This is a genomic window from Sphingomonas sp. RS2018 (genome assembly GCF_054489605.1).
On record NZ_JBTMWL010000002.1, the window covers coordinates 226940 to 281943 of the forward strand.

The 55004-nt window shown below is 67.9% G+C and carries 55 protein-coding genes and 3 tRNA genes (2 of these 58 running past the window's edge); 32 read left to right on the forward strand and 26 right to left on the reverse strand.

The window, feature by feature from the left end:
• From ilvN to miaA, 3 genes are all read right to left on the reverse strand, one after another.
• Positions 1–454 carry the 5' portion of an acetolactate synthase small subunit gene (gene ilvN / locus ACX40P_RS06160; protein ID WP_459125448.1) on the reverse strand. The gene continues 62 nt to the left of window position 1, outside the view, so the window shows 454 of its 516 coding nt (coding positions 1–454); the start codon lies at positions 452–454; the stop codon falls past the left edge of the window.
• A 157-nt stretch (positions 455–611) separates the two neighbouring features.
• Entirely contained in the window at positions 612–2357 is a 1746-nt protein-coding gene (gene ilvB, locus ACX40P_RS06165) for a biosynthetic-type acetolactate synthase large subunit (RefSeq protein WP_459125449.1), read from the reverse strand.
• An 82-nt stretch (positions 2358–2439) separates the two neighbouring features.
• On the reverse strand, positions 2440–3360 hold the full coding sequence (gene miaA, locus ACX40P_RS06170) for a tRNA (adenosine(37)-N6)-dimethylallyltransferase MiaA (RefSeq protein ID WP_459125450.1): 921 nt from the start codon (positions 3358–3360) through the stop codon (positions 2440–2442).
• A 135-nt stretch (positions 3361–3495) separates the two neighbouring features.
• Here miaA and serB point away from each other — a divergent pair, with 135 nt between their 5' ends.
• Positions 3496–4377, forward strand: a complete 882-nt coding sequence (gene serB / locus ACX40P_RS06175) for a phosphoserine phosphatase SerB (RefSeq protein WP_459125451.1) — start codon at positions 3496–3498, stop codon at positions 4375–4377.
• A gap of 355 nt (positions 4378–4732) precedes the next feature.
• On the opposite strand, the gene ACX40P_RS06180 is transcribed toward serB, so the two are convergent.
• Entirely contained in the window at positions 4733–5572 is an 840-nt protein-coding gene (locus ACX40P_RS06180) for an SPOR domain-containing protein (RefSeq protein ID WP_459125452.1), read from the reverse strand.
• Between the two features lie 166 nt (positions 5573–5738).
• On the opposite strand from ACX40P_RS06180, the gene ACX40P_RS06185 reads away from it, so the two are divergent.
• The 3 genes from ACX40P_RS06185 to ACX40P_RS06195 are packed head-to-tail and all read left to right on the forward strand — an operon-like array spanning position 5739 to position 8257.
• Positions 5739–6446, forward strand: a complete 708-nt coding sequence (locus tag ACX40P_RS06185) for an AAA family ATPase (protein WP_459125453.1) — start codon at positions 5739–5741, stop codon at positions 6444–6446.
• A gap of 9 nt (positions 6447–6455) precedes the next feature.
• Positions 6456–7025 carry a hypothetical protein gene (locus tag ACX40P_RS06190; protein WP_459125454.1) on the forward strand — a complete coding sequence of 190 codons (570 nt, stop codon included), beginning with the start codon at positions 6456–6458 and terminating at the stop codon, positions 7023–7025.
• Positions 7022–8257, forward strand: coding sequence for an SPOR domain-containing protein (locus tag ACX40P_RS06195; protein ID WP_459125455.1), 1236 nt, complete (start codon positions 7022–7024; stop codon positions 8255–8257). Before ACX40P_RS06190 ends, ACX40P_RS06195 begins: the two co-directional genes overlap by 4 nt.
• A gap of 56 nt (positions 8258–8313) precedes the next feature.
• Here ACX40P_RS06195 and ACX40P_RS06200 read toward each other — a convergent pair whose 3' ends face one another.
• The 6 genes from ACX40P_RS06200 to ACX40P_RS06225 all read right to left on the reverse strand — a co-directional run bounded on the left by ACX40P_RS06200 (position 8314) and on the right by ACX40P_RS06225 (position 14115).
• A complete protein-coding gene (locus ACX40P_RS06200; RefSeq protein WP_459125456.1) occupies positions 8314–9513 on the reverse strand; it encodes a dihydroorotase in 1200 nt (399 codons plus the stop codon).
• Complete coding sequence (locus ACX40P_RS06205; protein ID WP_459125457.1) at positions 9510–10499, reverse strand: aspartate carbamoyltransferase catalytic subunit; 990 nt, start codon at positions 10497–10499, stop codon at positions 9510–9512. Before ACX40P_RS06205 ends, ACX40P_RS06200 begins: the two co-directional genes overlap by 4 nt.
• A 57-nt stretch (positions 10500–10556) precedes the next feature.
• Positions 10557–12089 (reverse strand): methyl-accepting chemotaxis protein, encoded by a 1533-nt coding sequence (locus ACX40P_RS06210; RefSeq protein ID WP_459125458.1) that lies wholly within the window; start codon positions 12087–12089, stop codon positions 10557–10559.
• Positions 12086–12403 carry a hypothetical protein gene (locus tag ACX40P_RS06215; protein WP_459125459.1) on the reverse strand — a complete coding sequence of 106 codons (318 nt, stop codon included), beginning with the start codon at positions 12401–12403 and terminating at the stop codon, positions 12086–12088. The genes ACX40P_RS06210 and ACX40P_RS06215 overlap by 4 nt, the downstream gene beginning before the upstream one ends.
• A gap of 34 nt (positions 12404–12437) precedes the next feature.
• Complete coding sequence (ruvX, locus tag ACX40P_RS06220; RefSeq protein ID WP_459125460.1) at positions 12438–12908, reverse strand: Holliday junction resolvase RuvX; 471 nt, start codon at positions 12906–12908, stop codon at positions 12438–12440.
• A 91-nt stretch (positions 12909–12999) separates the two neighbouring features.
• On the reverse strand, positions 13000–14115 hold the full coding sequence (locus ACX40P_RS06225; protein ID WP_459125461.1) for a DUF3089 domain-containing protein: 1116 nt from the start codon (positions 14113–14115) through the stop codon (positions 13000–13002).
• 130 nt (positions 14116–14245) lie between these two features.
• On the opposite strand from ACX40P_RS06225, the gene ACX40P_RS06230 reads away from it, so the two are divergent.
• From ACX40P_RS06230 to ACX40P_RS06260, 7 genes are read left to right on the forward strand one after another with little or no spacing between them, the layout of a single operon-like run.
• The gene (locus ACX40P_RS06230; RefSeq protein ID WP_459125462.1) at positions 14246–15988 is read left to right on the forward strand and encodes a DUF4153 domain-containing protein; all 1743 of its coding nucleotides are present in this window, start codon (positions 14246–14248) and stop codon (positions 15986–15988) included.
• 37 nt (positions 15989–16025) lie between these two features.
• Entirely contained in the window at positions 16026–16313 is a 288-nt protein-coding gene (gene gatC, locus ACX40P_RS06235) for an Asp-tRNA(Asn)/Glu-tRNA(Gln) amidotransferase subunit GatC (protein WP_459125463.1), read from the forward strand.
• Positions 16313–17797, forward strand: coding sequence for an Asp-tRNA(Asn)/Glu-tRNA(Gln) amidotransferase subunit GatA (gatA, locus tag ACX40P_RS06240; protein WP_459125464.1), 1485 nt, complete (start codon positions 16313–16315; stop codon positions 17795–17797). Before gatC ends, gatA begins: the two co-directional genes overlap by 1 nt.
• Positions 17798–17847: 50 nt before the next feature.
• Positions 17848–18144 carry an AbrB/MazE/SpoVT family DNA-binding domain-containing protein gene (locus ACX40P_RS06245; RefSeq protein WP_459125465.1) on the forward strand — a complete coding sequence of 99 codons (297 nt, stop codon included), beginning with the start codon at positions 17848–17850 and terminating at the stop codon, positions 18142–18144.
• Entirely contained in the window at positions 18141–18551 is a 411-nt protein-coding gene (locus ACX40P_RS06250; RefSeq protein ID WP_459125466.1) for a type II toxin-antitoxin system VapC family toxin, read from the forward strand. Before ACX40P_RS06245 ends, ACX40P_RS06250 begins: the two co-directional genes overlap by 4 nt.
• Positions 18548–20005 carry an Asp-tRNA(Asn)/Glu-tRNA(Gln) amidotransferase subunit GatB gene (gatB, locus tag ACX40P_RS06255; RefSeq protein ID WP_459125467.1) on the forward strand — a complete coding sequence of 486 codons (1458 nt, stop codon included), beginning with the start codon at positions 18548–18550 and terminating at the stop codon, positions 20003–20005. The genes ACX40P_RS06250 and gatB overlap by 4 nt, the downstream gene beginning before the upstream one ends.
• Complete coding sequence (locus ACX40P_RS06260; RefSeq protein WP_459125468.1) at positions 20005–20403, forward strand: GFA family protein; 399 nt, start codon at positions 20005–20007, stop codon at positions 20401–20403. The genes gatB and ACX40P_RS06260 overlap by 1 nt, the downstream gene beginning before the upstream one ends.
• A 39-nt stretch (positions 20404–20442) precedes the next feature.
• On the opposite strand, the gene ACX40P_RS06265 is transcribed toward ACX40P_RS06260, so the two are convergent.
• From ACX40P_RS06265 to ACX40P_RS06305, 9 genes are all read right to left on the reverse strand, one after another.
• Complete coding sequence (locus tag ACX40P_RS06265; RefSeq protein WP_459125469.1) at positions 20443–20625, reverse strand: hypothetical protein; 183 nt, start codon at positions 20623–20625, stop codon at positions 20443–20445.
• 48 nt (positions 20626–20673) lie between these two features.
• Positions 20674–21810: a calcium:cation antiporter gene (locus tag ACX40P_RS06270; RefSeq protein ID WP_459125470.1), complete on the reverse strand. Its 1137-nt coding sequence runs from the start codon at positions 21808–21810 to the stop codon at positions 20674–20676.
• 165 nt (positions 21811–21975) lie between these two features.
• Positions 21976–23247 (reverse strand): ATP-dependent Clp protease ATP-binding subunit ClpX, encoded by a 1272-nt coding sequence (gene clpX, locus ACX40P_RS06275; protein WP_459125471.1) that lies wholly within the window; start codon positions 23245–23247, stop codon positions 21976–21978.
• 107 nt (positions 23248–23354) lie between these two features.
• Positions 23355–23999 (reverse strand): ATP-dependent Clp protease proteolytic subunit, encoded by a 645-nt coding sequence (locus ACX40P_RS06280; protein ID WP_459125472.1) that lies wholly within the window; start codon positions 23997–23999, stop codon positions 23355–23357.
• Between the two features lie 64 nt (positions 24000–24063).
• Positions 24064–24990 carry a glycosyltransferase family 2 protein gene (locus ACX40P_RS06285; protein ID WP_459125473.1) on the reverse strand — a complete coding sequence of 309 codons (927 nt, stop codon included), beginning with the start codon at positions 24988–24990 and terminating at the stop codon, positions 24064–24066.
• A 135-nt stretch (positions 24991–25125) separates the two neighbouring features.
• The gene (gene tig / locus ACX40P_RS06290) at positions 25126–26769 is read right to left on the reverse strand and encodes a trigger factor (protein ID WP_459125474.1); all 1644 of its coding nucleotides are present in this window, start codon (positions 26767–26769) and stop codon (positions 25126–25128) included.
• A gap of 76 nt (positions 26770–26845) precedes the next feature.
• A tRNA-Leu gene (locus tag ACX40P_RS06295) sits at positions 26846–26930 on the reverse strand.
• Between the two features lie 317 nt (positions 26931–27247).
• Complete coding sequence (locus ACX40P_RS06300; protein WP_459125475.1) at positions 27248–27517, reverse strand: hypothetical protein; 270 nt, start codon at positions 27515–27517, stop codon at positions 27248–27250.
• The gene (locus ACX40P_RS06305; protein WP_459125476.1) at positions 27514–29211 is read right to left on the reverse strand and encodes a M1 family metallopeptidase; all 1698 of its coding nucleotides are present in this window, start codon (positions 29209–29211) and stop codon (positions 27514–27516) included. Before ACX40P_RS06305 ends, ACX40P_RS06300 begins: the two co-directional genes overlap by 4 nt.
• A gap of 104 nt (positions 29212–29315) precedes the next feature.
• On the opposite strand from ACX40P_RS06305, the gene lon reads away from it, so the two are divergent.
• The 5 genes from lon (at position 29316) to ACX40P_RS06330 (ending at position 36983) form a co-directional block, all read left to right on the forward strand.
• Positions 29316–31769, forward strand: coding sequence for an endopeptidase La (gene lon, locus ACX40P_RS06310; protein ID WP_459125477.1), 2454 nt, complete (start codon positions 29316–29318; stop codon positions 31767–31769).
• 138 nt (positions 31770–31907) lie between these two features.
• Entirely contained in the window at positions 31908–32180 is a 273-nt protein-coding gene (locus ACX40P_RS06315) for an HU family DNA-binding protein (RefSeq protein ID WP_459125478.1), read from the forward strand.
• 68 nt (positions 32181–32248) lie between these two features.
• Positions 32249–32323: transfer RNA gene (locus ACX40P_RS06320), tRNA-Val, on the forward strand.
• A gap of 277 nt (positions 32324–32600) precedes the next feature.
• A complete protein-coding gene (locus ACX40P_RS06325; protein WP_459125479.1) occupies positions 32601–34193 on the forward strand; it encodes a hypothetical protein in 1593 nt (530 codons plus the stop codon).
• Between the two features lie 78 nt (positions 34194–34271).
• Complete coding sequence (locus tag ACX40P_RS06330; protein ID WP_459125480.1) at positions 34272–36983, forward strand: TonB-dependent receptor domain-containing protein; 2712 nt, start codon at positions 34272–34274, stop codon at positions 36981–36983.
• Between the two features lie 177 nt (positions 36984–37160).
• On the opposite strand, the gene ACX40P_RS06335 is transcribed toward ACX40P_RS06330, so the two are convergent.
• Complete coding sequence (locus ACX40P_RS06335) at positions 37161–37844, reverse strand: prolyl hydroxylase family protein (RefSeq protein WP_459125481.1); 684 nt, start codon at positions 37842–37844, stop codon at positions 37161–37163.
• Between the two features lie 104 nt (positions 37845–37948).
• Here ACX40P_RS06335 and ACX40P_RS06340 point away from each other — a divergent pair.
• Together ACX40P_RS06340 and ACX40P_RS06345 are read left to right on the forward strand one after the other, a co-directional pair.
• Positions 37949–38025, forward strand: a tRNA-His gene (locus ACX40P_RS06340).
• 90 nt (positions 38026–38115) lie between these two features.
• Positions 38116–39168, forward strand: coding sequence for a Leu/Phe/Val dehydrogenase (locus ACX40P_RS06345; RefSeq protein WP_459125482.1), 1053 nt, complete (start codon positions 38116–38118; stop codon positions 39166–39168).
• On the opposite strand, the gene ACX40P_RS06350 is transcribed toward ACX40P_RS06345, so the two are convergent.
• Positions 39165–39545 (reverse strand): hypothetical protein, encoded by a 381-nt coding sequence (locus ACX40P_RS06350; protein ID WP_459125483.1) that lies wholly within the window; start codon positions 39543–39545, stop codon positions 39165–39167. The genes ACX40P_RS06345 and ACX40P_RS06350 overlap by 4 nt on opposite strands.
• Positions 39542–40186, reverse strand: coding sequence for an acyloxyacyl hydrolase (locus tag ACX40P_RS06355; protein WP_459125484.1), 645 nt, complete (start codon positions 40184–40186; stop codon positions 39542–39544). Before ACX40P_RS06355 ends, ACX40P_RS06350 begins: the two co-directional genes overlap by 4 nt.
• An 84-nt stretch (positions 40187–40270) precedes the next feature.
• On the opposite strand from ACX40P_RS06355, the gene ACX40P_RS06360 reads away from it, so the two are divergent.
• The 9 genes from ACX40P_RS06360 (at position 40271) to ACX40P_RS06400 (ending at position 46085) form a co-directional block, all read left to right on the forward strand.
• The gene (locus tag ACX40P_RS06360; protein WP_459125485.1) at positions 40271–40894 is read left to right on the forward strand and encodes a hypothetical protein; all 624 of its coding nucleotides are present in this window, start codon (positions 40271–40273) and stop codon (positions 40892–40894) included.
• Between the two features lie 8 nt (positions 40895–40902).
• The gene (locus ACX40P_RS06365; RefSeq protein ID WP_459126020.1) at positions 40903–41124 is read left to right on the forward strand and encodes a helix-turn-helix domain-containing protein; all 222 of its coding nucleotides are present in this window, start codon (positions 40903–40905) and stop codon (positions 41122–41124) included.
• A 63-nt stretch (positions 41125–41187) separates the two neighbouring features.
• Positions 41188–41916 carry a heme ABC transporter permease CcmC gene (ccmC, locus tag ACX40P_RS06370; protein ID WP_459126021.1) on the forward strand — a complete coding sequence of 243 codons (729 nt, stop codon included), beginning with the start codon at positions 41188–41190 and terminating at the stop codon, positions 41914–41916.
• Positions 41913–42041 carry a hypothetical protein gene (locus ACX40P_RS06375; RefSeq protein ID WP_459125486.1) on the forward strand — a complete coding sequence of 43 codons (129 nt, stop codon included), beginning with the start codon at positions 41913–41915 and terminating at the stop codon, positions 42039–42041. The genes ccmC and ACX40P_RS06375 overlap by 4 nt, the downstream gene beginning before the upstream one ends.
• Positions 42038–42472 carry a cytochrome c maturation protein CcmE gene (gene ccmE, locus ACX40P_RS06380; RefSeq protein WP_459125487.1) on the forward strand — a complete coding sequence of 145 codons (435 nt, stop codon included), beginning with the start codon at positions 42038–42040 and terminating at the stop codon, positions 42470–42472. Before ACX40P_RS06375 ends, ccmE begins: the two co-directional genes overlap by 4 nt.
• 133 nt (positions 42473–42605) lie before the next feature.
• Positions 42606–44540, forward strand: a complete 1935-nt coding sequence (locus tag ACX40P_RS06385; RefSeq protein ID WP_459125488.1) for a heme lyase CcmF/NrfE family subunit — start codon at positions 42606–42608, stop codon at positions 44538–44540.
• Positions 44537–45064, forward strand: coding sequence for a redoxin family protein (locus ACX40P_RS06390; protein ID WP_459125489.1), 528 nt, complete (start codon positions 44537–44539; stop codon positions 45062–45064). Before ACX40P_RS06385 ends, ACX40P_RS06390 begins: the two co-directional genes overlap by 4 nt.
• Complete coding sequence (locus ACX40P_RS06395; RefSeq protein WP_459125490.1) at positions 45061–45450, forward strand: cytochrome c-type biogenesis protein; 390 nt, start codon at positions 45061–45063, stop codon at positions 45448–45450. The genes ACX40P_RS06390 and ACX40P_RS06395 overlap by 4 nt, the downstream gene beginning before the upstream one ends.
• Positions 45450–46085, forward strand: a complete 636-nt coding sequence (locus tag ACX40P_RS06400) for a tetratricopeptide repeat protein (RefSeq protein WP_459125491.1) — start codon at positions 45450–45452, stop codon at positions 46083–46085. The genes ACX40P_RS06395 and ACX40P_RS06400 overlap by 1 nt, the downstream gene beginning before the upstream one ends.
• A 37-nt stretch (positions 46086–46122) precedes the next feature.
• On the opposite strand, the gene ACX40P_RS06405 is transcribed toward ACX40P_RS06400, so the two are convergent.
• Together ACX40P_RS06405 and ald are read right to left on the reverse strand one after the other, a co-directional pair.
• Complete coding sequence (locus ACX40P_RS06405) at positions 46123–46335, reverse strand: DUF3072 domain-containing protein (RefSeq protein WP_459125492.1); 213 nt, start codon at positions 46333–46335, stop codon at positions 46123–46125.
• A 38-nt stretch (positions 46336–46373) separates the two neighbouring features.
• A complete protein-coding gene (ald, locus tag ACX40P_RS06410) occupies positions 46374–47480 on the reverse strand; it encodes an alanine dehydrogenase (protein WP_459125493.1) in 1107 nt (368 codons plus the stop codon).
• Between the two features lie 129 nt (positions 47481–47609).
• On the opposite strand from ald, the gene ACX40P_RS06415 reads away from it, so the two are divergent.
• The 4 genes from ACX40P_RS06415 to ACX40P_RS06430 all read left to right on the forward strand — a co-directional run bounded on the left by ACX40P_RS06415 (position 47610) and on the right by ACX40P_RS06430 (position 52842).
• Positions 47610–48086, forward strand: a complete 477-nt coding sequence (locus tag ACX40P_RS06415; protein ID WP_459125494.1) for an Lrp/AsnC family transcriptional regulator — start codon at positions 47610–47612, stop codon at positions 48084–48086.
• A gap of 185 nt (positions 48087–48271) precedes the next feature.
• Entirely contained in the window at positions 48272–50200 is a 1929-nt protein-coding gene (locus ACX40P_RS06420) for a potassium transporter Kup (RefSeq protein WP_459125495.1), read from the forward strand.
• Positions 50201–50223: 23 nt separating this feature from the next.
• A complete protein-coding gene (locus tag ACX40P_RS06425) occupies positions 50224–51369 on the forward strand; it encodes a glycosyltransferase family 4 protein (protein ID WP_459125496.1) in 1146 nt (381 codons plus the stop codon).
• Between the two features lie 69 nt (positions 51370–51438).
• A complete protein-coding gene (locus tag ACX40P_RS06430) occupies positions 51439–52842 on the forward strand; it encodes an NAD(P)H-dependent flavin oxidoreductase (protein ID WP_459125497.1) in 1404 nt (467 codons plus the stop codon).
• 23 nt (positions 52843–52865) lie between these two features.
• On the opposite strand, the gene ACX40P_RS06435 is transcribed toward ACX40P_RS06430, so the two are convergent.
• Complete coding sequence (locus ACX40P_RS06435) at positions 52866–53363, reverse strand: PilZ domain-containing protein (protein WP_459125498.1); 498 nt, start codon at positions 53361–53363, stop codon at positions 52866–52868.
• A gap of 119 nt (positions 53364–53482) precedes the next feature.
• Entirely contained in the window at positions 53483–54481 is a 999-nt protein-coding gene (locus ACX40P_RS06440; RefSeq protein WP_459125499.1) for a 2-hydroxyacid dehydrogenase, read from the reverse strand.
• A gap of 89 nt (positions 54482–54570) precedes the next feature.
• On the opposite strand from ACX40P_RS06440, the gene ACX40P_RS06445 reads away from it, so the two are divergent.
• Positions 54571–55004: the 5' portion of an SH3 domain-containing protein gene (locus ACX40P_RS06445; RefSeq protein WP_459125500.1), read on the forward strand. Its footprint extends 55 nt past the window's final position; 434 of the gene's 489 nt are visible here — the first part of the coding sequence; the start codon lies at positions 54571–54573; the stop codon falls past the right edge of the window.

Genomic DNA, 55004 nt, shown 5'->3' on the forward strand with positions numbered 1-55004 from the left:
CGACTTCGCCCATCAGCTCGACGAACTTGTCGATCTTCTCGCGCCCGCCGGTCACTTCAAACACGAAGCTCGACGTCGTCGCATCGACCACGCGCGCCCGGTACACGTCGGCGAGACGCAGCGCCTCGATCCGGTGATCGCCGGACCCGGCGACCTTCACCAGCGCCAGCTCGCGCTCGACGTGCGCGCCGTCCGCGGTCAGGTCGACCACCTTGTGCACCGGCACCAGCCGGTCGAGCTGCGCGACGATCTGTTCGAGCACGTGCGGGCTGGCCGAGGTGACGATGGTGATGCGGCTGACGGCCTGGTCCGCGGTCACTTCGCTGACCGTCAGGCTCTCGATATTATAGCCGCGCGCGGTGAACAGGCCGGCGATCCGCGCGAGGATGCCGGGTTCGTTGTCGACGATGACCGCCAGCGTGTGGCGTTCGGCTGTTTCGGTCTTGATGTGCATGGCTCTTCTCAAATCCTCCCCGGCACGGGGAGGGGGACCGGCGCGTAGCGACGGTGGAGGGGGGCGGGCGGCAGGCGGCTCGTTCGCGGTGAGCCCCCTCCACCACGGCCTGCGGCCGCGGTCCCCCTCCCCGTGCCGGGGAGGATCAGGGGTGAAATCAAACCAAGGCCTTGGCCTCGTCGTCCATCTCGCCCGAGACTTCGTTCGCCTGCAGGATCATGTCCGTGTGGGCGGCGCCGCTCGGGATCATCGGGAAGCAGTTGGCGAGCTTCGCGACGCGGCAGTCGACCATGACCGGCCCGTCGTGCGCCAGCATCGCGGCGATGCCGTCGTCGAGTTCGTCCAGCGTCTCGATGCGGATGCCCTTCCAGCCATACGCCTCGGCCAGCTTCACGAAATCGGGCAGGCTGTCCGAATAGCTTTCCGCATAGCGCGAGGAATAGGTCAGTTCCTGCCACTGGCGGACCATGCCCATATATTCGTTGTTGAGGATGAACACCTTCACCGGCAGGCGATACTGGGTCGCGGTCGCCAGTTCCTGGATGTTCATCTGGATCGAGGCTTCGCCCGCGATGTCGATGACGAGCGCATCCGGCTCCCCCAGCTGCGCGCCGATCGCGGCGGGCAGGCCATAGCCCATCGTGCCCAGGCCGCCGCTGGTCAGCCATTTGTTCGGCGCCTCGAACCCGAAATGCTGCGCGGCCCACATCTGGTGCTGACCGACTTCGGTCGAGACGATCGGGGCGCGGTGCTTCGTCGCCTCGTACAGCGCGCGGACGGCGCGCTGCGGCATGATCTCTGTCCCATTCTCCGGGAAGTCGAGGCAGTTCTTGGCGCGCCAACCCTCGATCCGGCTCCACCAGTCGGTGAGGTCGGGTTTCGGATGCGCGCGGGCGTGCCACGCCGCCACCATCGCCGCCAGCGCATGCGCGGCGTCGGCGACGATCGCGAGGTCGATCCGCACCGTCTTGTTGATGCTGGAGCGGTCGATGTCGATGTGGACCTTGCGGCTGGTCGGACTGAACGCGTCGAGCCGCCCGGTCACGCGATCGTCGAAGCGCGAGCCGACCGCGATAACGAGGTCGGCGCGGTTCATCGCCAGATTGGCCTCGTACGTCCCGTGCATGCCGAGCATGCCGAGCCACTGCGGCGAGGAGGCGGGCAGCGCGCCCAGCCCCATCAGCGTGGAGGTGACGGGGGCACCGGTCAGCGCGACGAGTTCGCGCAGCATCTCCGTCGCGCGCGGCCCCGCGTTGATGACGCCGCCGCCGGTGTAGAACACCGGGCGCTCGGCGGCGGCGAGCATGTCGATCGCCTGCTCGATCGCGGCCTGGTCGGGTTCGACCTGCGGACGATAGGTCTTGTGACGGATGGGGCCGGGCGCCGTGTAGCGGGCGGTGGCGACCTGCACGTCCTTGGGGATGTCGACCACGACCGGGCCGGGGCGGCCGGAGGTAGCGATGTGGAACGCCTCATGCAGCACGCCGCCGAGGAGGGCGGGATCCTTCACGAGATAATTGTGCTTGCTGCAATGGCGCGTGATGCCGACGGTGTCCGCCTCCTGGAACGCGTCCGTGCCGATCAGGCCGGTCGGCACCTGCCCGGTGATGACCACCATCGGGATCGAATCGAGCAGCGCGTCGGTGATGCCGGTGACCGCGTTGGTCGCGCCGGGACCGGAGGTGACCAGCACGACGCCGGGACGTCCGGTCGAGCGGGCATAGCCCTCCGCCGCGTGCGTCGCCGCCTGTTCGTGGCGGACGAGGATGTGGCGGATCTTGCCCGAGCGGAAGAGCGCGTCGTAGATCGGCAGCACGGCGCCGCCGGGATAGCCGAAGACGACCTCCACGCCGAGATCGACCAGCGCCTCGACCAGAATGTCCGCTCCGCTGCGTTCCGACACGTTTCGTTCCTTCGATTGCTCGCAGGCGCAATATCACGCTGCGATGCGGCCCGCTACTTGCACTAAAATGTCATGTCAACACTTACATGCGTAATCTTGTTTCAATATCGTTGAGTGAGACATTGCGTTCGTTACGGGTCCAGCCGGCCGGGGGCTGGTTGCGGAACCATGTGTACTGGCGCTTGGCATAGCGGCGAGTGGCAATGCGGGCGGCGGCGAGCGCCTCGTCTCGGGTGAGCGCGCCGGCCAGCATCGCCGCCGCCTCCGCCACACCGATCGCGCGGCGGACGGGGGCGTCTGCGGGAACATCGGGGCGGGCCAGCAGCGCGGCCACCTCTTCGCTGACGCCGCCGTCGAACATCGCGGCGAGGCGCGCGTCGCAGCGCGCGAACAGCCAGTCGCGTGGGGGCAGCAGAATTGTGGCGACCAGATCGACCTCGCCGCCGATGCCGCCCGCCAGCGCCGACTGCCATTCGGCGAGCGAACGCCCGGTCGAGCGCACCACCTCCAGCGCGCGGGCGACGCGGGTGGTGTCGGCGGCGTGAAGCCGGGCGGCGGCGGAGGGATCGAGGCGGGAAAGTGCGGCGTGGTTGTCTGCGACGCTGCTGGCGCGGATTTCGGCCCGGATAGCGGGGTCGATGGCCGGCACGGGCGCGATGCCGTCGACCAGCGTGCGCAGATAGAGCCCGGTGCCGCCGACGAGGATCGGCAACCTGCCCGCGGCGTGGGCTGCGGCGATCGCGTTGCGCGCCTCCTCCGCCCAGCGCGCCGCGCTGTAGCCGGTGTCGGCGCCGTCGACATGGCCGAACAGCGCGTGTGGCGCTTGCGCTTCCTCGTCGGGTGAGGGGCGGGCTGAGAGGATGCGCAGGTCGGCATAGACCTGGCTGGCATCGGCGTTGATGACGACGCCGTCATGAGCCTGCGCGAGGGCGACCGCGAGCGCGGACTTGCCGCTGGCGGTCGGTCCTGCGATGAGCGCGAGCTTGGGAAGGGGGCGGTTCACGCCTTCAAACTCCGTTCGCCCTGAGCTTGTCGAACGGCTGCCCTTCCTTTCGTCCGGCACGCGAAGCGGCACGAAGAAGAAGGGCAGGGCTTCGACAAGCTCAGCCCGAACGGGTTGGGGTAGGAGCGACGACAGATGTTCACGGCAACCCTCATAGCATCCGGCACCCTGACGTCAGGCGATCTTTCCGCTGCGCAGGACCGGCTGGCCGCGGCCGGCTGCGCGCCCGTCGGGGCGGGGTGGATCGATGCGGGCGAAGCGGCGGACGTGGTGTTCGGCCTGCGCTCCGATCAGGCGCGCGTCGCGCTGGAGGGCGTGTTCGTCGGCACGGATGTGGTGGTGCAGCCGTCTGAGGGCCGAGCGAAGGCGCTGATCGTCGCCGACATGGATTCGACGATGATTACGGTCGAGTGCATCGACGAACTGGCCGACTATGCCGGCATCAAGCCGCAAATCGCCGAGATCACCGAACGCGCGATGCGGGGCGAACTGGATTTCGCCGGCGCCCTCGATGCGCGCGTGGCGCTGCTGAACGGGCTGGAGGAGAGCGCGATCGACCGGTGTCTGGCCGAGCGGGTGCGACTGATGCCGGGCGCCAAGGCGCTGGTGCGCACGATGACGGCGCGCGGCGCGCATGCGGTGCTGGTGTCGGGCGGCTTCACCCGCTTCGCCGAGCCGGTGGGCAGGGAGATCGGCTTCGACCGGGTGATCGCCAACCGGCTGACCATCGCGGGCGGCAAGCTCGACGGGACGGTCGCCAAGCCGATCGTCGACAGCGCCACCAAGGAGCGTACGCTGACCGAGGCGATGACCGAGCGCAGCCTGCCGCGCGAGGCGACGCTGGCGGTGGGCGACGGCGCCAACGACCTGGCGATGATCGCCGCGGCCGGACTGGGCGTCGCCTATCACGCCAAGCCGGTCGTCGCGGCGGCGGCGGGTGCGCGGATCGACCACGGCGACCTGACCGCGCTGCTGTGGGCGCAGGGGATCGCGCGGGCGGAGTGGGTTTTGGGGTGAGAGGCCTAATCCACCAACCCACAGACCATGTACATCAGAGGACAATTTCACCCGTCATGACGGAAACGCAGGACCCGCGTACCGTCGCGACGATATCATCGTCTATTCGATATGCCTCCGCATGCAGCAAACTTGTTCGCCCCATTTCGACGCCTTGATGGATTTGAAAAGCGGCCTGCATCGTCTCGACGTCAAGCGTGTCGCCGCCGGTGACGACAGCAAGTGGATTCCCCCAAAGCGTGCCTCAGTAAAAAACATCGACGTTGGTGAACGACAATTTGGGCAATGTTAATCTGTTTGGAAGGGACTGAATGGAAATCATCATTCAGCGTGAGGAAGGACGTCGATCACAATCCTATCGCACTGGCACGCACGGCTCCGCCATCTCACAGGCCCGCGCCGCGTCTGCCTTCGTCGCATAGGGCCCGACCAGCAGGCGGGTGAGGTCGCCGGTCATGGGATAGCTCGGCTGGCGGCCGGGGAAGCGGGGGGTGAGTTGCGACCATAGGCGGCGGGCGCCGTCCGGGTTGCGGAAGGTGCCGAGCTGGACTCGCCATTCGCCGCTGTTCGGGGCCGTGGCGGTTGTTGTGGGCGTGGTCGGGCGGGGCGCGGGCTTCGGCTGGGGTGCGGGGCGGCTGGGGGTGATGACGAGATCTCGGGCCATCGCGATGCCCTTCTGACGTTCGGCGAGCGGCATCAGGCCGTCCATCTGCGCGAGCGCCTGGGTGGCTTGCGGCAGGCCGGCGGCCTGGGCGCGGGTCATCAACGCGTAGGCGCGGACGCGGTCCTGCGGCACGATGTCGGCGTTGAAGTGAATCATGCCGAGCACGTAGAGCGCTCTCGCCTCACCACGCGCGGCGGATTTCTCCAGCCAGGGCAGCGCCTGTGCTGCGCGGCCGCTCTGGAACAATGTCAGCGCGTAATTGTCCTCGGCCGGCGGATAGCCCTGCAGCGCCGCCTTGCGATACCAGCCCTCAGCCGTCGCCAGATCGAGTGGCACGCCGCGGCCGAGTTTATAGGCTTGTCCCAGGTTGAACTGCGCGGCGGCGTCGCCGGCAATCGCGGGTGCGCGCCATTCGGCGACGGCGCGCTTGTAATCACCGCGTTGCCACGCCGCGACGCCTGCCTTCGTGCCGGCGACCGCCGGCGTCGTCGCCGCCAGCAGCAGCAGCATCGCGATCAAACGCTTCCCCATCATCCCCGCTCCGCGTGGCCCCCGGACAAGATGTACGACCTGTTAGACATGAATCGCAAAGAAATCATGAGCCCGCGGGCCGGCGTCGGCGGGGCTCGCATTAACCCCTTCTTATCAAGCGCCATGTCATCGGGATCGTGAGACTATCGACAAGGCAGGGGTCAACATGCGCGTACTGGCGATGGCATCGCAAAAGGGAGGGTCCGGCAAGACGACCCTGTCCGGGCACCTGGCCGTGCAGGCGCAGCAGGCCGGCGCCGGTCCGGTGGTGCTGATCGACATCGATCCGCAGGGGTCGCTGAGCGACTGGTGGAACGAGCGGTCGACCGATTATCCGGCGTTCGCGCAGACCACGGTCGCGCGGCTCGCCAGCGATCTTGAAGTGCTGCGCCAGCAGGGCTTCAAACTGGCCGTCATCGATACGCCGCCGGCGATCACGCTGGCGATCCAGAGCGTCATCGCCGTGGCCGAGCTGATCGTCGTTCCGACGCGACCGAGCCCGCACGACCTGCGCGCGGTCGGCGCCACCGTCGACCTGTGCGACCGCGCGGGCAAGCCGCTGATCTTCGTCGTCAACGCCGCGACGCCCAAGGCGCGCATCACGTCCGAAGCCGCGGTCGCACTGTCCCAGCATGGGACAGTCGCACCGGTGACGCTGCACCAGCGCACCGATTTCGCTTCGTCGATGATCGACGGGCGGACGGTGATGGAGACCGATCCGAACGGCAAGTCGGCGGCCGAGGTCACCGCGCTGTGGACCTATATCGCCGACCGGATGGAGAAGAATTTCCGCCGCACCGTGTTCACGACGCCGAGCGTGGCCCTGCCACGCGTCGCCGCCGGCGGGGGCTTCGGCCGCCGCGTCATGAACTGAGGGGCGGACATGTTCGGCACCATCAAGCCAACCGCGTCGCTGTCCTCGGGACTGCTGGCGCGCAAGGGACAGGCGCGCCCGGCGATGCGCCCGCAAGGTTTCCACGGACAGGCCGGCGACTTCGGCAAGTCCACGGTCGGGCTCGACGATCTCGGCTGGAACGACATGGGCGAGGACGATATCGGCGAGGACGAGGCGCCGATCGTCTCGATCGCCACCGCCGCGCCGCCCGAAACGCCGCCGGTCGCGAGCGTGCCGAGCGTGCTGGTCGAGCGCGCCGCGCTGCTGGAAGCGGTGACGCCGGTCGAGGACGACGCCGACGCTGCGCCGTTGCCGCCGCTGGGTGCCGATGCCGCCCGCCGCATCGCGCGCGAACTGTCGGCGAAGACGGTCAAGGCGGCCTTCACGCTGCGGCTCGATCCGGATCGACATCTGCGCCTGCGGCTCGCCTCGGCCAGCCGCAACCGGTCGGCACAGGCGCTGGTCGTCCAGGCGTTGGACGCCTTCATCGAATCGCTGCCGGAGGTGGAGGGGCTTGCCGCCCAGCTTTCGCCCAAGGCTGCCGGAGGACAATCATGAATTGCAGGTCGATAATCGCCGCCACGCTGATCGCGGGGGCCAGCCTGAGCTGCGGCGTCTCCGTCAGTGCCGCGGGCGATACCGAAGCGGCGCGGCACGCCGTCGCGCAGGCGCGCACCGCGGGCAAGGCGCTGGCGAAGCACGAACCCACCAAGGCGGTCGCGGCGGCCGAGGCGGCGGTGGCGATGAGCCCGCGGACGGCGGCGTATCGTACGCTGCTGGGGCAGGCCTATCTGGCGTCGGGGCGTTTCCCGTCGGCGGTCGCCGCGCTGAATGACGCGCTATCGCTCGATCCCTCGGACGGTGCCGCGGCACTGCATCTGGCGCTGGCGAAGATCGGGATCGGCGACTGGAGCGGTGCGCGGGAAACGCTGATCGCGCATGAGGCGACGATCCCGGCGGGCGATCGCGGACTGGCCTTTGCGCTGGCGGGCGATCCGGTAACGGCGGTGTCGGTGCTGACCGACGCAGCCCGCACGCCGGGCGCGACCGCGAAGACGCGGCAGAATTTGGCGCTCGCGCTGGGCCTGGCCGGGCGGTGGCAGGATGCGAAGACGGTGGCGGCATTCGACGTCGCGCCGGGCGAGCTCGACAAGCGGCTGATGCAGTGGATGGCGTTTGCGCGCCCAAGCGGGGCCGCCGATCAGGTGGCGGCGCTGCTGGGCGTCAGCCCGATCGAGGATGCGGGCCAGCCGGCGCGACTGGCGCTGAATGCCGGCGCGACGGCCGTGGCTGCTGTTGCGGAGCCTGCCCCGGTTGCGGTGGCGGCGCCGGTCGAGCCGGTCGCGGTGGCACCGGTAAAGGTCGCGGCGATCGTGTTCGCGCCGCGTCAGGAGGTGGTGCAGCCGCTGCCGATGACGGTCGCGTCGCGCCCGGTCGTGGCCGCGGTGAAGCGTGACTATGTGGTGAAGGTGTCGCGACCGGCGGCGGCGACGAGCGGCAGCTGGTTCGTTCAACTCGGCGCCTATGACAGCGTCGCTACCGCCCAGGCGGCGTGGACGCGAATGAGCCGACGCCATCGCGTGTTGTCGGCGCAACGGCCGCAGGGGATGTCGGTTTCGACGCGGGGCGGGAGCCTGTACCGGCTGTCTGTCGGCGGCTTCGCACGCACAGAGGCGAATGCGGTGTGCCGTAGCGTGCAGCAGGATGGCGGACGATGCTACGTCCGGACGTTCGGCGGCGATGCGCTGGCTGCGTGGCTGCGGTCGGGGGTGCAGGTGGCGGCGCGGTGAGGGCTCACCGCTAACGCTGTCTTGCTCGCGTCTGCGTGAGCACGAAGTTTTTCTTATCAGGCGGCGATTTCGCTGCCACCCTTCCACACGCGGAGCACCTTACCCTGTACGGGCAAACCATCGAACGGCGTATTGCCGCACGTTTCCGCCGTCACCTGCCACGGCGCGCCTTCGTCGAAGAGCACGAGATCGGCGGGTGCGCCCGGCGTGAGGGTGCCGGTGTCGAGCCCCAGCACCGCCGCGGGGTTGACCGCGAGTAGCGCGAACAGGCGATCGAGACCGATGTCGACCGTCCGCGCAACGCCCAGCGCCAGCGGCAGCAGCGTCGCCGCGCCCGCCGCGCCGGGGGCCGAATCGGCGAAGGGCAGGCGCTTCTCCTCCGGCCGGCGCGGATCGTGACCCGAGGCGATGACGTCGATCGTGCCGTCCGCAATCGCCGCCAGACAGGCCCGGCGATCACCCTCCGACCGCAGCGGCGGAGAGAGATGCGCGAACGTGCGGAAGTCATTCATCGCGATGTCGGACAGCAGCAGGTACGCTGGCGTGATGCCGCAGGTGACGGCGACGCCGCGACGCTTCGCCGCGCGGATCAGGTCGAGCGCGGCGGCGGTGGTGACCTGCCGGATATGCAGGCGCGCGCCGGTATCTTCGGCCAGCATCAGATCGCGCGCGACGGCCAGCGCTTCGGCGACCGGCGGGGCGGAGGGGAGGCCGAGCAAGGTTGCGGTCAGCCCGTCGGTGGCGACGGCGCCATCGCTCAGTCCCGCATCTTCGGCATGAGCCACCAACGTCAGCCCGCAATCCTTCGCATAGGCAAGCGCGCGGCGCATCAACCCGGAGTCGCCGATCCAGCGCCGCCCGGTGGCGACACCGCGCGCGCCGGCGCCGGCGGTGATCGCCATCTCGGCCAGATCTTGGCCCGCTAGACCCTGGGTCGCGGCGGATAGCGGGTGGACCCAGAGTTCGGGCTTTCCCATCGTCGCGGCGCGGCGAACGATGCCGGGATCGTCGAGCACCGGCGTCTGGTCGGGCATCAGCCCGATACGGACGATGCCGCCCGCGCGGCACGCCGCCTTGTCGACTGCGAAGGCGCCCAGGTCGACGATCGCGGGGGCGAGCACCTTGCCACGGCAGTCGATGACGGTGGATTCGTGCGATGAATCCGCCGCGATCGTGTCGCCAGCGACGTGCAATTCGCCTTCGCGAATGCCGTTCGCCGGGCAGACGAGCCGGGCGTTGACAAAGCGGAGGTTCATGCCCAGCCCTCCACGCCGCGTGAGGCCCGGGTCAGCACGTCCATGCAGGCCATGCGCACCGCCACTCCCATCTCGACCTGTTCGGTGATCGCCGAGCGCTCCGGGTGATCCGCGACATCGGAGGCGATCTCGACACCGCGGTTCATCGGCCCCGGATGCATGACCAGCGCGTCTGGCTTGGCGCGCGCCAGCCGCTCCATCCTGAGGCCATAGCGCAGGTGAAATTCGCGCGAGGAAGGCAGGAAGCCGCCGGTCATCCGTTCGTTCTGGACGCGCAGCATCATCACCACGTCCGCCCCCTCCAGCGCCGCATCGAAATCGGTGAACGGCGTTACGCCGAAATCCTCGATCGCCGGCGGCATCAGCGTCGAGGGCGCGCACACCCGCACCTCGGCCGCCAGCGCGGTCAGCGCGAGGATGTTCGAGCGCGCGACCCGGCTGTGCAGCAGGTCGCCGCAGATCACCACGCGCTGGCCGGCGATGCTGCCGCGCCGCCGCCGGATGGTCAGGGCGTCGAGCAGCGCCTGCGTCGGATGTTCGTGCCGCCCGTCGCCGGCGTTGAGGACGGGGCAATCGACCTGATCGGCGATCAGCCGCACCGCGCCGCTCGCCATATGGCGGATGACAATCACGTCGGCGCGCATCGCGTTCAGCGTGACGGCGGTGTCGATCAGCGTCTCGCCCTTCTTCACGCTCGACTGGGCGGCGTGCATGTTGACGACGTCGGCGCCCAGCCGTTTGCCGGCGATCTCGAAGCTGAGCAGCGTGCGCGTCGAATTCTCGAAGAAGGCGTTGATCTGTGTCAGGCCCGCCAGCCTTCGGTCGGGCGTCGCGCGGGCGCGGTTCGGCGCGATCCAGCGTTCGGCCTCGTCGATCAGGAACAGAATCTCATGCGGCTGCAGCCCGGCGATGCCGGTCAGGTGCCGATGCGGGAACGCCGCGCGGCCGGGAAGCAGCACGGAGGGGCGGTGGTCTGACGCTTGCATTGAGGTGGCGCGGTAGCGCCCGGCGCGCGTGCCGACAAGCGGCACGCGCCTGTGTGCTCACGCGGCGCGCAAGCGCTCGACGAAGCTGTCGGTGGCGTGCTGCAGGTCGGTGGCCGAGCGCGACAGGTCCTTCGCCGCGCGCGCGACGGTGTCCGACAGCGCCTCGGTATCGCCGGCGACGCGGGCGACCGCTTCGGCTTCGGTGGCGATGGCGCGCGCGCCGTTGGCGGTGACATGCGCGGTGCGGGCGATCGAACTCGCCGTCTCGCGCTGCCGCGTGATCTCCCGCCGGATCGAATCGGCGGCGACGGCGAGCGTGTCGATGCTGCCGGCGATTTCCCCCAGTGCGCCGAGCGCATCGTTGGCGCTGTCCCGCACCGAGCCGGCCAAGTTGCGGATCTGGCCCGTTGCGGTGGTCGCCTGGTTGGCGAGCAGCTTCACCTCGCCGGCGACGACGCCGAAGCCGCGGCCGGCATCGCCCGCGCGCGCCGCCTCGATCGTGGCGTTGAGCGCGAGCAGGTTGGTGCGCGCGGCGATCTGTTCGATCGAATCGACGAAGCTGTCGATCGTCTCGGTGCGGTTGGCGAGCGCGGTGACCGCACCCTGGCTGGTGCCCGATGCGGTCGCCGCGCTGCCGGCCAGATCGGCCTGCTGGTCGACGCTGTTGACGATCGCACTCATCGAACTCGTCATCATGTCGAGGCCCGCTACCAGACTCCGTGCCCCCGATGCGGCGGCCTCCGCCGATCCGGCGGTGCCCGACGACTGCTGGCTGGCGCGGCGAGCAAGGGTGTTCAGGCTCTGCGCGGAGATGTCGAGCTCGCCCGACGCACTGCCTACCGCGCGTACGACCTCCGCCACCGAGGCGTGGAAGGCTTCGGCCAGCGCGAGCAGATCGGCGCGGCGGCGCTCAACCGCGGCGCGCTCGAACGACTCGCGGGCGGCGCGCTCGGCATCGGCGCGGGCATGGGCGTCGCTGGCGGTGACGAGGGCGGCTTCGGCGCGCTGTTCGCCGTCGCGGGCGATGGCGGCCAGGCGATCGCTGTCGTCGCGCGCCTTGTCCTGATCCACGACGAGGGCGCGCAGCCGAATGGTCAGGTTCGCCAGCACGACGAACTGCAGGACCACCGCGACGGCATGCACCATCACGCGGCCGACGCCGCCGGCGTCAGAAAAGACCAGCGTGGGGGAAATGAACGAGAGGGTGAGGTGGTGGACCGCGATCAGCAGCGTCGCCAGCAGGATCGGCCGCCAGTCGCCCAGCAGCGACAGCGCCGCCAGCGCGACGAAGAAGAACATGTGCGCGTCCATCTGCCACGGATGCCCGTCGAGCATCGCGACCGACAGCGCGGGCAAGAGCGCCGCGAGCGTGCCGACACTCATCCGCGCGGCCAAGTCGTGGCGGCGGTTGCGCGCCATGATCGTCGGGATGACAAGCGGTGCGGCGCAGGCGAGCATGACCGGCACGAAGTGCGGGCTGCCGAACGCCAGGCCGATCACCCCCAGGGCAACGAACCAGACCCAGGCGCCGATCACCAGGATCAGCACGCCGCGGCGGCGGAAGGCGTCGAGGGCCGCGCTGCGCATCATGCGCGTGCCTCCTGGCGACCGCAGCCGCCGGAGGGAGCGGAGGTCAGCGCCATGCCGGCGGCGACGAGCGGACCCGCCAGACGGGTACGATCCCCATCGACGACGATGCTGCGTGCGATCGGACCCCGATCGAGGAGCAGCGCGCCGTTGCCGAGCGCGATGCGAACGGCGTCGCCTTCGCCCGCGGTCCACATCGGCACGACGAGCATGCGACCGCGCGCGGGCGGAGCGATGGCGGCGGCCATGATGGTGGCACCGACCAGCATGGCCTGTCCGAACAGGGCGACCGACGACGACTTAGAAGCGCTGGGCATGCCACTGATTACGCACGCAATGGTTATAGTCCGACTAACGCTCCGCCAGATGCGCCAGCGCGTCGATCGCCGCCTGCAGGATGTGCGCGGCGGCAAGCGAATCGACCCGTTCGGCACGCTTGGCGCGCGACAGATCCTGTTCGATCATCACCCGCTCGACCGCGACGGTCGACCAGCGCTCGTCCCACAGCAGGATCGGCAGGCCCAGATCGACGATGTTGCGGGCGAAGGCGCGGGTCGACTGGGTCCGCGGCGAATCGCTGCCGTCGAGGTTGAGCGGCAGCCCGACGACGATCCCGCGCACCGACTGCGGCACCAGCATCGCCGCCAGCACGGCCTTGTCCGCGGTGAACTTCGTGCGGCGGATGAGCGGAGCGGGGGAGGCGAAGCTCCACCCGGCATCGCACAAAGCGGTGCCGATGGTCTTCGTGCCGACGTCGAGGCCGAGCAGGCGCCCGCCGCTGGGTAATGCGTCGCGGAACGCGGCGGGGGCGAGGGTTATCATCGCGCCGTCCCTATCGCGCGAGGAGGGGGAAGTCGAAGGTGCGTGTGAGGCGGTGCTTCGACTTCGCTTTGGGCGAACGGGGTTGGGGGCGTCAGTACACCCGCGAATCATTCCCCGTGAACGCCGCCAACCGCCGCCGCGCATCGACGCGGACGTTCGCCCAGAACAGGCTGAAGTCGTAGACGTGATAGTTGTTGCCGGGCAGCACATAGCTGCCGAGGTCCGGCCCTTCGCCGATCAGCAGCAGCCCGCGGCCGTCGCAGCGGGCGGGGACGCGGCCGGGTTCCAGCGTGGCGCTGGAGAGGTCGCGGCTCGGGAACAGCGTGCCGAGATTGGCCGAGGCAGGCGCGTTGCCTTTCGGCGTGCCGGTCAGCGGGTTGGAACACACCATCGCGGTGCCGCGGCGCGGGCGGCCGTCGAACCCGATAGTGGCATCGAAGGTATCGAGGATGAGCGAGGAATCGGCCGGCTCGGCGAAGCTCTGCCACGACAGCAGGCAGCCGGTCTGGTCGGGCGCGGTGCATTCGGGCAGGCCGATCGCGGCGAGATCGGTGTCCTTCGACACCGGCCAGCCGACGACATAGGCCGCGACGATGCGCTTCGCGAGCGGCTTGCCGGCGACGCGTTCGCGCAGCAGGCGGGTTAGGTGGAGCCCGCCCTGGCTGTGCCCGACGAGAATGATCGGCCGGTCCGGATTCGCGGTCAGGAAAGCATCGAACGCCAGCGCCACGTCGCGATAGGCTAGGTCCAGCGCCTTTTCCGCGTCGCTGCGCGTCGTCAGGAATGCGCCGAACGCGGCCTGACGATAGCGTGGCGCCCACACCTGACCAGCGCCGTTGAAGGCGCTGGCCTGCCCACGCAGGAACAGCTTCGCGCGATCGTTGGCGGTCGCGTCGCCGAGCGGCGCGTTCCAGTGATCGGTGACGAGATAGGAGGTCGGGTGGACGAAGAAGATCGCCGCGCCCTCGTCCTCCGCCATTTGTCCGGCCGGCACCCACAGCGCGGGGTTGCCGGCGATGTCGGGGCGGGCGAACCACATCGTCCGGTCGGCATAGGCATTGGCGGGCAGCGCCGCCTGCGCTTCGAACGCTACGCGCGGCGTCATGTAGCGCCGCATGAGTTCGACGCCCCACAAGCGGTACGCAAAGGCGGCGGCGATCGCGAGCATGATCAGGCCTGCAACGACATAGAGAAACTTCCTGGCCAATTCAGCACCTTCATTGTGCGGTGCAACATAGTGGCTGCCATCGCAATTGCGAGGGTCGTGCATCACCGATGCGCCGCTTGCAATCGTCGGCAACGGTGACACGATCGATGCGATGACGGGGGAGGCGAGGATGACGGAGCGCGAAAGCTGGCTGTTGCGGCCGATCGTGACGGCAACGATCGGCGCGGCGGGCGCGCTGCTGGTGCAGCAGCTGGCGAACGGCGATCAGGTGCGCGGCGACCTGATCGTCGCGACGTGGCGCATTGCGCTGGCCTGCGCCGTCGGCGTGGCGGCGATCGTCGCGATCTTCACGCTGGAGCGTCGGCGGGCGGCATGGGCGGCAGGCTTTGCGCTGGCGGCGGGTCTCGTCGCGGGCCTCGTTACGTGGTGGAACGGTTCGGTGCAGCCGGGCGGCGCGTGGTTCGTCGACTGGTGGACGGCGTGTTTGGCGCTGAGCGTCGCCATCGCTGCGACGCTGTTCCAGACGGTGCGCGACGCCGGTAGTGCGCGGTTCGACTATGCGGAGGTCCACGGCAACGCTTGGACCAACGTGATGCTGCTCGGCGCATCGGTCGCGTTCACCGGCATCGCATTCTTCACGATGTTCCTGCTGGCGTCGCTGTTCCGGCTGATCGGCATCCGCATCCTGTCCGACCTGATGGAATATGGCTGGTGGAACGCGATGATCGCGGGCGCGGCGTTCGGTGCGGCGGTCGGCCTGTTCCGCGAGCGCGACCGGGTGGTGCGGACGTTGCAGCGCCTCGCGATGGCGGTGCTGTCGATCCTGGCGCCGGTGCTGGGCGCGGGGCTGCTGCTGTTCCTGATCGCGCTGCCCTTCACCGGTCTGACCGCGTTGTGGGATGCGACCAAGGCGACGACGCCGATCCTGCTGACCTGCGTGATCGCGGCGCTGCTGCTCGTCAACGCGGTGATCGGCGACGGGGAGGGGGAGGAGGCGCCCAATCCCGCGTTGCGCTGGGGCGCGGTGGCGCTGGGGCTGGCGATGCTGCCGCTCGGGGTCATCGCGGCCGTGGCGACGGGCCTGCGCATCGGTCAGCACGGCATCACGCCCGACCGGCTGTGGGCCGTGACCTTCATCGCGGTCGCCTGCGCCTATGCGCTGGCCTATCTGGTCGCGCTGGTGCGGCGGCGGCAGGGTTGGGCGGCGGAGGTGCGGCGCGCGAACCTGCGGCTCGCCTTCGGCATGATGGGGCTGGCGCTTTTGCTGGCGACGCCGCTGATCGGCTTCAACGCGATCTCGACGCGCGATCAGGTTACGCGGTTGCAGAGCGGGCGGGTGACGCCGGAACGTTTCGACTGGAGCGCGCTCGCCTATGACTTCGGCGCGCCGGGCCGTGCCGCGCTGGCGCGGCTAGCGAAGGGCGGCGGCACCGCGGCGACGCTGGCGCGCACCGCGCTGGCGAATACTAACCGCTGGGAATTGCGCGACCTTACCGAACAGGCGGCGCGACGCGCGGCGGTGATGCAGACGGTGCGCGTGTTGCCGCAGGCAGTGCCGCTGCCGCCGGGGCTGGTCGCGCTGCTGCCGGGATGGGACGCGTGCGGGGACACGAGCAACCGTGGCTGCGTCGTCCTCTATCGTCCCGGCGCGAACGAGGCGGTGATGGTCGCGGGCGGCTGCGTCGCGCAGCCCGGCAGCGAACGTCACGTGACGGTGTGTGCGGTACGGCGGCTGGCGCTCGCGGGCGGCAAGTGGCGGGTGGTCGAACCCTATCAGGCCGCGCCGACCAGCGACGAGGCGACGACGGCGGCGCTGCGCGAAGCGGCGGCACAGGGAGCGGTCGAAGTGCGCGACGTGACCCGGCGTCAGGTCTTCATCGGCGGACGTGCGGTGGGGGACGTCTTCGAATAGGTTGCGCCGCGCCGCGGCCCTCTGCTAGCCGCAGCCCATGTCCGTAGACCTAGCAACCGTGAAGAAGGTCGCCAGCCTGGCGCGCATCGCCATCACCGATGACGATGCCGCGCGCATGGTGCCCGAACTCAACAACATCCTCGGCTGGATCGACCTGCTGGGGGAAGTGGATACCAGCGGCGTCGCGCCGATGACCGCCGTCATCCCCAATCATTTGCGCCTGCGCGACGACGTGGTGACCGACGGCGGCGTGCGCGATGCGGTGCTGGCGAATGCGCCGGCGGCGGAACATGGCTTCTTCGGCGTGCCCAAGGTGATCGAATAATGACCGACTTCACCGATCTCGGCGTCCGCGCGATCCGCGACGGCGTCCGCAGCGGCCAGTTCTCGGCGGTCGAGGTGGCCGACGCCTTCGTGACGCGCGTGGCGCAGGCGAAGGCGTTGAACGCCTTCATCGTCGAGACGCCCGACCATGCGCTCGCCGCCGCGCGCGCCGCCGACACCGCGCGCGCGGCCGGCGAGACGCTCGGCCCCTTGGCCGGCGTGCCGATCGGCATGAAGGATCTGTTCTGCACGAAAGGCGTGCAGACGACCGCGGCCAGCCATATGCTCGAGGGGTTCGTGCCGGAGTATGAAAGCACCGTCTCGCAGAAGCTGTGGGACGCGGGCGCGGGCATGCTCGGCAAGCTGAACCTCGACCAGTTCGCGATGGGATCGTCGAACGAGACGAGCGCGTTCGGCAACGTCATCTCGCCGTGGCGCCGCGCCGACGGCGGCAATGCAGCACTGGCGCCCGGCGGTTCGTCGGGCGGATCGTCATCGGCGATCGCGGCGCGGCTGTGCCCGGCGGCGACCGGCACCGACACCGGCGGATCAATCCGCCAGCCCGCCGCCTTCACCGGCATTTCCGGCATCAAGCCGACCTATGGCCGCTGTTCGCGCTGGGGCACCGTCGCCTTCGCCTCGTCGCTCGATCAGGCCGGGCCGATGGCGCGCGATGTCACCGATTGCGCCATCATGCTGGAGGCGATGGCGGGCTTCGACGCAAAGGACGCGACCTCGCTGCAGCTCGACGTGCCGCAGTGGGAGCATGGGCTGAACGCGAGCCTCGCCGGCAAGCGCATCGGCATCCCGAAGGAATATCGCGTCGACGGCATGCCCGAGGAGATCGAGGCGCTGTGGCAGCAGGGCATCGACTGGGCGCGCGATGCGGGGGCGGAGATCGTCGAGGTCTCGCTGCCGCACACCAAATACGCGCTGCCCGCCTATTACATCATCGCGCCCGCCGAGGCGTCGTCGAACCTCGCCCGCTACGACGGCGTGCGCTACGGCCTGCGCGACCTGCCGGCGGGCGCGGGGTTGCAGGACATGTACGCCGCCACCCGCGCGGCGGGCTTCGGCGACGAGGTGAAGCGCCGCATCATGATCGGCACCTATGTGCTGTCGGCGGGCTTCTACGACGCCTATTTCACCCAGGCGTCGAAGGTCCGTGCGCTGATCGCCCGCGATTTCGAGCAGGCGTTCGAAAAGTGCGACCTGCTGCTGACCCCGACCGCACCGTCCGCCGCCTTCGCGCTGGGCGAGAAGAACGCCGATCCGCTGGCGATGTACCTCAACGACGTGTTCACCGTTCCGTCCTCGCTGGCGGGCCTGCCGGCGATGAGCGTGCCGGGCGGACTCGACAAGCAGGGGCTGCCGCTCGGGTTGCAGATCATCGGGCGTCCGCTGGACGAACAGGGCGTGTTGAACGCCGGGCTGGCGATCGAGCAGCGCGCGGGCTTCGTCGCGCGGGCGGAGCGGTGGTGGTGATTGCGAAGTAATCGTGCAGGTGTTACCTCAGGTAACACTGGAGATCGATGATGAACGCCCCGGCAGACATTCGCGCGCGCACCAACATGACGAGCAAGGGACAGGTGCTGATCCCCAAGGACGTTCGCGACGCGATCGGTCTCGTGCCGGGTGGTCCGGTCGATGTCGGTCTGAACGATCGCGGCGAAGCGGTGGTCGTGCCGGTTGCGACCGCCGTCGCCGAAACGCCCGAGGAGCGGAGCGCGCGGATCATGGCGGCGTTCGCGGCCGGTGCGCGGCGCCATCGCACGGGCCGGAATACGGACGAGATGATGCGGGAATTGCGCGGGGACGAGCCGCTGCCGTGATCTTCCTCGACACCAATATCCTGATGGACGTGCTGGAAGAATCGGAAACGATCGAGGGGCTATGGTCGCGCCGACTCGTCGCCAGCAAGGCCGAGAGCGAGCCGTTCGTCAGCAACCTGATCGTCGTCGCCGAACTCTCCGGCCAGATGGACGATCCGGATGGTATCGGCGTCACGCTGTCGAATGCCGGCGTCGATCTGGCCGATCTGAATATGGCGAGCGCACTCCGCGCCGGTGCCGCGTTCGTCGAATATCGGCGGCGGGGCGGGGCAAAGCAAACCATCCTGCCTGATTTCCTGATCGCAGCGCATGCAATCGCGCTAGGCGCATCGCTCATGACACGCGACCGGAGGCTCGCCTCCTACTTCCCCGACCTGACCCTCATCACACCCGAGACCCATCCATGACCGAATCCACCTATCGCATCCAGGGCGCCACCGGCGAGTGGGAGGTCGTGATCGGCCTGGAGGTCCACGCGCAGGTCACGTCGAACTCGAAGCTGTTCTCGGGCGCCGCGACCGAATTCGGGGCGGAGCCGAACACGCAGGTGAGCCTCGTCGATGCGGCGATGCCCGGCATGCTGCCGGTGCCCAACCGCGAGTGCATCCGTCAGGCGGTGCGCACCGGGATGGCGATCGATGCGCAGATCAACCGGTGGTCGCGGTTCGACCGCAAGAATTATTTCTATGCCGACCTGCCGCAGGGCTACCAGATCTCGCAGCTCTATCACCCGCTGGTCGGTGAGGGCGCGGTCGAGATCGAGGCGGATGGCTATACGAAGACGATCGGCGTCGAGCGCATCCATGTCGAGCAGGATGCCGGCAAGCTGATGCACGACCAGCATCCGACCATGTCCTATGTCGATCTCAACCGGTCGGGCGTCGCGCTGATGGAGATCGTCAGCAAGCCCGACATGCGATCGCCGGCGGAGGCGGGCGCGTATCTCGCCAAGCTGCGCTCCGTGCTGCGCTACGTCGGGTCGTGCGACGGCAACATGGACCAAGGGTCGATGCGCGCCGACGTGAACGTCAGCGTGCGCAAGCCCGGCGACGAATTCGGCACGCGCACCGAGACGAAGAACGTCAACTCCGTCCGCTTCGTGATGGCGGTGGTCGAGCATGAGGCGCGCCGGCAGGTCGAGGTGCTGGAGGACGGCGGCACGATCGCGCAGGAGACGCGGCTGTACGATCCCGACAAGGGCGTGACGCGGTCGATGCGGTCGAAGGAGGATGCGCACGACTATCGCTACTTCCCCGATCCGGACCTGCTGCCGCTGGAGCTGGACGAGGCGTTCCTCGACGACTGCCGCGCCAGCCTGCCCGAACTGCCCGACGCCAAGCGCGCGCGCTACGTCGCGGCGGGGATCGGCGCGTACAACGCGGCGGTGCTGACCGCGGAGGTCGAGACGGCGCGCTGGTTCGACGCGCTGCTGGGGACGGGTGTCAACGCGACGCAGGCGGCGAACTGGGTGTCGTCAGAACTGTTCGGCGCGCTGAACCGGCTGGGTAAGGACATCGCCGAGTCGCCGGTGTCGCCGGCGCAGGTCGCGGAACTGCTGGCGCTGGTCGCCGACGGGACGCTGTCGGGCAGTCTCGCCAAACAGGTGTTCGAGATCATGCTGGAAACCGGGCAGGATCCGGGCGCGATCGTCGAGGAACGCGGGCTGAAGCAGACCAGCGACACCGGCGCGATCGAGGCGGAGATCGCCAAGGTGATGGCCGCGAACGAGGACAAGGTCGCCGACTATCGCGGCGGCAAGGACAAGCTGTTCGGCTTCTTCGTCGGCCAGACGATGAAGGCGATGGCGGGCAAGGCGAACCCGGCGGTGGTCAACGACCTGTTGAAGAAGGCGCTCGGCTGATGTCCCTGCGTGTCGCGCGGTGCCGTTGCGGGCAGTTGAGCGCGACATGTCGGGGCGAACCGGTGCGGGTGTCCGTATGCCACTGCACAGCGTGCCAGCGCCGGACCGGCGGGCCTTTCTCGGCTCAGGCGCGGTTTGCGATCGGCGATGTGACCGTCGCGGGCGCCTATAACGTCTGGGAGCGGGTGGCGGAGAGTGGGCGGCGGGCGTGGTATCGCTGGTGCCCGGAGTGCGGCGGAACCGTCGCCTATACCAACGAAGGGATTGCGGACGTCATCGCCATCCCAATCGGGGCGTTCGCCGACGCCCAGCTGCCGCGACCGACCATCTCGGTGTTCGAAGATCGCCGGCAGGACTGGGTGGCGATCGTGGGCGAGGGGATCGCTCACGAGCGGTGAAGGTTGCTTCAGCCCCGACCGCCCGTGCGGGCCGTCGGCCTATTGGCCGATGTCGCGATCCTGGTTCTTGACGACGCCATCCGCGCCACCTTCGCCCGCTTCCGGATCGGGCTGGGTTCCGCCTTCACCGCGGTCCAGCGCGTCGCGTCGCGCGTCCACCGCCTGCTCGATGTCGCTGCGGTTGTCGATATTCTCGCCCTGACGGCGATCGGGATCGGTCATGTTCGTTCTCCTCACGGCTCCAACGCGCCGTGACGAGGCGGGTTCACCTTATGGCACGACCGTCGTGAACAGATAGACCGCGAAGATCATCAGGTGGACCATGCCACCCAATATGGTGGTGCGGCCGGTGCCGAGCGTCAGCGTGATCGTGAACAGCGACAGGATCAGCAGCGTGATCGACTTCGGCCCGATCCCCATCGCCAGCGGAAGATCGAGCACGAGCGAGACGATCGCGACCGATGGGATGGTGAGGCCGATGGTGGCGAGCGCCGAGCCGAGCGCGAGGTTCAGGCTGGTCTGCAACCGGTTGCGGCGCGCGGCGCGATAGGCGGCGAGGCTTTCGGGTGCGAGTACCAGCGCGGCGATGACGACGCCGACGATGGCGAGCGGCAGCCCGGCCGACAGGATCGCCTGCTCCACCGTCGTAGACAGCGCCTTGGCGAGAAGGACGACACAGACCAGCGCGACGAGCAATATCGCAAACGCCGTCCAGGCGGTGGCATTGGACGGCGGTTCGGCATGCGCGTCCTTCGGCATATCCTCCGACGGCAGGAAGTATTCGCGGTGCCGTACGGTCTGAACCAGCACGAAGGTGAGGTAGAGGATAAGCGACACGATCGCGACGAAAACGAGCTGCGATGTCGAATACGTCGGTCCCGGTGCGCTGACCGTATAGTTGGGCAGTACCAGCGAGAGCACGACCATCGCGGCGAGCACGCACAGCGCCGCCGATACGCCGCGCAGCGTGAAGCGCTGCTCGCCATGCTTCAGACCGCCAGCCATCAGGCAAAGCCCGACGATGAAGTTGAGGATAATCATGATCGCGGCAAACACCGTGTCCCGCGCCAGCGCAGAGGCGTCGCCTGCGTCGGAGAGCATCAGGCTGACGATCAGCGACACCTCGATCACCGTCACCGCGACCGCCAGGACGAGCGTGCCGAAGGGTTCGCCGACCCGGTGGGCGACGACCTCGGCATGATGCACCGCGGCCAGCACCGCGCCCATCAGCACGATGGCGGCTGCGATCGTGCCGACCGTGCCCATCTTCGCCAGACCGGTGGCGATCGCCAGCAGGCCGAGCGCCGGGAAGACCAGCGACCACAACGGCAGACTGACGCGCTTCAGCAGCGCGCGTTTCGTCGCCTGCGTGGGAATGGCGTCGACGTTATCGGCTGCTTCGGTCATGCGTCCTCCTTTCCCGACCAATGCCCGATCGCGCCATGAGTTGCGAGTGTTTGCGGGTTTGGCAGGCGGGTTTTACGCGCGCCGATCGGATCGCGACGGCGCCGAACGCAGAAACGGGCGCCGGTTACCCGACGCCCGTTTCAGATTGCGTAAAGTCGATCCGGATCAGGCGGCGTCGCCGGCCTTTTCCTTCTCGCGCTTGGCATAGACGCGGACCGGCTCCTTCAGGCCGCCGACAACGTCCTTGTCGATCATCACCTCGTCCACCCCGTCCATGCCGGGCAGGTCGAACATCGTGTCGAGCAGTATGCCCTCGAGGATCGAGCGAAGCCCACGCGCACCGGTCTTGCGTTCGATCGCGCGCTTCGCGGTCGCGACCAGAGCCTCGTCGGTGAAGCCGAGCTTCACGTCCTCCATTTCGAACAGCTTCTGATACTGTTTGACGAGGGCATTCTTCGGCTCGGTCAGGATCTTGATGAGCGCGGGGCTGTCGAGATCCTCCAGCGTGGCGATGACGGGCAGGCGGCCGACGAATTCGGGGATCAGGCCGAACTTCAGCAGATCCTCGGGCTCGACCGACTTCAACGCCTCGCCGGTCTTGCGCTCGTCGGGGCCGGCGACATGCGCGCCGAAACCGATCGACTTGCCCTGCAACCGGTCGCCGATGATCTTTTCGAGACCAGCGAAAGCGCCGCCGCAGATGAACAGGATGTTCGTCGTGTCGACCTGCAGGAATTCCTGCTGCGGATGCTTGCGCCCACCCTGCGGCGGCACCGAGGCGACGGTGCCCTCCATCATCTTGAGCAGCGCCTGCTGTACGCCTTCGCCCGACACGTCGCGGGTGATCGACGGGTTCTCGGCCTTGCGGCTGATCTTGTCGATCTCGTCGATATAGACGATGCCGCGCTGCGCGCGCTCGACGTTATAGTCGGAGGCCTGCAACAGCTTCAGGATGATGTTCTCCACATCCTCGCCGACGTAACCGGCCTCGGTCAGCGTCGTCGCGTCGGCCATGGTGAACGGCACATCGAGGATGCGCGCCAGCGTCTGTGCGAGCAGAGTCTTGCCGCAACCGGTCGGCCCGACCAGCAGGATGTTCGACTTGGCGAGCTCGACATCGGCACCCTTGGCACCGTGGTTCAGCCGCTTGTAGTGGTTGTGGACCGCCACCGACAGCACACGCTTGGCGCGCTTCTGCCCGATGACATAGTCGTCGAGCACGTCGCAGATTTCCTGCGGCGTGGGCACGCCGCCGTCCTTCTTGCTCACCAGCGCCGACTTCGTCTCCTCGCGGATGATGTCGTTGCACAGCTCGACGCATTCATCGCAGATGAACACGGTCGGCCCGGCGATGAGCTTGCGCACCTCGTGCTGCGACTTGCCGCAGAACGAGCAGTAGAGGGTGCTCTTGGAATCGCCACCGCTCAGTTTCGTCATTCAGTCACCTCTCGCGCGGACCGTTCCGCGCTTGAAAACGCCCGTCATTCTACACGGCGGGCGGGGCCCGGCAAACCATTATCCCGGGCCCGTTACGCGAAAACGGGTTAAGAAGCCGCCCCATCCTCACCGGCGGGCACGCCCGGCCGCTTGTCATAGACCTCGTCGACCAGCCCGAACGCCTTCGCCTCGTCGGCTTCCAGGAAGGTATCGCGATCCATCGCGCGCTCGATCTCTTCGAGCGACTTGCCGGTGTATTTCACGTACAGCGCGTTCATCCGGTCCTTGATCCGCTGGATTTCCTTGGCCTGGATCTGGATATCCGACGCCATGCCCTGCGCCCCGCCCGAAGGCTGGTGGATCATGATCCGCGCGTTCGTCAGCGCCACGCGCAGGCCCGGCTCGCCCGCGGCGAGCAGGAAGCTGCCCATCGATGCGGCCTGGCCGATGCAGACCGTGCCGACGCGCGGACGGATGTACTGCATGGTGTCGTGGATCGCCATGCCGGCCGTCACCACGCCGCCGGGCGAATTGATATACATCCAGATGTCCTTCTTCGGATTCTCCGATTCCAGGAACAGCAGCTGTGCGGTGATGAGCGAGGCCATGTGATCCTCGACCGGCCCCACGACGAAGATGATGCGCTCACGCAGCAGGCGCGAGTAGATGTCGAAACTGCGCTCGCCACGGCTCGACTGCTCGATGACGATGGGGACGAGGGCGTTCTGAAGGACGCTCATGGGGTCGTGCATGGATTTCCCGCTCTTGATTGACGCCTCCGTATGTCGTCGCTCGGGCGAAGGGACGCAAGGGGGGTCAGGCTTGCGGCCCCGGCACGGCGAGATACGCGAGCCGCTTCACTTCGCGGCGACCGCGGACGACAGTGTCGAGGATCAGGCCGGTGAAGAGGTTGAGGACAGCGACGATGACGAGGCCGGTCGCCAGCAAGGCGGTGGGCAGGCGGGGGACGAGGCCGGTCTCGACATAGGTTATGCCGAGCGGGATCGAGAGGATGATCGCCAGCAGGGCAAGCAGCGCACCGATCGCGCCGAAGAACCACAGGGGGCGCTCGATGCGGTAGAGCGTGGCGATGGTGCGGGTGATGCGGGCGCCGTCGCGATAGGTGTTGAGCTTCGACGTCGAGCCCTCGGGCCGGGCGAAATAGGCGGTCTCGACCTCGCCGACGGGCATCTTCAGTTCCAGGGCGTGGACGCTGATCTCGGTTTCGATCTCGAAGCCGCCCGACAGCACGGGAAAGCTCTTCACGAAGCGGCGCGAAAAGACGCGGTAACCCGAGAAGATGTCGGTGAAGCTGCGCCCGAACAGGCGCGCGAGCAGGCCGGTCATCGCGCGATTGCCGAGCACATGGCCGCGGCGGTAGGCGTCCGCGGCGTCGTGGACGCGGGTGCCGACGATCATGTCGAGCCCCTCGGCCGTCAGCTTGTCGACCATCGCGCGCGCCGCGCCGGGGTCATAGGTCGCGTCGCCGTCGGCCATCACATAGATGTCGGCGTCGATATCGGCGAACATGCGGCGGACCACGTGGCCCTTGCCCTGCATGCGTTCGGTGCGGACGATGGCGCCGGCGCGCGCCGCCATCTCGACGGTGCCGTCGCTGCTTTTGTTGTCGTAGACGTAGATCGCGGCGTCGGGGAGCGCGTGGCGGAAACCGGCGACCGTCTGCGCGATCGCCGCCTCCTCATTGTAGCAGGGCAGCAGGACGGCGATGCGTGGTGCGGTCAAGCGAAACCCCTCATCGTCACCCCGGCCTCGTGCCGGGGTCCACGGTGCCGCAAGCGACACGCTTAAGCTTCGAGCAGCAAACCGTGCCTCCCGGTGGACCCCGGCACAAGGCTGGGGTGACGGGTGGGCAGCAGTTTACGCCTCGCTCTTCTTCTTCGCCGGTGCCTTTTTCGGCTTGGCGGCGACGGCGACTTCTTCGCCCTCGGCGGTGGGCTCGACGGCCTTCTTGGCGGCGGGCGCCTTCTTGGTCGCCGCCTTCTTCACCGGTTCGACGGCGGCGGCCTCGGCGTCCGGCGCGGCCGGCTCGACGTCGGCGTCGGTGACCTCGGTCGCCTTGACCTTCTTGGCGGCAGGCTTCTTCGCCGGCTTGTCCTCGCCATCCGCCTTCTTCGCCGATTTGCGCGGGGTGGGCTTGTCATGGTCGTGGGTGTGCGTGCCGGTGTCGAAGCCGTCCTCGCTCTCGATCGCGGCCTGCAGCTCGTCGCGGGTCACTTCGCGGTCGGTGACGGTCGCCTTGTCGAACAGGAAGTCGACGACCTTGTCCTCATAGAGCGGGGCGCGCAGCTGGGCGGCGGCCATCGGCTCCTGACGGACATATTCGACGAAGCGCTGGCGCTGGTCGGCGGGATATTGCTGGGCGGCCGCGGCGACGAGCTGGTTCATCTCGTTCTGGCTGACCTCGATGCCGTTGGCCTGGCCGATCTCGGACAGCAGCAGGCCCAGGCGCACGCGGCGCTCGGCGATCTTGCGATAATCGTCCTTCTCGGCCTCCAGTTCGGCGAGCGCGGCGGCGGGATCCTCCTCATGCTCGGTCTCGTGGACGAGCTGATGCCAGATCTGGTCGAACTCTGCCTCCACCATCGACGGCGGCACGACAAAGTCGTGACCGGCGGCGAGCTGGTCGAGCAGCTTGCGCTTCATGTGAGTGCGCGTCAGGCCGTTCAACTCCTGCTCCGCCTGCCCCTTCAGGATGCCGCGCAGCTGCTCCAGGCTTTCGAGGCCGAGGTTCTTGGCAAGGCTGTCATCGATCTTCGTCTCGCCGGCGACGCGGACGTCCTTGATGACGAGGTCGAAGGTCGCGGCCTTGCCGGCGAGGTTCGCGGCGCCGTAATCCTCCGGGAAGGTGACCGAGATCTGCGTCTCGTCACCCTTCTTCACGCCGACCAGCTGATCCTCGAAACCGGGGATCAGGCGACCGGTGCCGATCTCGACCGACATATCGGTGCCGGTGCCGCCGTCGAAGGCGACGCCGTCGACCTTGCCGGTGAAGTCCATGACGACGAGGTCGCCGGTCGCGGCGGCATGACCCTCTTCGGCATCGTCGAACGACTTGGCACCCTGCGCCAGTTCGGCGACGCGCGCGTCGAGGGCGGTCTCGTCGGCGGGCACGGTCAGGCGCTCCAGCGTCAGGCCTTCGATGGCCGGCGTCGGGACGTCGGGCAGCACTTCCAGCTCGACGGTGACCTCGGCATCCTTGCCGGCGGTGTAGCCATCGGCCAGCGCGACAGAGGGCTGCATCGCGGGACGCAGCTTGTTCGACGCGACCAGATCCTGCACGCCCTGCTGGATGGCGGCGTTCAGTGCGTCCTGCGCGATCGCTTCGCCATGCATCTTGCGGACGAGGTTCGCGGGCACCTTGCCGGGGCGGAAGCCGGGCATGCGAACCTGCGGGGCGACGCGGCGCACTTCGGCATCGACCTTGGAATCGATATCCCTGGCGGTGATGGTGAGCGTGTAGGCGCGCTTGAGGCCTTCGTTCAGCGTCTCGACGGTCTGCATTGGACGGGTGGCTCTTTCGACTTGAAGTAAAATCCGGATGCGCGGCTGTCCTTCCACGCGCGGTCGGGTGGAAGGCTGGTGCGGGCGAAGGGACTCGAACCCCCACATCTTGCGATGGCAGGACCTAAACCTGCTGCGTCTACCAGTTCCGCCACGCCCGCGCGGCGGAAAGCCGCCGGTTGCGCGCGGCTCTATAGCAAAGCGCATGCGTCACGCAACCGCCGCTCTTTCGACGCGTTCGCTCGGGGACAAGGAGACACGTTCATGCCCGTCGAACCGCCGATCCCGCAGCCCGATATTCCGCCCCCCGAGGCACCACCCGTCACTCCGCCCGGTCAGCCCGCGCCCGTTGGCCCGAACCCGGCGACTCCGCCCGCCGAAACCCCGCCGATGCCGACTCAGCCCGCCCAGCCCGAGGCACCGCCGCCCGAAGTGTCACCGCCGATGCCGAGCATCGACGTGCCATCGCCTGGCACACCTATGGGTTGATGCTTTCCGGTCCGCGCTGGCTGTCGCCGCGAAGGGCGGCCGCCAGCGCGAGGCCGGCGATGATCTGGACCGCGCCGTACGCCCGCCGCCGTTGCGGATGTTTGTCGAACGGCACGACCAGTTTCTCCGTGCCCAGCGCATCCTCTCGCCACAGCGCGACGTGGCGACGGGGCTGTAGCAACCCCAGCATGCCGTCGCCGATCATGAAGATGGCGGCCATCTCGATCGCTCGTTGCCCCCAGGGAGCCGGATCGCTCATGGCTGGCGCCGCGCCGCGGCCTGCTGCGCCTGCACCGCTTCGATCGCCGCCGAGCGTTTGAGCACCCGCGCCATCGGGTCCACCACCACATGCGCGCCCGCCGGCACCGCCAGCGTGTCGCGCCCGCCGGTCATGGCGAGGCGGGTGAGCTTGCCGTCCACTTCGACCTCGACTGGCATCGGGAACGGCTTGTTACCGGGCGTCTTCCACGCCAGCGACAGTGTGGACCCGCTGCGCGTCTCTACCAGTTCGGGCAGCGCGGCTTCGCTGAGATAGACGTCGAAGAACCAGCCATATTTCCCGCCGGTCACCCGGTCGACGATCGCGCGAAATTCCTTTGTCGAGCTATAGCGCGGCACGAAGTTGCCCGGCTTCGGATCGGGTCGGCCGTAGACCGCGCGGCGCGTCACCTCGAAGAAGGCGGGATCGCCGATCAGGCCGCGTAGCGTGTGCAGCATCCACGATCCCTTGACGTAGATGTCGCCGCCGGGGCCGTTCTTGTCGGCGTCGTAAACTTCTTCCTCGGTGCGCGAGGTGCCGGACACGATCGCGGCCTTGTTGGCGATCGTCTCGCGCTGTTTCATCAGCATGGCTATGTAACGCGCATCGCCTTCGCGCCACTTGCCGTAAAGCGGCTGCATATAGCTGCCGTAACCCTCGTGCAGCCACATGTCGTCCCAGTCGGCGGCAGTCAGCTGGTTGGCGAACCATTCATGGGCAAACTCGTGCTGGAACAGCCAGTCGAAGCCCTCGGGCGCCTTCTTGTAGGCGTTGCCGTAAGCGTTGATGGTCTGATGCTCCATGCCGAGATGCGGCGTCTCGACCACGCCCAGCTTCTCGTCGCCGAACGGGAACGGCCCGATCCAGCCTTCGAAGAAATCGAGTGTCGGCGCGAATTCGGCGAACAGCCCCGCCGCCTGCTTCTCCTCGCCCGGCAGATACCAGTAATACATCGGGATCGTGTTGCCGTAGCGGCTGCGATACTCGCCTTTCATCTCCTGATAGGGACCGATGTTGAGCGCCAGGCCGTAGATAGTCAGGTGCTGCGCCGACCAGTTCCAGGTCGTGCGGCCGTCCGGCAGGGTCTGCACCGACCGCAGCACGCCGTTCGACGGCGCCTTCAGCCCCTTGGGAACGGTGATGTGGAGGTCGGCGCGACGGGGTTCGAACGTCGGCGAATCGATGCACGGCCAGAACAGGTCGCAGCCCTCGCCCTGCACCGCGGTCGCGATCCACGGGCGGCCGTCCTTCGTCTTCGCCCAGACGAAGCCGCCGTCCCAGGGGGCGCGCACGGCGACGCGCGGGGTGCCGCCGTAGGTCAGCCTGACGGCGAAGCGCGTGCCTGCGGCGATGCGACGGGGCAGGGTGACCATCAGGCGCCCTTCGGGATTGGTCCAGCTGCCGGTGCGCAGCGGCACGCCGTCGATGCTGATCGCGCTGACCGGCAGGTTGCGGTCGAGATCGATCGGCAGGCGGGTGACGGCCTGTTTCGCGACGAAGTTGAGCGTGGCGACGCCGGCGATCGTCTCGGTCGCGGGAAACACCTCGATCGCCAGATCGACGGTATCGAGCGTCAGCTTCGCCTGATCGGGATCGACCGGCCCGCCCGACCGCGCCGTCTGCGCGCTGATCGGCGGCTTGCCCGCTTCGAGCGGAGCGGCAGCGAGCGAGAGGGCGAGCGCGGTCAGGATCATGGGGCCTCGATTGCGGCAGGAGGAAAGGGCGGCGATTGATGGGATCGTAAGCCGTACCATATATGGTCGCAACGCCGTCTCCGTCGGACGGCATCGGAGCATCCATGAAGAGCATCTATCCCGTCCTGCCGCTGCGCGACATCGTCGTTTTCCCGCACATGGTGGTGCCGCTGTTCGTCGGCCGCGACAAATCCGTCGCGGCGTTGGAAGCGGCGATGGCCGACGACAAGGAAATCCTGCTGATCGCGCAGCTCGATCCGAGCGAGGACGATCCCGGCCGCGACGACCTGTACGATACCGGCGTGACCGCCGAGGTGATGCAGCTGCTGAAGCTGCCCGACGGCACGGTGCGCGTGCTGGTGGCGGGCAAGGCGCGCGCGAAGCTGGACGTGCTGACCGAGGACGGTGCGTTCCTGACGGCGAGCGTCCGCGCGGTCGAAGACGACGGCGCGCTGGCGGCTGCCGGCGAGGAGCTTCAGGGCCGGGTCGAGAAACTGACCCCGGCAGACCTCAGCCCCGAGCTGAAGGCACTGATGCGGTCGGTCGTCGACCAGTTCGAGAAGTATGCGAAGCTCAACCGCAAGCTGCCCGCCGAGACCGCGGTGCAACTGGGCGAGCTGGAGGATCCGTCGCGCCTCGCCGATGCGGTCGCGGGCAACATCGCGGTGAAGGTCGCCGACAAGCAGTCGCTGCTGGTCGAGGATGATCCGCGCAAGCGGCTGGAAATGGTGTTCGCGTTCATGGAGGGCGAACTCGGCGTGCTGCAGGTCGAAAAGAAGATCCGCAGCCGCGTGAAGCGCCAGATGGAGAAGACGCAGCGCGAATATTACCTCAACGAACAGTTGAAGGCGATCCAGCGCGAACTGGGCAACGAGGGCGAGGAGGGCGAGGGCGACGAGGTCGCCGAGCTGACCCAGAAGATCGCCACGCTGAAGCTTAGCAAGGAGGCGCGCACCAAGGCGACCGCCGAGCTGAAGAAGCTGAAGACCATGGCGCCGATGAGCGCCGAAGCGACGGTCGTGCGCAACTATCTCGACGTGCTGCTCGGCCTGCCGTGGGGCAAGAAGTCGAAGATAAAGAAGGACATCCCCGCCGCCGAAGCGATCCTGAACGAGGATCATTATGCGCTGGAAAAGGTGAAGGACCGGATCGTCGAATATCTGGCGGTGCAGGCGCGCACCAACAAGCTGAAGGGGCCGATCCTGTGCCTCGTCGGCCCGCCGGGCGTCGGCAAGACCTCGCTCGGCAAGAGCATCGCCAAGGCGTGCGGACGCGAGTTCATCCGCCAGTCGCTGGGCGGCGTGCGCGACGAAGCGGAAATCCGCGGCCATCGCCGGACCTATATCGGCTCGCTGCCGGGCAAAATCGTATCGAACCTGAAGAAGGCCGGCACGTCGAACCCGTTGTTCCTGCTCGACGAGATCGACAAGCTGGGGCAGGATTTCCGCGGCGATCCCGCATCCGCGCTGCTCGAGGTGCTCGACCCCGAACAGAACGGCAAGTTCCAGGATCACTATCTCGAGATCGACATCGACCTCAGCGACGTGATGTTCGTATGCACCGCGAACACGCTGAACCTGCCGCAGCCGTTGCTCGACCGGATGGAGATCATCCGGCTCGAAGGTTACACCGAGGACGAGAAGGTCGAGATCGCGCGTGGCCATCTCATTGCAAAGCAGATCGAGGCGCACGGGCTGAAGGCCGGTGAGTTCACGCTGACCGACGGGGGCCTGCGCGCACTGATCCAGCAATACACCCGTGAGGCTGGCGTCCGCACGCTGGAGCGCGAAATCGCCCGGCTGGCGCGCAAGGCGCTGCGACGCATTCTGGAGGGCAAGGCGGCCAGCGTGACGGTGACTGCGGAGAACCTCCATGAGTTCGCCGGGGTGCAGAAGTACCGCCACGGACTGTCGGAGGAGGAGCATCAGATCGGTGCAGTCACCGGCCTCGCCTGGACCGAGGTCGGTGGCGAACTGCTGACGATCGAGAGCGTGACGGTGCCCGGCAAGGGCGCGATCAAGCTGACGGGCAAGCTCGGCGATGTGATGAAGGAATCGGCGGAAACGGCGATGAGCTACATCAAGGCCCGCGCGCCGAGCTATGGCATCAAGCCCAGCCTGTTCGCGCGCAAGGACATCCACGTCCACCTGCCCGAGGGCGCGGTGCCAAAGGACGGGCCGTCGGCGGGCATCGGCCTCGTCACCGCGATCGTCTCGACGCTGACCGGCGTGCCGGTGCGTCGCGAGATCGCGATGACCGGCGAGGTTACGCTGCGCGGCCGCGTGCTGCCGATCGGCGGGCTGAAGGAGAAGCTGCTCGCGGCGCTGCGCGGCGGCATCACCAAGGTACTGATCCCGTACGAGAACGAGAAGGACCTGGCCGAAATCCCCGCGAACATCCGCGCGGGGCTGGAGATCGTGCCGGTGCGCCATGTCGACGAAGTGCTGGCGATGGCGCTGACGGGCGAGCTCGACGCGATCGACTGGACCGAGGCGGACGAGCTTGCCGCGATGCCGCCCCCTGGCGTCGCGCCCGTGGCGGACGCCGTGCATCACTAAAAGCGGATCGGCATCGTCTCGTCGCGGACGATGCCGAAACCCTTTGACTCGCGCGCACCACGCCGCTTGATTGCCCGCTTGCGCAAACGAGGCTGCGATTCCATTCGGCTGCGTTCTTGAAACGGGGGATTTCGACGCATGAACAAGCAGGAACTGATCGGACAGGTCGCGGACATGTCCGGACTGGTCAAGGGTGACGCCGCCAAGGCAGTCGAGGCGGTATTCGACGTGATCTCGACGGCGCTGAAGAAGGGCGACGAGGTCCGGCTGGTCGGATTCGGCACCTTCTCGGTCAGCAAGCGCAAGGCGTCGACCGGCCGCAATCCGCGTACCGGCGAGCCGATGACGATCGCGGCATCGACCCAGCCCAAGTTCAAGGCGGGCAAGGTGCTGAAGGATTCGGTGAACTAAGGATTAGAGGTTCGGGCTGGACAGGCGGCGGATCGCCTCCTAAAGGCCCGCTTCCCCGCATGGGACGGGGGCGCGTAGCTCAGCGGTAGAGCACACCCTTCACACGGGTGGGGTCACAGGTTCAATCCCTGTCGCGCCCACCACGCAACCCGCGGTCGCCCCGAGCGATGCGCGGGTTTCGTGTTTCTAGGTTCCCTTTCGTCGTCCCCGCGAACGGGGAACGGGCACGTGCGGCCCACCCCGGGACAGTCGTCACACATCCGTAACATCAGAGTCACCGATCCGTCCGCGAATCTCCACGCAGGCGTCACATCCCGGGACTAGCGCGCTTCTCGAAGTCGGCAGGGGGGTCCTGCGCCGACTGTCGGGGGCAGCCAGCCTTCGTCACGCACATTCGCGATATTCGACACGGGAGACGTCATGCGCCAGTTCCATCGCCTCGGGCACATCCTCATGGCCGGTTCGGCCGCCTTCGCGCTGTCGGGCTGCGACGGCGCATCCAGCGTCGCGTCGCCGGGCGAGGGCACCATCGTGCTGCCGGCCCCGACGCCGAGCAGCAGCCCGACCGGCACGCCGACCCCGACCGCCGGCACGCCGGCCACGAGCTGCCCAAGCGGCTTCAACGACGGTGGCGTCATCGGCAACTATCGCGCCTGCCGCCTGCCGAGCCTCATCACCGGCACGCTGAGCCTCGCGAAGGTCGCGGGCGTTGCCTATGAGATCAACGGCCGCGTCGACGTGGGCGTCGATGCGGGCGGTGTGGGCACGGGCACGCAAACGGGCCTGCTGAACATCGCAGCCGGCGTGCTGCTGTTCGCCAACACGACCAACGCCGACAACGATTTCCTGATCGTCAACCGCGGCAGCCGCATCAATGCGGAAGGCACCGAGACGCAGCCGATCATCTTCACCGCGCAGCAGAACCTGACCGGCGGCGTGACCGACGAGTCGCAGGGCCTGTGGGGCGGCGTGATCCTGGCCGGTCGCGCCCCGATCTCGAACTGCAACCTGTCGGGCGTCACCGGCGGTGCGGTGAACTGCGAGAACGTCGTCGAGGGCACGGGCAACGCGCTGTACGGCGGCGCCACCGCGAACGACACCAGCGGCACCTTCCGCTACGTCCAGATCCGCTATTCGGGCACGATCATCAGCCCGAACAACGAGCTGCAGGGCCTGACGCTGGGCGGCGTCGGTTCGGGCACGACGATCGACCATGTGCAGGTCCACAATTCGTCGGACGACGGCATCGAGGTGTTCGGTGGCCGCGTGAACATGCGCTACCTCGTCATGACCGGCGCGGACGACGACGGACTGGATACCGATGTGGGCTGGCAGGGCGCTGTGCAGTTCCTCATTGCCGCCCAGAAGCCGACCAACGGTCAGACCGACAACTATTCGACCGAGATCGACTCGAACGGCAACGAGGACGCGCTGCCGCGTCAGAAGTACGTGCTGTCCAACTTCACCTTCATCGACACCTCGACGGCGACCAACGCCGCGATCCGCATCCGCGGCGGTGCGGACGTGAAGATGGTCAACGGTATCGTTACGTCGCTGACGCCGTGCATGAACATCGTCGCGGGCGAGACGAGCACGACCGACAAGTCGACCGTGCGCGCCGCCAACAGCGCGCTGCAGGATGACGGCCCGCCGGTCTTCAATTCGATGTACTTCGCCTGCACCGGCAGCTTCGCCGCGACGACGACGGTCAATGGCATTACCGTGACCGCCGCCGAGCAGGAGGCACTGGTCGCCGCCGGCACTAACAACGTCATCAACGGCACGGCGGCCGGAGCACTCACCAACGGCATCTTCCCCGGCACCGCCGCGGCGGCGGTCGCGGCGTTCAACGCGGCATCGCTCAACCCGTCGGGATCGGCGTTCCTGGTGCAGACCAGCTACGTCGGCGCGGTCAGCGGCGCGAACGACACCTGGTTCCGCGGCTGGACCTGCAACTCCAACCGGGCGACCTTCGGCACGACCAGCGGCGCCTGCACCGGCCTGCCGAGCTGACGGCAGACCCGTCGGGGCGGCGGCGACCACGCCGCCGCCCCGGCAGCATTTCTCTCGACACCCGGAAAGCCGTTACCCATGAAGTCCTTCGCCGCCCTCTGCCTGGCCAGCAGCGCCCTCGTCGCGCCCGCTGCCATCGCCCAGACCGCCCCGCCGCCTGCATCGACGAGCAGCACGCCGCCCGCCGAAGCGACGCAGGACGCGCAGCCGGGCGCGCAGGCCGCCGCCGATGCGCCGCAGGAGGCGATCGAGGTTTCGGCACCGGGGCAGGGCGCGCTGGAGGATATCGTCGTCGTCGGCCGCAACATCCCCGACTTCGTGCGCTCGACGCCGCAGGTGGTGTCGGTGCTGTCGGCGGCGGATATCGCGCGCACGGGTGAAGGCGACATCGCCGGCGCGCTCCAGCGCGTGACCGGCCTGTCGGTGGTCGGCAACGGCTTCGTTTACGTCCGCGGCCTCGGCGACCGCTACTCCTCGTCGTTGCTGAACGGATCGCCGCTGCCGAGCCCGGAGCCGCTGCGCCGCGTCGTTCCGCTCGACATCTTCCCGACCAACGTCATCGCCTCCAGCCTCGTCCAGAAGAGCTATTCGGCGAACTATGCGGGCGAATTCGGTGGCGGCGTCATCAACCTGACGACGCTGGCCGTGCCGAAGAACAGCTTCGTGCAAGTCGGCGGCGGGATCAGCGCCGATACCTTCACGACCAGCAATCTCGGCTATGTCTACGACGGCGGTCGCTACGACACGATCGGCTATGATTCGGGCGAGCGCACCGTGCCCGGCTTCATCAAGCAGGCCGGCATCGGCGGTACGTCGGTGACCAACAACGCCGACCTGATCTCCCTGTCGAACGCGCCGACGACGCTGCTGCTCGCGAACAATCACATTCCGCCCAACTGGTCGGGCGACATGAGCTTCGGCACGTCGGTCGACGTCGGCAGCGTGCGCTTGGGCCTGATCGGCGCCGGCGGTATCCAGAACGGCTGGCGCACGCGCGCCGCGACGCAGCAGGTCACCGACGCGGCATCGGCGGCGCTGGTGCGCGATTTCCAGACCGTGCTGACCGACAATCGCGTGATCGTGAACGGCCTGCTGGGTGTCGGTGCCGAATTCGGCGAGCACAAGATCCGCTTCACCAACCTCTACATCCACGACACGCTGAAGCAGGGGCGGCTCGCCCGCGGCAGCACCAGCAACATCGGCGTGCTGGCCGGCGGCATCCAGCCGTTCATCGAACAGAACACCAACTGGTTCGAGCGCGAGCTGTTCGACAGCCAGCTGGTCGGCGAGTTCAAGTTCAACGACCTGACGGTCGATCTGCGCGGCAGCTATGCCAAGACGCAGCGCAATTCGCCGTACGAGCGTGCCTTCACCTATCAATACTCGACGCAGGCGCGCGATTACGTGAACCGCCTGTCGGGGCTGGAGGGCGCGAGCGTCAACTTCTCCGAGCTGGACGAGCGGCTGTGGTCGGGACAGGCCGATCTCGGCTACACGCTCGGGCTCGATCGTCCGATCGTGTTGCAGGCCGGCTATTACTACAGCGACACGCAGCGCGATTCGACGCGCTACACCTTCCGCTACCAGCTGCCCGGCGCGGTCGCGCTGAACTTCGCGGCAGCCCAGCAGCGGCCCGATTTCCTGCTGTCCGATTCGACGATCCAGCGCTTCGGCATCATCCTGCAGAACACCTCCACTTCGCTCGGCGCTGCGGCCTATGACGCGTCGCTGCACATCCATGCCGGCTACGGCCAGGCGGAGGGCGAGATCACCGACGGGCTGCGCGCCACCACCGGCGTGCGCTACGAAACGGCGGACGAGCGGGTGAACATCACCGGCAGCACGCGGCCGACGCGGCTGAACAACGATTACTGGCTGCCCGCGGTCACGCTGACCTGGAACTTTGCCTCCGACCAGCAGCTGCGTCTGCATGGTTCGAAGACGCTGGCCCGCCCGCAGTTCCGCGAGCTGGCGCCGCAGATATATCAGGATTTCGAAAGCGATCGTCAGTTCTTCGGCAACCCGTTCCTGATCGACTCGCAGCTGTATAACGGCGAAGCGCGCTACGAATGGTTCTTCGCGCGCGACCAGCGCGTGACGCTTGCCGGCTTCTACAAGCGGATCAACAATCCGATCGAGGCGGTGGCGTTCTTCCCGGCCGGCACCGATGCGCTTCAGACCGGTTTCGCCAACGCCCCGCGCGCCAGCCTGTACGGTGCCGAGGTCGAGGTGCAGAAGTATTTCGCGCTCGACCGTCTGTTCGACAGCGCCTTCTTCGCGTCGCGTCGGATCATCGCGATTGCCAACTACACCTACACGCATTCGCGCGTGTCGGCGGGCAACCAGCTGGTGTCGAGCCCGATCCAGTCGCTCAACGGGCCGCCAAGCCTGCAGCGTGCGAACCTGATCTTCCGCGACGGCGCGCCGCTGGTCGGCCAGTCGGATCACCTCGTCAATCTGCAGCTTGGCATCGAGGACAAGGAAAGCCTGAGCCAGCTCACCTTCCTGTTCAATTATGCCAGCGAGCGCGTGACGAACCGCGGGCCGGTCTCAGCCGGCGGCGGCATCCGCCTGCCCGACCTGAAGGAACGGCCCGGCGTACGCTTCGACATCGTCGCGCGGCAGGGCTTCGAGGTCGCCGGCGGCGAGTTTGAGGTTAAGTTCGAGGCCCGCAACCTGACCAAGACGCGCTATCAGGAGTTCCAGGACTTCGGCGACGGCAAGCGCGTGGACGTCAACACCTACGACGTGGGCCGGGTCTTCTCACTGAGCGCCAGCGCGAAGTTCTGAGCGGCGGTGTCCGGACTCGAGGCGGGCGCTTCCAACCGATGTAATTAGCCGTGCTCCCGCGCAGGCGGGGAGCCTAAGGTTACGGGCGACAACGCTCCTGGCTCTGGGCTCCCGCCTGCGCGGGAGCCCTAGCCGTTTACATAGCTTATAGGGACGGCGGCGAGGCAGGCATTGGGCTCACCGGGGCCAGACGCGCTCGCGATACCATTTGGTTATGACGTACTTCACGCCCGCACGCACCTTCATGCCGTGGTGGAGCGTCGAGGGGTTGGCGCGGCCGTCGGGGCGGACGTTGCTCCAGGCGAGCATCTTGCCCATCTCGGGCTGCATGATCTTGTCGATCACCTTGAACCGCGTGGCGCCGCCCGATTCGACGTCGTTGAGGTAGATCATGACCGTCCAGGTCCGCTGCCCGGATACCGAGCAATATTGCGCGAATTCGGCACCCTGCGGCTCGAAATAATCGGTGTGCGCCTTGAACTCCTGACCCACGCCATAGCGCTGACCCTGCATCGGCTCGCCGTGCGCGGAATAGAGGCCGGTCGCCTCGCTGATCCGCTGGTCGACCATCGACACGATGGGATCGTTGTCGGGCAGGTCGCAGGTTTCGCTGGTGCGGAAGGCGTTGTCGCCGTTGGCGTCGGCGATGGTCGAGGGGCGACGGTTCGCCTCGATCTGCGCGACGATCGCGGCGCAGGTGTCGGCATCGAGGAAGTTCTTGCGCACGAACAGGTCGAGCTTCGTGCTCGGCACCCGCTGCACGCCGCCATAGGCGGTCAGCGCATCGATGACGGTCTGGGGAGGGAAGCCCGAACCCGGGGCGGGCTGGACCAGATACTCTGCTGCTTGCTGAACGGCCATGTATGATTACTGCACCAACGCAGCTTTCGAGCGCAAGCCTGTTCGCGCGTGACTGCTTGGCCTTGATCGCACGCGAAACCCCGGCTAAGCGCGCCCCTCGCGTGGCGATCGTAGTTCAATTGGTTAGAGCGTCGGCTTGTGATGCCGGATGTTGCGGGTTCAAGTCCCGTCGGTCGCCCCATTTTTCCCTCGCGCGTTTCGGGCTGGTCAAATCCCGCCTGAAAGAATATTGCGCGGCCCAGACATTTCGTTTCAGCCGCACGAGGTAGCGATGAGCGCCGTTTGGGACCTGGCCGATTTCGACGCACATGAAGGCGTCCATCATTTCCATGACACAAAGAGCGGGCTGACCGCTGTTGTCGCGGTCCATTCGACCGCGCTCGGACCGGCGGCGGGCGGCGTGCGCTTCTGGCACTATGCCAGCGGCGATGCGGCGATCACCGACGCGTTGCGTCTGTCGCGCGGCATGAGCTACAAGAATGCGATGGCCGGCCTGCCGCTGGGCGGCGGCAAGGGTGTCGTGCTGGCGAGCGAGCCGGGCGCGGTCATCACCGAGGCACAGCTGATCGCGTTCGGCGATGCGGTCGAATCGCTCGGCGGGCGCTACGTCACTGCCGAGGACGTTGGCATGTCCGAAGAGCGCATGGGCGTCATCGCCACGCGCACGCGCCACGTCTCGGGTCTGCCGGTCGCGGCGGGCGGGGCAGGGGGCGATCCCGGGCCGTTCACCGCGATGGGCATCTATCTGGGCGTCAAGGCCGCCGCGAAGCGTGCGCTCGGCACCGACGACATGCAGGGCGTCCACGTCGCTATCCAGGGCGTCGGCAGCGTCGGCGGCGGTCTCGCTCGCCTGCTGGCGAAGGACGGCGCGAAGCTGACGCTGGCCGATGTGAACGGCGACCGAGCGAAGGCGCTGGCCGAGCAGCTGGGCGCCGAGGTTACCGCGACCGACGCAGTATTGGCGACGGCGTGCGACATCGTCAGCCCGAACGCGCTCGGCGCGATCCTCGACGAGGCCTCGATCGCCGCGCTCGACTGCAAGGCGGTCGCGGGCGGCGCGAACAACCAGTTGAAGGAGGCGCGCCACGGCGCCCTACTGGCCGAGCGCGGCATCCTGTACGCGCCCGATTACGTCATCAACGCCGGCGGCATCATCAACGTCGGACTGGAATATCTCGGCCAGGGCGATCGTGCCGAGGTCGAGTCGCGTATCGCCAAGATTCCCGAGCGGCTGGTCGAGGTGTGGGACGAGGCGGATCGCACCGGCCGCCCGTCGAGCGACGTCGCCGATTCGATCGCGCGGCGACTGATCGGGCGCGCCTAGAACCCGCTTGCGCCGTAATGGCGCTTCAGATCGGTAAGCAACCGGTCGAGCATGCACGCCTTCACCAGCGCCCGCGTCGCGTTGCGCGACATGCAGTCGAGTAGCGTCCCGCACAAACCAGGGTCGATCGCGGCGAGGCCGAAGCCCTGCCGCAGGGTGCATTGCCGGGTCCGCGTCGCGCGGTCGGTCCGCGTCGCCATCTTCGCGCGATAGGTCCGTCGTGCCGTGACGGTCAGGTCGCCATCCGCCGATGCCGTGGCGGGCCTGTCCGGCGGCTGGAATTCGAACTCCATCGTCAGATTGCCCCGATAGGCGGCGGGGGCTGCACCCGGCACGGTTGTCGCCTGCAGCATCAGCACGGCGAGCAGCGCGGTCATCGCCCGCCGAACGTCCGGATCAGCCGCAACCCGAGATGATCGATCCCCGGATTCTGTTCGTTGAAGATCTGCCGGTGGCTGAAATGCTCCCATGATAGCTCGGCCGCCCAGCGCCGGTCGATGCGCACCCCGATCGAGGCGTTCGGATTGAACAGCACCTGCGACCCGAACGACACACGGCGCAGATAGATGTCGTAACGCCGCCGCGCCTCGTCGCGCGCGATGCCGGGTTCGAACGGGTCGGGGGTGAAGCGATAGCCGTCGTGGACGGTGATACCGATGCCGACCTGACCATAGATGCGGCGCTTCAGGATATGCTGGCGCCACTCCGCCCCCAGGCTGGCGAAGCTGGTACGACCCTCCAGACTGATCTGTGCCTTGGCGGTGAGGCGCGGCTTCAGCAGGAATTTGAGCGGGGCGCTGCGATAGAGCAGCAGTGCATCGGTGGTGCCGTCCTCCTCCTGATCCTCGAGCACGACGCCCGCCGGTCGCGCGGGAAAGGTCAGCTTGCTGCCCAAGGGATGAAAGTTCGCGCCGTGACGATACACGCCGACGCCGATCTCGTAGCCCGCCTGCGCTGCCGCCGGCGTGCAGACGAGCAGCATCGCTGCGCCGAGGACGCCCTTTTTACCCACCATCATCGCTATTCCCGCCCAAAGGCCGTCGCGCGGCCAATATTTTTGATGTAAGTTGACAAAGAATTTCTGTCAAACAGAAAGAATATGATGTCGGATACCTATTCATTGCCGCCGCGCAAGGCACGGATCTGCCGGATCGCGGGGGCGGTGTTCTGGTTCTGCGCGGCTTGCTCGCTCCTTACGACGATCAGCGTTGCGATCGTGCCCGGACCAGTCTTCAATTGCGTGAACGGACCGTGTCGATGGACCATTCAGCCGGCGCGACTGCTCGACGACGATGAGCGGGCGGCGGTGACCGCTACGCCCGTCAAGGAAGCGCGGTTCGATGCCTATGTCGCGCGACCCACGACTCGCTTCGGCCTGCTGGGAATCGCGATAGTCCAGAAGGGGCCGTTCGCGCTGCTGCTCCTCGGCGTGGGGGTGGCGCTACGCCGACTAGGTGCGGATCACGGCCATCCGCTTGCGGATGCGCTGCCCTGGCTGCGCCGGGCCTCGATCGCCGCGATGCTCACAGCGATTTCGAGCTTGATCGGCGACAGCCTGATGCAGTCGCTTCTGTCGATCGGCACGCCCGGGGGGCCGCACTGGATCGTCTCCGTCGATCTGCTTCCGATCGCGACCGCCATGATGCTGGCGGTCGCCGCCTATGCGACTGTCTGGGGGCTGGAGGCCGGGGTGCAGGCACAGCGCGATTTGGCGGAGATCGTCTGATCCCTGTCATCGTCAACCTCGACGTCGTACTGGCGCAGCGCAAGGTCCGCTCGAAGGAGTTGGCTGAGGCGATCGGCATCACCGAATCGAACCTGTCCCTCCTCAAATCGGGCAAGGTGAAGGGCGTGCGCTTCTCCACGCTTGCCGCCATCTGCCGCTATCTCGAGTGCGAGCCCGGCGACATCCTCGCCTATCAGCCATCGGACGACGATCTGCGCGCCGAGGAATGACGCAGGCGGAGGGTGCATTCCCCTTAACGCGCCCGTAAAAATCGATTAGTGGCGCGCGCAGCCGTGCCCAGCATCCATGCCCTCGCAAACCCTGCGCGTTTCCTGAAGATCGCGCGCCCGCTGACGCCGATCCTGTTCTGGGTCGGCGCGGCGCTGATCGCGATCGGCGCCTGGGCGGGCCTAACGCAGACGCCGCCCGACTATCTGCAGGGGGAGAGCGTCCGCATCCTCTATATCCATGTGCCGACCGCGTGGCTGGGGATGGGGGGGTGGTCCAGCCTCGCCATCGCCAGCATCGCCTATCTGGTCTGGCGCCATCCGCTCGCCGACGTCGCTGCGCGCGCGATCGCGCTGCCGGGGGCGATGTTCGCGTTTCTGTGCCTCGCCACCGGCTCGATCTGGGGGCGTCCGACGTGGGGAACGTGGTGGCAGTGGGACGGGCGGCTGACGTCGATGCTGCTGCTGTTCTTCGTTTACCTCGCCTATATCGCGCTCGCCCGGGCGGATGGGGAGCGTGGCGGCGACGGGCGGGTGCCGGCGCTGTTCGGCGTGGCGGGCACGGTGCTGCTGCCGATCATCCGTTACTCGGTGGTGTGGTGGAACACGCTGCATCAGGGGCCGAGCATCACCTTGGCGGGGTCCAGCATCGACGGTGCGATCCTGTGGCCACTGGGCTTCACGCTTTCCGGGTTCAGCCTCGTCTTCGGCGCGATCGTATTGATGCGGATGCGGACGATGCTGGCGGTGCAGCGGGTCGAGGCGCGGATGCGGCGGATGGGGGCGGCGGCATGAACGCGTGGCCGTTCGTCCTCGCCGCCTGGGGGCTGACGGTCGGCGCGACCGCGCTTGCCTCGCTCTGGTCCTTTGCCGCGATGCGCCGCGCCGAACGCGCCGCCGACGCGCTGACCCGGCGATGAAGGCGAAGCACCAGCGGCTCACCCTCGTCCTGCTCGCGCTCGCCGCGGTGGTGGGGGCGGGGCTGCTCGCGCTGTCGGCGCTGAAGGATCAGGCGGCGTTCTTCTATTCCCCCAGCGACATTATCCGCGACGCGCCCGTGCCCGGCCAGCGCATCCGGCTGGGCGGCATGGTCGCGGCCGGATCGGTCGCGCGGGCAGCCGATGGCGTGACGACGCGCTTCACCGTCACCGACAACGCCCGCACCGTGCCGGTCACCTATCGTGGCATCGTCCCCGACCTGTTCCGCGAGGGATCGGGCGTGGTGGCGGAAGGCGCGCTGGCGGCGGGCGGCGTGTTCGTCGCCGACACGATCCTCGCCAAGCACGACGAACGCTACATGCCGCCGCAGGTCGCCGGCAAGATGCACAAGACCGAGACGCTGGAGCGATGAGGGGGCCAAGCCACTCACCGTCACCCCGGACTTGTTCCGGGGTCCACCGCTGTGCGTACGCCACCATCGCTGCGTTTGCGGAACGGTGGACCCCGGAACACGTCCGGGGTGACGAAGCCGTCCGGATGGCCGCATGATCGCCGAGGCCGGCCTCGCCGCGCTGTGGCTCGCCGCGGCGATGGCGCTGTTGCAGCTGGTGACGGCGGCGATCGCGCTGCGCACCGGGCGGGACGATGTCGCCGCGATGATCCGCCCGGTGGCGGTCGTCGGTGGCGCGCTGGGGCTGGTCGCTTTCCTCTGCCTCGTGTTCGTGTTCGCGCGGAGCGACATGTCGGTGCTGCTCGTCACGCAGAATAGCCATTCGGCCAAGCCGATGCTCTACAAGGTCGCCGCCGCGTGGGGAAATCATGAGGGGTCGATGCTGCTGTGGGTGATGGTGCTGGGCATCGCCGGCGCCGGCATCGCGCTGTTCGAACGGCGGCTCGATCCGCGCACGCTGACCGCGACGCTGGGCGCGCAGGGGCTGATCGCGCTCGGCTTCTTCGCCTTCCTGCTCCTCGCGTCGAACCCGTTCGCGCGGGTCGATCCGGCGCCGGTCGACGGCAACGGCCTGAACCCGCTGTTGCAGGATCCCGGCCTCGCCTTCCATCCGCCCACGCTCTACTTCGGCTATGTCGGCCTGTCGGTGGCGTTCAGCTTCGCGGTCGGTGCGCTCGTGACGCGCGACGTCGGGCCGGCATTCGCGAAGGCGATGCGGCCATGGGTGCTGGTCGCGTGGATATTCCTGACGATCGGCATCACCGCGGGCAGCTACTGGGCCTATTATGAGCTCGGCTGGGGCGGCTGGTGGTTTTGGGACCCGGTCGAGAACGCCTCGCTGATGCCGTGGCTGGCCGCGACCGCGCTGCTCCATTCGGTGACCGTGCTGGCGACGCGCGACGGGCTGCGCGCATGGACGATCATGCTGGCGGTGGTCGCCTTCTCGATGAGCATGGTCGGCACCTTCCTCGTCCGGTCGGGCATCCTCACCTCGGTCCACGCCTTTGCGGTGGACCCTGCGCGGGGCAGCTTCATCCTAGCACTGCTGGCACTCTACATCGGCGGCGCGCTGCTGCTGTTCGCGCTCCGCATCGGCACGGTGAAGGCCGGCACGACGTTCGAGCCGTTGAGCCGCGAGGGCGCGCTGGTGCTCAACAACCTGCTGCTGAGCGTGATCCTCGGCGTCGTGCTGATCGGCACGCTCTATCCGATCGTCGCGGCGGGGGCGGGGGTGCAGCTGTCGATCGGCCCGCCTTTCTTCAACGCGGCGACCGGGCCGGTCGCGCTCGCCATGATGGTCGCGCTGGTCGCCGGGCCGCTGATCCGCTGGCGGCGCGACAGCTGGGATGCGCTGGCCAACCGCCTGATCGTGCCGATCGGCGCGGCGATGCTGGCGCTGGGGGCGCTGGTCGTGTTCTCGGGCCGCATCGGCGTGTTGCCGTTCGCGGGACTCGTCGTCGCGGTCGGCGTCGCGGTCGGCAGCATCGCGCCGCTGTGGAAGCGCAACCTGCGCCGCACGCCGCTCATCATCTGGGGCATGGTGATCGCGCATCTGGGCGCCGCCGTCAGCCTGTTCGGCATGGCGAGCGACAGCGCGTTCACGAAGGAAGTGCTGGTCGCCGCACGGCCCGGCCAGACGGTGGCGGTCGGGCCGTTTCGCGTCGCGTTTGACGGGATCAGCCCGGCGATCGGCCCGAACTGGTCGGCGCTGGAGGGGCGGCTGACCGCGCGGCGTGGCGATGGCGCGCCGTTCGCGATGCGGCCGCAGCAGCGCTTCTTCGCCAACCCGCCGACGACGACCAACGAGGCGGCGATCGCGACCCGGATCGACGGGCAGCTCTACGTCGTGCTGGGTGCGCAGGGTGAGGGCGGCACGTGGCAGCTGCGGCTGTGGTGGAAGCCGTTCGTGACGCTGATCTGGCTGGGCGGCGGCATGATCGCGCTGGGCGGCGCGCTGGCGCTGGTCGGTCGCGTGTGGCGTGCGGGACGCGGCGAGCGGGCCGAGCGGCGGGCGGCGCGGTTCGGATGAGGCGCTGGCTGATCTGGGTGCCGCTGGCGGCCTTTGCGGTCGTGCTGTGGGTGGCGGCGTCGCAGCTGAACGCGCCCGCCGACCGTAGCGTGAAGTCCGCGCTGGTCGGCAAGCCGCTGCCCGCCTTCACCCTGCCACCGATGGTGCCGGGCAAGCCCGGCCTCGACGCGCGCGATTTCCGCGACGGGCAGCCGCGCCTCCTGAACGTCTTCGCCAGCTGGTGCGTGCCCTGCGCGATCGAGGCGCCGCAGCTCGACGCGCTGCGCCGTGGCGGCGCTCGCATCGACGCGGTCGCGATCCGCGACAAGGGCGGCGACGTGCAACGCTTCCTGTCGCGCCATGGCGATCCCTATCAGCGGATAGGTAACGACCCCGCCAGTGCGGTACAGCTCGCGCTCGGTTCGGCCGGCGTGCCGGAGACGTTCGTGATCGACGGGCGCGGCATCATCGTCGCGCAGCACATCGGGGACATCCGCGCCGACGACGTGCCCGTCATCCTTGCCGAACTGGAGAAGGCGCGATGAGGGCGCTCGCCATCCTCCTGCTGTTCGCCGCACCGGCGGCGGCGCAGCCCGCGCGCTATGCCGACACGCAGCTCGCCGATCCCGCACAGGAGCGGCAGGCGAAGGCGCTGATGGAGACGTTGCGCTGCCTCGTCTGTCAGGGCCAGTCGATCGCCGACAGCGATGCCGACATGGCCGCCGACATGCGCGCGCTGGTGCGGCAGCGTATCGCGCGCGGGGAGGAGCCGTCGGCGATCCGCGCGTGGCTGATCGAGCGCTATGGCGATTACGTCACCTACGACCCGCCATTCAGCGCGCTCACCGCACCATTGTGGCTGGCGCCGATCGTGCTGCTCGGCATCGGGCTGCTGGTCGCGCGGGCGAGTTTCCGGCGAAGGGCGCGCTGATGGGCTGGGTGTTCCTCGCGATACTGGCGGCGGGGGCGTTCTTCGGTGCGCGCGCGCTCGGCCTGCCGCGCCATCTCGGCACCTTCGTACTTGCCGCGCTGACGCTCGGTGCCGCCGGCTATGCGCTGCAGGCACGGCCGGGTCTGCCGGCATCGCCCGCGCAGCCGTCCGCCGAGGCGGTCACCGTCGATCCGGGCCTGAGCGAGCTGCGGCTGGATATGTTCGGCCGGCATACGCAGGCGGAGTCGCTGTTTTTCGCGTCCGATGCGCTGATCCGCAGCGGCTCGCCCAAAAGCGCGGTAGCGCTGCTGCTGGGTGGCGTGAACCGCTATCCGACCGATCCGGCGATCTGGACGGGGCTGGGCGGCGCCTATGTCGCGAGCGACGGCGGCGTGGTTTCGCCCGCCGCGCGGCTGGCATTCGGTCGGGCGATGCAGCTGGCGCCGGAGCATCCGGCACCGCCGTTCTTCCTCGGCGTCGCGCTGGTGAAGGCGGGTGAGTTCCGGGAGGCCCGCGCGTTGTGGGAGCGCGCGTTCCGCCTGTCGCCCGATCTCGCGTTCCGCGCGCAGATCAACGAACGGCTGGCGTTGCTCGAGCGCTTCCTCGCCAGTCCTGCCGGTCGCGACGCGCGATAACCGTCGTGTCCCGGCGAACCGGGACACGCGGTGGAGTTTACTGGCCCCGGCCGGTTTCGGCCTGCAGCTCGTCGATCCGCTTCGACGCGTCCGCCTTGGTCAGCGTATCGTCGAACGTCTCGCCGGCCTCTTCGGACAGCGTCTTGAGATAGCTCGCCTGTGCGCCCGTCATCGCCTCGCCGCCGGTGGTCCAGTCGTCGGGGTTCTTCTCGGCATTGCCGGTCGGATGGTCTTTCGGATTGTCGGTCATCGTGAAATTCCTTTCGCGATGACCAACTCGCCTGTTCCTTATCCGTTCCACGCTTGATAGGGGAGGTCGAGATCGTCGGCGACCGCCTTGTAGGCGATCTTGCCGCCGAACACGTTCAGCCCCGCCGCCAGATGCGGATCGGCGCGCATCGCCGCTTCGGCGCCCAGATTGGCGAGCTTCAGCGCGAACGGCAGCGTCGCGTTGTTGAGCGCGAACGCCGACGTGCGCGCGACCGCGCCGGGCATGTTGGCGACGCAGTAATGGATCACGCCGTCCACCTCGAACACCGGATCCTGATGCGTCGTCGCATGGCTGGTTTCGAAACAGCCGCCCTGATCGATCGCGATGTCGACCAGCACCGACCCGCGCTTCATCGTCTTCACCATCTCGCGCGTGACCAGCTTGGGCGCGGCCGCCCCGGGCACCAGCACCGCGCCGATGACGAGATGAGCTTGCTTCACCGCAGCCGCGATCGCCGCCTTCGACGCATAGGCGGTCTTGATCTGCGAGCTGAAGAACATGTCCAGTTCGGCCAGCCGGTCGTTGTTGATGTCGTAGATGGTGACGTCGGCGCGCATGCCGACGGCCATCTGCGCCGCGTTCACGCCCGAGACGCCGCCGCCCAGGATCGCGACCTTCGCCGGCGCGACACCGGGCACACCGCCCAGCAATACGCCGCGACCGCCCTGTTCCTTCTCCAGATAATGCGCGCCGACCTGCACCGACATGCGGCCGGCGACCTCCGACATCGGCTTCAGCAGCGGCAGCCCGCCGCGCGCCGCCGTCACCGTCTCGTACGCGATGCAGGTCGCGCCGGACTTCATCAGCCCCTCCGCCTGCGGCTTGTCGGCGGCGAGGTGGAGGTAAGTGAAGAGCGTGTGGCGCGGCTCCAGCATGGCGATCTCGCCCGCCTGCGGCTCCTTCACCTTCACGATCATGTCGGCGGCGGCGAACACCTCGGCCGCGGTGCCGACGATGCGCGCGCCGACGCCGGTATAATCGGCATCGTCGAAATCGATGCCGGCACCGGCCTGCGTCTCGACGATCACCTCGTGACCGGCGGCAACCAGTTCGGCGACCGAGGGCGGGGTCAGCCCCACGCGATATTCGTGGTTCTTGATTTCCTTGGGGACACCGATGCGCATGGTCGCTCTCCTGATTTGATTATCCTGACCATAACGCATGAGATGGCGGGAAATCCCTGCAAAGTCGCACGCGTCGGGTGCTGCTGCGAGCATGGATTCGCCGGTTGCGAGGCGATATGCCTATAATCCATGCACACTGATCGAATCGACACCGCCATCCTGCGCATCGTCGCCGCGGACGCGCGCGCCTCGGTGAGCCAGATCGCGGCGCGCGTCGGCCTGTCGCAGTCGGCTTGCACGCGGCGCATCCAGGCGCTGGAGGCGGGCGGGGCGATCCGCGGCTATGCGGCGCGACTCGGGCGGCGTGCGCTGGGGTTCAAGGTGCTGGCGATCGTCGACATCACGCTCGGCACGCAGGCGGAGGAGGATCTGGCGACCTTCGAACGCGCGGTCGGGGCGATCGACGGCATCACCCACTGCGCGCTGGTGTCGGGCAATCAGGACTATCGGTTGCAGGTGCTGTGCCGCGACCTCGACGACTACGAGCGCATCCACCGCGAGCATCTCGGGCGCCTGCCGGGCGTGGTGACGATCGCCAGCAGTTTCGTACTGCGCGAGGTGCCGACTCGCGGGGAGGCGGATGCGATGTTCGGGACGGGGACGTAATGCGCCGAAGTAAAGACACTTCCGCAACACCCACGCCCCGATCGCCCCGTCGCGGTACGGCCCCGAGTCGCCCCGTTGCGGGGCGTTTCGCACAGTGCTAGGCGCGCCGCTTCCATGCCAAGAGAGGCGCGTTTGGTCGTTATGATGACCGTTACTGCCCGTACCCAGGCTCAGGGTTCCCGCCGGTGAGCGATACGCTCCCCGCCGATCCCCTCTCCCACGACAGCGACGTTCCCGGTCACACCCATGCGAAGCAGGGCGTGGCCCGGCTCGCGGTCGGGGCGATCGGCGTCGTCTATGGCGACATCGGCACCAGCCCGCTCTACGCGATGAAGGAAGTCTTCGTCGGGCATCATCCGCTCGCGGTCGATCAACTGCACATCTTCGGCGTCGTCAGCCTGATGTTCTGGTCGCTGATGCTGATCGTGACGTTGAAATACGTGCTGCTGATCCTGCGCGCCGACAACAATGGCGAGGGCGGCAGTCTCGCGCTGCTGGCGATGATCCAGCGGCATACCGGCGGGGGCCCGGGCAAGCGCTGGGGGCCCAGCCTCGTTCTCCTGGGCGTGCTCGCGACCGCGCTGTTCTTCGGCGACTGCATGATTACGCCGGCCATCTCCGTGCTGTCGGCGGTCGAGGGTCTGTCGACGATCGAACAGGGTTTCGAAAGCTGGGTGCTGCCGATCTCGATCGGCATTCTCGTCGCGCTGTTCTACCTGCAATCGGTCGGCACGGCGAAGGTCGGCCGGCTGTTCGGGCCGATCATGCTCATCTACTTCACGACGCTCGCCGTGCTCGGCGTCGTCAACATCGCCGCCCGCCCCGAGATTTTTCAGGCATTAAGCCCGGTGTGGGCGTTCCGCTTCGCCGCGCTCGATCCCGTGCTCGCCTTTCTGGCGCTCGGTTCGGTCGTGTTGTGCGTCACCGGGGCGGAGGCGCTCTACGCCGACATGGGCCATTTCGGCCGCCTTCCGATCCAGCTCGCCTGGGGCTTTCCGGTGCTGCCCGCGCTGATGCTCAACTATCTGGGGCAGGGAGCACTGCTGCTGTCGAACCCGGCGGCGGCGGAGAACCCGTTCTTCTTCATGGCCAGCGACGACTTCCGCCTGCCGCTCGTCATCCTGTCGACGATGGCGACCGTCATCGCCAGCCAGGCGGTCATCACCGGTGCCTTCTCGGTGGTGCAGCAGGCGGTGCAGCTGGGGCTGATGCCGCGCATCCGCATCGAACACACCTCCGCGTCCGAAGCCGGGCAGATCTATATTCCCTCGGTCAACTGGGCGCTGCTGACGATGGTCATGCTGCTGATCCTGGGGTTCAAGGAATCGTCGAACCTCGCCGCCGCCTACGGCATCGCGGTGACGGGCACGATGTTCATTACCACTTGCATGATGGGCGTACTTTTCCGCCGCGTGTGGAACTGGCCGCTGTGGCTGGTCGCCGGGTTCGTCGGCATCTTCGTCGCGATCGACGGGCTGTACTTCGCATCGAACCTGACGAAGGTACCCGACGGCGGCTGGTTCCCGCTGCTGGTCGGCATCGTCGTCTTCATCCTGCTGACCAGTTGGGCGCGCGGCCGCGCGCTGATGATCGAGCGGCTGGCCGAGGCCGCGATGCCGATCAAGGTGTTCATCCAGTCCGCGGCCAACTCCGCCGCGCGCGTGCCCGGCACCGCGGTGTTCATGACCTCGGCGGCGGACGGCGTGCCGCACGCGCTGCTCCACAATCTGAAGCATAACAAGGTCATCCACGAGCGCGTCATCCTGTTGACCGTGAAGATCGCCGACGTGCCGTTCGTGCCGGATCAGTACCGGGTGAAGCAGGACGATCTGGGGCAGGGCTTCCACCGCATGATCCTGAAGTTCGGCTTCATGCAGGAACCCGACGTACCCGCCGCCCTGAAGCTCGCCCACCGCTGCGGCGGCGAGTTCCGGATGATGGAGACGAGCTTCTTCCTCGCCCGCCAGACGTTGTTGCCCTCCGAGAAGCCGGGCATGGCGTTGTGGCGCGAACACCTGTTCGCCTGGATGCTGCGCAACGCCGAAAGCGCGATGGAGTTCTTCCGCCTGCCGACCAATCGCGTGGTCGAACTCGGCAGCCAGGTCGAGATCTGAGCGGTGATCGTGCGGGGCGCCTGATGTCGCAGCCGATCCACGTCCTGCATCTCCACGGGCGCTTCTCTCGCTCCGGCAGTGGCCTGCGCTCCGCCCGGTTGATGTCCGCTTTCGGTGACATGGCGCGACACACCATCGTGTCGGTGTCGCCCGACGACCTCGGCGCGCGTGAAGCAATCGCGGCCGGCATCGCATACGAGATCGCGCAGAACCCGCCGCCGCTGACCGGCAGCCCCTCGGTCGCCCGCTTCGAGGCGATCGCCAAATACATGCGCCGCTTCGACCTCGTCCTGACCTATGGCTGGGATGCGATCGACGGCGTGATGGCCCGCCGTGTCTTCCCGAAGGACGCGCCGCCGCTCGTCCACCACGAGGACGGCTTCGGCCCGGACGAAGCGGTTCGGCTCAGTCGGAAACGCAACTATTACCGCCGCTTCGCGCTCTCCGCGGCGCACGCGCTCGCGGTCCCGAGCGAAGCGCTGGAGCGGATCGCGCTCGACGTCTGGAAACAGCCGCGCGCCAAGGTCCACCGCATTGCCGGCGGCATTCCGACCCTGCGCTACGCCGAACGCTGCGATCCCAGGGCCATCCCCGGCTTCACCCGCCGCAAGGGCGAGATCGTCATCGGCGCGGTCGGGCCGCTGACCGCCGACAAGGACATTCCCCTGCTGGTCCGCGCGGTTGGCGGTGTGTCGGGCAAGGTCCGCCTAATCATCGTCGGCGAAGGACCCGAGCAGACCGCGATCGAGGATCAGGTCGAGGCGATGTTCATGGAGGATCAGGTGGTGATGCCCGGCCATCTCCCCGATCCCGCGCGCTACATGGGCCTGTTCGACATCTTCGCGCTGTCCTCGCGCACGGAGCAGCAGCCGGTCGCGGTGATGGAGGCGATGGCGGCGGGGTTGCCTATCGTGTCGCCTCCGGTGGGTGACGTTCCGCTGATGGTCAGCGAGGAGAACCGCCCGTTCCTGACCGAGGATCGCTATGAGGTGACGCTGCGCGACCGGCTGAAGTGGCTCGCCGACAGCGCGGAACAGCGGCGTTGGGTGGGGCAGCAGAATCAGGCGCGCGCGCGGACGATGTTCGATGAAAGCGCGATGGTGACCGGCTACGCGCGATTGTACGAGGATGCTCTGGGCCGGCCCGGTGCGCTTCTGCCGATCCTGTAAGGACTTATTTCTCGCGTTCGGCGGGAATGCGGCTTATTGGCGGCAAACTGAGTGTTTTGCGGAGGCGATGTGTTCAAGGGCCTGACCCCGATTGTCTATGGTGGCCGAGAGGTCTGGCCCCTTGTCGAAGGCGGCAAGGGAGTCGCGGCGACCAACCACGCATCGGCGGGCGCTTGGGCGGCGGCGGGCGGCATCGGCACCGTGTCCGCGGTGAACGCCGACAGCTACGATCCCGAGGGCAAGATCATCCCGCAGGTCTATAGCGCGCTGACGCGCCGCGACCGGCACGAGGAGCTGATCGCCTACGCCATCGAAGGCGCGGTGCAGCAGGTGAAGCGCGCTTGGGACATCGCGGGCGGCAAGGGCGCGATCAATATCAACGTGCTGTGGGAAATGGGCGGCGCCCAGCGCATCCTGCACGGCGTGTTGGAGCGCACCCGCGGCCTGGTGTCCGGCGTGACCTGTGGTGCCGGCATGCCCTATAAGCTGTCCGAGATCACCGCGTCCTACGGCGTCAGCTATTTGCCTATCGTCAGCTCCGGCCGCGCCTTCCGCGCGCTGTGGAAGCGCGCCTATTCGAAGGCGGCGGAGTGGCTGGCGGCGGTCGTCTACGAGGATCCGTGGCTGGCGGGCGGGCACAACGGCCTGTCGAACGCCGAGGACCCGCTGGCGCCGCAGGACCCGTACCCGCGCGTCAAGGAGTTGCGCGAGGTGATGCGCGAGGGCGGCATCTCCGACGAAGTGCCGATCGTGATGGCGGGCGGCGTCTGGTACCTGCGCGACTGGAGCGACTGGATCGACAATCCCGAGCTGGGCCGCATCGCCTTCCAGTTCGGCACGCGCCCGCTGCTGACGCAGGAGAGCCCGATCCCCGAGGGGTGGAAGGCCAAGCTGATGGACGTCGAGCCCGGCGACGTGCTGCTCCACCGTTTCTCGCCGACTGGCTTCTATTCCAGCGCGGTGCGCAATCCGTTTCTGCGCCAGCTGGAGGCGCGGTCGGAGCGGCAGATCGCCTTCTCCACACAGGAGGCGGGCGATCATACCCATCAGCTCGACGTGGGCGTGAAGGGCAAGAACTTCTGGGTGACCCGCAACGACCTGCTGCGCGCGCGCGAATGGTTCGGGCTGGGCTTCACCGATGCGCTGAAGACGCCGGACAACACGCTTGTCTTCGTGACGCCGGAGGAAAAGGGCGTGATCCGCAAGGACCAGTCCGACTGCATGGGCTGCCTCAGCCAGTGCAGCTTCTCGTCGTGGGCGGATACCGAGACGAACTCGACCGGACGGCTTGCCGATCCGCGCAGTTTCTGCATCCAGAAGACGTTGCAGGATATCGCGCATGGTGGCGATACCGATCGCAACCTGATGTTCGCCGGCCATGCCGCGTACAACTTCCGCAAGGATCCGTTCTATTCGAACGGCTTCGTGCCGACCGTCAAGCAGCTGGTCGATCGCATCCTGACGGGCGATTGAACCGGCCGACACGGTTGGTCGATCTATTTGCCGCCACCGGTGTCACCGACCAGCGCGGTTTCGATCGCGGTGAACGGGCGGCGGAGCGTTTCCGCCGCTATCACTGCGAGCACGCCCGCGGCGGCGGTGCCGGCGGCGGCGACCGCCATCCACTGGAAATGACGAGCGAAGCGGGTGCTTCGCGCCGCCACCGATGCGGCGCGTGGTCCCTTGCGGTGATCGGCGGCGTGAGCGGCGATGACTTCTTCGGCCCGTATCGCGTGCGCGTTCACCAGCGCGGGAATGTCGATCACGTCCTGTGTGCGCAATCCGCAGTCGTTGCCATCGACCCAGACGGTGCGGGCGACGACAATCTGGCTGGCGCGGCGAATCTCGATATAGGCGCCGCGCTGGGGCGGGCAGGTGACCGAGATCTTCATCCCGTGCGCCGATACATTCTCGATGGCCACGTCCTGCCAGCCGCTGGCGGTCTTCATCCGTGCGGTGATCTTGATCGTTCGACGTGGCTCACGCTGCTTCACTTGACGCTGATTTCCGACCTGATCGCACCGGCGGAAGCGCCGAGGCTTGGTCAAAATTCATTAGGCCCAAGGCGTTACCAAGCGGTTGCTTGTCGCACAAATCCACGGCCGTGTAGACGCTATGCCCAGCCCTCAAGTACCTGATCTGGCGGACGGATGCCGTCGGTCCAGGCGCGGATGTTGGCGACGACGCGCTCCCCCATCGCCAGCCGCCCCTCATAGGTCGCCGATCCCATGTGCGGCAGCATGACGACGCCGGGCAGGGCGAGCAGCCGCGGGTCGATCACGGGTTCGTGCTGCCACACGTCGAGCCCGGCGCCGGCGAGTCGTCCCCCCTCCAGCGCGGTGACAAGCGCATCCTCATCCAGGATGCCGCCGCGGCTGGCGTTGATGAGATAGGCGGACGGCTTCATCAGCGCGATCCGACGCGCGTCGATCAAATTTTCACTGTCGGCGTTGCGCGGCGTGTGCAGCGTGACGATGTCGACCGTGCGCAGCAGGTCGTCGAGGTCGGCGTGATACTCTGCGCCCAACTCGGCCTCGACGGTCGGCGGCAGGCGGTTGCGATTGTGATAGTGGATCGACAGGCCGAACGCGCGCGCGCGGCGTGCGACCGCGCTGCCGATCCGGCCCATGCCGACGATCCCCAGCGCCTTGCCGCCGATGCGGTGGCCCAGCATCCCGCCGGGCGACCAGCCATCCCAAGCGCCCGACCGCACCAGCTTCTCGCCCTCCGCCAGCCGGCGCGGCACGCTCAGGATCAGCGCCATGGTCATGTCGGCGGTATCTTCGGTCAGCACGCCCGGCGTGTTGGTGACGATGATCCGCCGCGCGCGCGCCGCCTTCAAGTCGATGTGATTCACGCCCGCGCCATAGTTGGCGATCAGCTTCAGTCGATCGCCCGCGCCTGCGATCAGATCGGCGTCGATCGTGTCGGTCACGGTCGGCACCAGCACGTCGCAGTCCGCCATCGCGCGTGCCAGCGCGTCGCGATCCATCGGCACGTCGCCGTGGTTCAGCTCCGCGTCGAACAGCGCCGACAGCCGTGCCATCACCGCGTCGGGCAGTTCGCGCGTGACGATCACGCGGGGGCGGGCGGGGCGCGGGGCGTCGGCCATGCATCCGGCTTGAAGCGCCGCGCCGTCCCAGTCAACGGTTGAAGCCGGGCGCTCCCCACCGCTACATGGGCGTGCGAAGGGAAATTGTGATGCGTTGGATGGCGGCGACGATCGGAACGGCGGCGGCGGTGGGGCTCGCTCTGCCGGTGACGGACGCCGCGGCGCAGGGGCGCAAGACGCCCTATTACGCCTCGATTTCCGCCGGCAAGGCGCGGATGCGCACCGGCCCCGGCCGCAACTACCCCGCCAGCTGGCTATACGTCCGCGCCGGCCTGCCGCTCAAGATCGTCGCCATCTTCAAGGAATGGCGCAAGGTCGAGGATCCGGGCGGCGAACAGGGCTGGATGCAGGCGAACCTGCTGACCGAGACGCGCACCGCTATCGTCGTCGACACGATCGTTGCGCTACGCGACACGCCCCGCCCGGCCGGCCGCGTCCAGTATCGCGCCGAACCGGGCGTCGTCGGGCGGTTGAGCCAGTGCGACGCCGGCTGGTGCCGCCTCGACGTGAAGGGGCGCAGCGG

What these genes read in the sequence shown, in the direction of transcription:
- serB (WP_459125451.1), top strand. Translation starts at nt 3,496, where the DNA reads ATGTTCACGGCAACCCTCATAGCATCCGGCACCCTGACGTCAGGCGAT.
- ACX40P_RS06180 (WP_459125452.1), bottom strand. Translation starts at nt 5,572, where the DNA reads ATGGGGAAGCGTTTGATCGCGATGCTGCTGCTGCTGGCGGCGACGACG.
- ACX40P_RS06185 (WP_459125453.1), top strand. Translation starts at nt 5,739, where the DNA reads ATGCGCGTACTGGCGATGGCATCGCAAAAGGGAGGGTCCGGCAAGACG.
- ACX40P_RS06190 (WP_459125454.1), top strand. Translation starts at nt 6,456, where the DNA reads ATGTTCGGCACCATCAAGCCAACCGCGTCGCTGTCCTCGGGACTGCTG.
- ACX40P_RS06195 (WP_459125455.1), top strand. Translation starts at nt 7,022, where the DNA reads ATGAATTGCAGGTCGATAATCGCCGCCACGCTGATCGCGGGGGCCAGC.
- ACX40P_RS06200 (WP_459125456.1), bottom strand. Translation starts at nt 9,513, where the DNA reads ATGAACCTCCGCTTTGTCAACGCCCGGCTCGTCTGCCCGGCGAACGGC.
- ACX40P_RS06205 (WP_459125457.1), bottom strand. Translation starts at nt 10,499, where the DNA reads ATGCAAGCGTCAGACCACCGCCCCTCCGTGCTGCTTCCCGGCCGCGCG.
- ACX40P_RS06210 (WP_459125458.1), bottom strand. Translation starts at nt 12,089, where the DNA reads ATGATGCGCAGCGCGGCCCTCGACGCCTTCCGCCGCCGCGGCGTGCTG.
- ACX40P_RS06215 (WP_459125459.1), bottom strand. Translation starts at nt 12,403, where the DNA reads ATGCCCAGCGCTTCTAAGTCGTCGTCGGTCGCCCTGTTCGGACAGGCC.
- ruvX (WP_459125460.1), bottom strand. Translation starts at nt 12,908, where the DNA reads ATGATAACCCTCGCCCCCGCCGCGTTCCGCGACGCATTACCCAGCGGC.
- ACX40P_RS06230 (WP_459125462.1), top strand. Translation starts at nt 14,246, where the DNA reads ATGACGGAGCGCGAAAGCTGGCTGTTGCGGCCGATCGTGACGGCAACG.
- gatC (WP_459125463.1), top strand. Translation starts at nt 16,026, where the DNA reads ATGTCCGTAGACCTAGCAACCGTGAAGAAGGTCGCCAGCCTGGCGCGC.
- gatA (WP_459125464.1), top strand. Translation starts at nt 16,313, where the DNA reads ATGACCGACTTCACCGATCTCGGCGTCCGCGCGATCCGCGACGGCGTC.
- ACX40P_RS06245 (WP_459125465.1), top strand. Translation starts at nt 17,848, where the DNA reads ATGAACGCCCCGGCAGACATTCGCGCGCGCACCAACATGACGAGCAAG.
- gatB (WP_459125467.1), top strand. Translation starts at nt 18,548, where the DNA reads ATGACCGAATCCACCTATCGCATCCAGGGCGCCACCGGCGAGTGGGAG.
- ACX40P_RS06260 (WP_459125468.1), top strand. Translation starts at nt 20,005, where the DNA reads ATGTCCCTGCGTGTCGCGCGGTGCCGTTGCGGGCAGTTGAGCGCGACA.
- ACX40P_RS06265 (WP_459125469.1), bottom strand. Translation starts at nt 20,625, where the DNA reads ATGACCGATCCCGATCGCCGTCAGGGCGAGAATATCGACAACCGCAGC.
- ACX40P_RS06270 (WP_459125470.1), bottom strand. Translation starts at nt 21,810, where the DNA reads ATGACCGAAGCAGCCGATAACGTCGACGCCATTCCCACGCAGGCGACG.
- clpX (WP_459125471.1), bottom strand. Translation starts at nt 23,247, where the DNA reads ATGACGAAACTGAGCGGTGGCGATTCCAAGAGCACCCTCTACTGCTCG.
- ACX40P_RS06280 (WP_459125472.1), bottom strand. Translation starts at nt 23,999, where the DNA reads ATGCACGACCCCATGAGCGTCCTTCAGAACGCCCTCGTCCCCATCGTC.
- tig (WP_459125474.1), bottom strand. Translation starts at nt 26,769, where the DNA reads ATGCAGACCGTCGAGACGCTGAACGAAGGCCTCAAGCGCGCCTACACG.
- ACX40P_RS06300 (WP_459125475.1), bottom strand. Translation starts at nt 27,517, where the DNA reads ATGAGCGATCCGGCTCCCTGGGGGCAACGAGCGATCGAGATGGCCGCC.
- ACX40P_RS06305 (WP_459125476.1), bottom strand. Translation starts at nt 29,211, where the DNA reads ATGATCCTGACCGCGCTCGCCCTCTCGCTCGCTGCCGCTCCGCTCGAA.
- lon (WP_459125477.1), top strand. Translation starts at nt 29,316, where the DNA reads ATGAAGAGCATCTATCCCGTCCTGCCGCTGCGCGACATCGTCGTTTTC.
- ACX40P_RS06315 (WP_459125478.1), top strand. Translation starts at nt 31,908, where the DNA reads ATGAACAAGCAGGAACTGATCGGACAGGTCGCGGACATGTCCGGACTG.
- ACX40P_RS06325 (WP_459125479.1), top strand. Translation starts at nt 32,601, where the DNA reads ATGCGCCAGTTCCATCGCCTCGGGCACATCCTCATGGCCGGTTCGGCC.
- ACX40P_RS06330 (WP_459125480.1), top strand. Translation starts at nt 34,272, where the DNA reads ATGAAGTCCTTCGCCGCCCTCTGCCTGGCCAGCAGCGCCCTCGTCGCG.
- ACX40P_RS06335 (WP_459125481.1), bottom strand. Translation starts at nt 37,844, where the DNA reads ATGGCCGTTCAGCAAGCAGCAGAGTATCTGGTCCAGCCCGCCCCGGGT.
- ACX40P_RS06345 (WP_459125482.1), top strand. Translation starts at nt 38,116, where the DNA reads ATGAGCGCCGTTTGGGACCTGGCCGATTTCGACGCACATGAAGGCGTC.
- ACX40P_RS06350 (WP_459125483.1), bottom strand. Translation starts at nt 39,545, where the DNA reads ATGACCGCGCTGCTCGCCGTGCTGATGCTGCAGGCGACAACCGTGCCG.
- ACX40P_RS06355 (WP_459125484.1), bottom strand. Translation starts at nt 40,186, where the DNA reads ATGATGGTGGGTAAAAAGGGCGTCCTCGGCGCAGCGATGCTGCTCGTC.
- ACX40P_RS06360 (WP_459125485.1), top strand. Translation starts at nt 40,271, where the DNA reads ATGTCGGATACCTATTCATTGCCGCCGCGCAAGGCACGGATCTGCCGG.
- ACX40P_RS06375 (WP_459125486.1), top strand. Translation starts at nt 41,913, where the DNA reads ATGAACGCGTGGCCGTTCGTCCTCGCCGCCTGGGGGCTGACGGTCGGC.
- ccmE (WP_459125487.1), top strand. Translation starts at nt 42,038, where the DNA reads ATGAAGGCGAAGCACCAGCGGCTCACCCTCGTCCTGCTCGCGCTCGCC.
- ACX40P_RS06385 (WP_459125488.1), top strand. Translation starts at nt 42,606, where the DNA reads ATGATCGCCGAGGCCGGCCTCGCCGCGCTGTGGCTCGCCGCGGCGATG.
- ACX40P_RS06390 (WP_459125489.1), top strand. Translation starts at nt 44,537, where the DNA reads ATGAGGCGCTGGCTGATCTGGGTGCCGCTGGCGGCCTTTGCGGTCGTG.
- ACX40P_RS06395 (WP_459125490.1), top strand. Translation starts at nt 45,061, where the DNA reads ATGAGGGCGCTCGCCATCCTCCTGCTGTTCGCCGCACCGGCGGCGGCG.
- ACX40P_RS06400 (WP_459125491.1), top strand. Translation starts at nt 45,450, where the DNA reads ATGGGCTGGGTGTTCCTCGCGATACTGGCGGCGGGGGCGTTCTTCGGT.
- ACX40P_RS06405 (WP_459125492.1), bottom strand. Translation starts at nt 46,335, where the DNA reads ATGACCGACAATCCGAAAGACCATCCGACCGGCAATGCCGAGAAGAAC.
- ald (WP_459125493.1), bottom strand. Translation starts at nt 47,480, where the DNA reads ATGCGCATCGGTGTCCCCAAGGAAATCAAGAACCACGAATATCGCGTG.
- ACX40P_RS06415 (WP_459125494.1), top strand. Translation starts at nt 47,610, where the DNA reads ATGCACACTGATCGAATCGACACCGCCATCCTGCGCATCGTCGCCGCG.
- ACX40P_RS06425 (WP_459125496.1), top strand. Translation starts at nt 50,224, where the DNA reads ATGTCGCAGCCGATCCACGTCCTGCATCTCCACGGGCGCTTCTCTCGC.
- ACX40P_RS06440 (WP_459125499.1), bottom strand. Translation starts at nt 54,481, where the DNA reads ATGGCCGACGCCCCGCGCCCCGCCCGCCCCCGCGTGATCGTCACGCGC.